Source organism: Nocardiopsis sp. KDC1DS13DA1 (assembly GCF_055632325.1).
This window is the reverse complement of record NZ_JBVMUY010000017.1, coordinates 278,495-335,139: the sequence shown is the minus strand read 5'-3', so window position 1 is coordinate 335,139 and position 56,645 is coordinate 278,495. Positions and strand designations below refer to the sequence as shown.

The window sequence follows — 56,645 nt, the reverse complement described above, 5'->3', positions numbered from 1 at the left end:
TGGCCGTTGGCCTCGAACGTGGGGAGCCCGAGCTGGTCCGCGAGCGTGAGCCGAGGGTCGCAGAGCATCGGGTAGGGCAGGTGCAGGCGATCCACGAGCGCCTGCTGGTAGTCGGCCCGGTCCGAGGACAGGGCGAGCACGCGTTCGACGCCGTGCGCCCCCAACGCGTCGAGGTTGTCGCGGAAGCCGCAGGCTTCCTGGCTGCATCCCCGGGCACCGGGAATCTCGTTCCAGCCCTCGGGGACGTCGGCGGCCGGGTCTCCGGTGAGCGGGTAGAGGAAGAGCACCCAGCGGCCCGCGGAGACCTCGTCCAGACGGATGTCACTGCCGTCGGTGCTGGTGAACGACAAGGCGGGCAGCGTGCGGCCGGGCAGGTGGTCAGCGGCGCCGTCGTCGACCGGGGCCGGCAGGTCGGCGGGCAGGGGATCGGCCTCGGGCAGCATGGTGTCGGGCTCCTTCGTCGGCTCGGTGGCGGCGGGGACGGGAAATCCTCGCCGGGCCGCCGCGTCACGGCGGCGGATCAACTGGTCCCGGCTGTGGGCCAGCCGGGTGACGAGCAGGTCGAGCGCCTCGATCTTTCGCTGGTAGGCGGCCAGTGACTCCGCACAGTGGTCGCTCACCTCGTGTCCCGCGCGCAGGCAGGCGAGGAACGGCCTGGTCTCCCTGGGTGTGAGGCCGAGCGCGGCGAGGCTGCGGATCTCCTCCGCCAGCCGGACGTCCTCCGCGCTGTAGTCGCGGTAGCCGTTGGCTGCGCGGTCGGGCCTGAGCAGACCGCACTCCTCGTAGTAGCGCAGCGCCTTGATCGTCACGCCAGCGGCCGCGGCCGCCTCACCTGCACGCATGTGCGCCTCCTCGTCGTCCAGAACGTTAGACCCGGACGTCGGGGGACGGGTCAAGTGCGGACCGCCCGTCCCTCCGCACCGTCCGGGCGGTCCGGCTGGAAGCGGCAACATCAACTGGGGCTACACCATCTCCCGCCAGGTGCAGAGGATCATCACGAGCCAGGTCCGGGAGAACGGGGTCTCCTGGAGGAGGGACGGGAGGAGCATGCCGCAGAATGCGCCACACGGCGCCGAAGACAAGAGCTACCACCGGCACGGAACGCCAACTCCGGTGAGCGACGGAGACAGGATCCGATGTGAAGATATTCTGACATTTCGAGTTAATGTTGCAGGAAATTCTGGCGATGGCGCCATCGCGCGGGCCGCTGACGTCCGGGCCGAGCAGTGAACAGGAAGCGGAGCTCCGATGCCGTGAAGAAATGGGGGGAGGATCTCCTCCGCCAACTCGGGCAACCCTGCGTGTACAGGCTGACGGCCACAGAAGCGGAAAATGTGCATGCTTTCATCATTGAAAGCGGACTCGAACCCGGGTCCACCCTTCGTCTGGGTTCCGACAGCGCTTCCTGGGGAGGTGGTGAGCCGGGCGTGCTGGTCGGCCTCGCCCTTGACCCCGGGGGCCATGGTCCATGGTGAGACTCCCGGACTCCTTGCCGGACGCTGAATCGATCAGGATGCTCGCCGATCAAATTCAGGAGGAGATTCTGGAAAGCACCCACGGCGATCCGGTGCCCACGTGCCCGGGACACCCCCATCCCGCCACACCCGATGTGGTGGACGGTGTTCCTTCCTGGGTGTGCCCGCGGGACAGCCGTAACATCCGCCCGACCATCTCGTCGGATTCCGTTGGATGACGGCGTGGCCTCACGTCGGTGAGGTCACCAGGACGGGACCGCACGCTCGACGTCGGCGTCGGCGCGCGTCAGCGCACCAGCAGCCCGTTCACCTTCCGGGGCAACGCCATCCCGGCCAGACCGACCAGCGCGTACCCCACCTGTCCCGGGGCGAGCATCCCCAGCACGACCCCCGTGTTGGCGCCGGGCGCGCGCAGGAACGCGCTCATCCTCGGGTGGGCGTAGGGCACCCCGTTGCCCGACACCAGCAGCGTCACCACCGCGACGAGGGCCAGCGCCGCCCACACGGTCCCGCCCGCGTCGAGACCGCCCAGCCACGTGTCCGCCCGGTCGAGCGCCAGCAGCGCGTACGCCGCGTCACCCGCGATCTCCTCCCCTCCGATGACCGCCGACACCCCGGCCACCACGGGCAGCGCCGCGAACAGCGCGCCCGCCGACCGGGCACCGGTCACACCCCCGGTGGCGGACAGCCCGAGCCTGGCGGCCAGTTCCCGGGCGCCTCGCGTCAGCTCCCCCTGGTCGGGGTAGCGCCGCCAGGCCCGCCCCTCCGACCGGGCCTCCCCCATCGCGTTCGCCCGGCGCCACCGCAGGAAACGCCAGGTGTCGCACAGCGCCGTCGGCCCCCGCCGGGCGGCGATGGCGGACACGGCCAGTTCGTGCGCGATGGACGACACCGTCGTGGCGAGGGTGACCGGCAGGTCCACCCACGAGAGCGCGATGCGCCGGAACAGCGGCGCGATGTCGGCCGGGACCCGGACCCGCATCGCGATCGACCGCCCCCACGCCCGGCGCCGCAGCCGGGGCAGCGGAGGCTGGCCGGGCAGGGCGGGGGTGCTCTCGGCCGCGGTGCCGATCATCCGGTAGTCCATGGCGACGGCGCACACCAGGGCGAGGAGGAGCAGCCACGGGGTGAGGACCCCGCCGCCGAGCAGGCCGTGGACGACGTCCGTGGCCGGGTGCAGGGCGGCCCCGGCGAGCACCGCGTTGAGGTTGAGGTGGTCCAGGAGGGCGACCGTCAGCGCCAGGGGCGGCAGCAGCCAGAGCCACGCGCCGTACCGGCGACCGACGATCGCCAGGCCGAGGACGGCCCCGACCAGCCCGGTGGTGACGGCGTGCCCGGCGAAGACCGCGAGGACGGTCCCGTCCGGCGCGGTGACCGTCGTGCCTCCGGGCAGGAGGATCCCGCCGTCGGCGGAGACGTCGGCGGCGCCGAGGGCGACCTCGGTGAGCAGGCGTTCGGCCAGCTGGAAACCCGCTCCGGAGGCGGCGGCCAGCAGCAGGAGGTCGACGGCGGCCAGGCGCCGGGCGCGGCGCCGCGCGACCAGCGCGAACAGCAGCAGCGGGGTGAGCTTGCCCAGCTCCTCCACGGGCACGGCGACGTAGGCGTAGCCGACCACGCCGTAGGGCTCGGCGCCCAGGAGCCGGAGCAGGGCGGCCTCGGCGGCGGCGATCGGCCAGAGCAGGGCCGCGCCGACGGCGGCCGTCCGCAGCAGGTCGGCGAAGGAGACCGTGCGGGAGCGGGCGGGCCAGGCGAGTTGGAGGAGCAGCAGGAGGGCGGCGGCCAGGGCCGGGATCACGGCGTCCAGCCCGGGGACGGCCAGCGGCGCGGCGAGCAGGACGACGAGCATCGCCCATCCCCAGGCGCCCCGGAGGGCGCGCAGGGCGCGGACGGTGCGCGGTGAGCGCGCGCGGGCCCGCTCGAACCCGCGCGCGAGGCGTTCGGCCGGGTCGGGGCCGGGTACGCGGGGGGTCTTGGTGTGCCTGGCCCCGGCGGCGGCGCAGCCGTAGAGCTGCGCGGCGCGGGTGAGCTGGACGCCGCCGTCGGCCCTCGCGCGGGCGGCGAAGGCGGCGCGGGCCCGGGGGATGTCGGCGCCCACGAGTTCGCGGACGAAGTCGGCGGGACCCGCGGCCACGGTGAGTTCGTCGGCCGCGACCAGGACGGCGGCGGAGAAGTCCTCGACGCAGACGAGGAAGTCGGTGGGGTGGGGTCCCCAGCCGCGGATGAGGTCGATGAGGGTGTCGGTGTCGAGGGGGACCTCGGTGACGGCGTCGTAGGAGAACTCGGCCCGGGTGCGGCAGACCAGGAGCCGGGAGACGCCCATGGCGCGGCCGGCGGAGACGATCGCGCGGATGAGGTTGCGGTCGCGGGGCACGACGAACGGGGTCGTGACCTTGCCCCCGGCCCTGATCCAGTGGGGGTCGAGCTCGGTGGCTCCGGCACAGACGCGCAGAACGAGGTCGCGCGCGAGCATGGCCTGTTCTTCCATGGATGTCCTCGTGCCGTGCCAGGGGGCGGTCCGGGCCTGCCGCGCCGTGGGGGCGGGGCGGCCCGGACCGAGCATAACGGCGAGGTGCGTGGGGCGCGTCACGCGACCTCTCACTCCCGGGGGCACCGGAGCCACACCCCGTGCACCGCCTGCCCCGCTCAGGCGGGGGCGGGCACCCCGGGTCCGCCCTGGTCGGCGCGCGGGACGCGGGCCGGGTGCGGTCCGGCGCCGAAGGCGTCGCCGCACAGCTGGACGAGGTGCCGTACGCCGGGCAGGTCGATCGCCCATCCCGTGAGCGCCCACCCGAGGTTGAGGTGCTCCATCGCCCGGGCCAGCGCGGAGACCCCGCTCCACCGCAGGCCGTCCGGTGTCTCGTAGGTGAGGCGGTACAGCACGTCGGGGTGCTCGGCGGCGGGGCGGATGTCGAGGGCGATCGGCGCCCGGACGGTGAGCCAGCGGGCGAGGGTCAGGCAGAGGTCGCAGTGCGCGTCGACGTGGAGCACGCCCCTGGTCCGCCCGGGCCACGGCCGCCACCGGGGCAGCCAGGGGCGTACCCGCGACCGGTAGGTGGTCCAGTCCTGCCCGAAGCGCTCACGCAACTGCGCGCCCTCGTGCCAGTCGGCCAGTCCGACGGAGTAGGCCACGGCCGACACCGCCAGGAACAGGGCGAGGGGTTCGCGCAGCAGGGCGGCGAGGACGAGGTGGACGGCGACCATCGACGTCTGCATGGGGTTGCGCACGAAGGCGTAGGGGCCGCTGGTGACCAGGCGCCCCGGCGGGTCGTACGGGAGCGGGGTGCCGCCGCCCACCCGGGCGAACTCCCGCGCGGCGGCCAGGCCGGGCAGCCCCGCCAGAAGGAGGAGTTGGGCGACCGCGAGGGTCTGCGGGCCGGACGGGACCGGCCCCAGCACAAGGATCGGCAGACCGACCATGAGCCCGCCCGCCAGCGCGGCCTGTGTCCAGACGCGGGCGTGCACCAGCTGGCCGTTCCGGGTCCAGTAGGCGAGCAGGAGCCCCGGGATGAGGGTCACCGTGGCGCCGGTCAGCTCCCCGGCCAGCCAGAAGGCGCCCAGGTCGATGACGGGGTCGGCCAGCGGCATGAGGGTCACGTCGATCCAGACCAGCAGTCCGGCCAGGAGCGGGACGGGCAGGAGGCGCAGCAGCAGGGCGGGCAGGGCGCCCCACAGCACGACCCAGGCGAGCAGGAGGTCGAGGGGGACACCGCGCCACTCGGCGCCGTCGGTGTGGAAGGTCCACCAGCCCGCGCGCAGGGCGTACAGGTTGAGCGGGACGAGGGTGAGCAGGGACCAGGAGCTGGCCACGATCACCGCGGCGATCTCGCGCGGACGGGGCGCGCGCCACAGGCACAGACCGGTGAGCAGCAGCAGGGGGACGAACAGGCCGAGGCCCCGGACGAGCCCGGCGTGGAGTTCGGGGTTCACCGGCCCTCTCCCCCCTCGGCGCTCCCGGAGGCGTCGGCGGGCCCGTCCGTGGCCGGGGGCCGCCCCGGCCCGCGTCGGCCGACGGCGTCCCTGACCGTGATGACCGCCCCCACGACCGCGAGGAACAGCAGGGTCCAGAGGATCAGCCGGAGCAGGGACCCGCCCAGTACGGGACCCGACATCGCCAGGCCCAGGGCGGTGGTGACCGTCCGCTCGGTCACCGCGGTCCCCGGGCGAGCGCCGAGAACGAGCACCAGTGCGATGAGGGCGGGGAGGGCGGTGTACAGGATCCGGGTCGGGTCCAGGCCCTCCCAGGGCGCCCGCAGGACGGTGACGAGGGCGAAGGTGGCGACGACGCCCGCCGCGAGGGTCCGTCGGCGCCGCTCCGCGCGGAGGCGCTCGGGGTCCGGTCCCCCGGAGGGGGTGGGGGTGCGGGGTCCGGGGTTCACCGTTCCTCCTCCGTCGCGGCGGCCGCGAAGGTGTCGGCGAGGTAGGCGGCGGCCAGGTCGGTCGCGTAGGACTGGAGCGGCCCGAAGTACCACGAGGGCTCGTAGGTGCGTTCGAACTCGATCGCCCAGGCCAGCCGGGTTCCGTCGCCCTCCGCCGTCCACACCGCCTCGGCCCGGCGCATGTCCATCCACCGCGCGAACGCGGTGTCGGCGGTCACCTCGAAGACGACGCGTCCGCCGTCGGACCGCACGTCGCTCTGGACGACCACCAGTTCCATGTGCTGGTCGACCCACTCGGCGCCGACCCCCAGCGACCGCGCCCGGGTGAAGGTGACGGTCCTGGTGTCGCCGACCGCCAGCCCCTGGCCCGTCGCCCCGAGCGGCTCGGGGAAGGGCACGGCGCGCAGGAAGAGCGCGTCCGGCTCGGTGTAGTCGGGCGGTGCGGCGAGGGCCGCGGCGACGGCCTCGGGGGACGCGTCGACCAGGACCTCCCCCTCGCCCCGGTCGTCGGCGGGCAGGAGGCTGGCCCCGCCCACGCCCTCCAGCGTCAGGGCGAGGAGCAGCGGCACCGAGAACAGTGCGTGCCGGGCACCGGGGCCGTCCCGTCGGATCGCCACGCACACCCAGGCGACGAGCGCGACGACGCCGTAGATCAGCGGCGCGGCGATGACCAGGCACACCAGGCCCTCGCCGAGCAGCGGACCGGACAGCGCCAGGAGGACGGTGGTGGTCGCCATCGCGACGCCGACCGCCGAGCGCGGCCGGGCGGTGCACACGACCAGCAGGGCGATGAGGGCGGGAAGGCCGACGTAGAACAGCGCGGTCTGGTCCAGGCGCCCCCAGTGGGTGACGCGCAGGAGGAGCAGCAGGGCGAAGAGCGCCAGGAGGAGCAGCGCCAGCCAGGCGCGTGCGGGGGACGGGGGGCGGTGGGGTTCCTCGGACACGGCAGGTTCGCTCTCCCTCATTTCGACGGATGGTTAAACCAGTCGATTTAATCACTTGATTAAACCGTATGATGAACCCATCGCGGAGCGCAAGGAGGGTCATGGCCAGGGGCGGCGGCGGACGCAGGACGAGCGAGGAGACCAAGGAGCGGCTCATGGCCGCGGCAGGCGAGGTCCTGCGCGAGGAGGGGTACGCGGGGGCGTCGGCGCGGGCGATCGCGGCACGCGCGGAGGCCAACGCGGCGCTGGTCTTCTACCACTTCGGCGGGGTCGACCAGCTTCTGCTCGCCGCGTTGGACAGGTCGAGCGCCGAGCGGCTGGCCATGTACCGCGAACTGACCGCCCCCGCGCGCACCCTGGAGGAGCTCGTGGCGGCGGCGACCCGGATCTACCGCACCGACCTGGAGCGCGGCTACATCACCGAGTTCTCCGAACTCGTGGCGGCCGCCGTCACCAAGCCGGAGCTGCGCCCGGAGATCAAGGAGCGCGCCGAGCCCTGGATCGCCTTCATCGAGCAGGAGTGGGAGCGGGTGCTCGGGGGGTCGCCGCTGGCCAGGCTGGTGCCCGCCCGGGAGGTGGCCTACGGGGCGATCACCTTCTACCTCGGGGTGAACCTGTTCTCCGTCCTGGACGAGGACCACTCCCGCACGGAGGCGGTGTTCGACCTGGCCGCGCAGCTGGCCCCGCGCGCCAAGCTGCTCACACTCCGGTTGCCCCGGCGCGGCGGGCGCGGCGGCGACGTAGGCTTGCCGGTCGACAGCGAGGACGTCGGGGAGGACGCGTGAACGGTATCGAGGTGGCACCGGGGATCGAGTTCCCGGACACGTCCGACGGGCGGACCTGGGTGGCGGGGGCGGTGATCGCCGACCCCTCGGGGCGGGTGTTCGCCCAGCGCCGCTCCCCCACCCGCAAGGTGTTCCCGCACTGCTGGGACATCGTCGGCGGCCACGTCGAACCGGGCGAGACGATGCTGGAGGGGCTGGCCCGCGAGGTCGGGGAGGAGACCGGCTGGCGCCTGACCGGGGTGCTCGCCGAGCTGTTCTCCCTCGACTGGGACCCCGGCGACGGCGTCACCCGCCGCGAGATCGACTACCTGGTCCGGGTGGAGGGCGACCTGTCCGCGCCGCGGCTGGAGCCCGGCAAGCACACCGAGTTCCTGTGGGTGGACGACTCCACCGTCCACGTGCTGCGCGACGAGCGCGACCCCGGCGACTACTTCATCACCGACATCGTGCAGCGCGGCCTCGACCGGGCCCGGAGGGGCTGAACCGCCCCGGGCTCGGACCAGCCGCCGGACCCGGGACCGGAGCTCCGCGTCAGGCGGCCCGCCCCGCCTCCGCGACGGCGAGCGGCAGGCCGTCGAGCAGGTCCGACGCGCTGATCGGCGCCCCTCCCCGGGCCAGCACCGCCGCACGCCCGTGCAGGTAGGCACCGCACATCGCGGCCTCGTAGGCGGGCAGTCCGCCGGCCAGCAGCGCGCCGATCGCCCCCGCAAGCACGTCGCCCGAACCGGCCGTGGCCAGCAGCGGGGTCCCCGTCGGGTTGGCCAGCACGGGGAGGCCGGACTGGGCGACGAGGGTGGTCGACCCCTTGAGCAGGACCGTGCAGCCGTACTCCTCGGCGGCCCGCCGCACGTGCTCCACGCGGCGCGCCTCGATGTCGGCCCGCTCACTGCCGGGCAGGAGGCGGGCGAGCTCACCGGCGTGCGGGGTCAGGAGCGTGTGCGCGGAGCGCTCCCGCAGGGTCCGCGCCAACGGTGCGCCGCCGTTGCCGCTGAGCAGGGTGAGCGCGTCGGCGTCGATCAGCAGGGGGCGGTCGCTCTCCAGGACCACGTGCAGTTCGTCGGCGTTGGCCGGGTGCGTGCCCCGGCCGGGTCCGATGACGACGGCGGCCGCGCGACCGGGGTCCAGCCGGGTGCTGGACCGGGGGTCGAGGTCGGCGGCGACCGTCTCCGGCCAACGCGCGAGCACCTGGTCGACGGCGGCGCTCGCACCCCCGTACCGCACCATCCCCACACCCGTGCGCAGGGCACCGCCCACGGTCAGGACGGCCGCGCCCCGGTAGTGCTCGGAGCCCGCGCGGACGGCGAGCAGACCCCGGCGGTACTTGTCGGACTCCGTCCCCGGCCTCGGCAGGAGCGCGGCCACGTCCCCGGACGTCGATTCGACCAGCGCGGGTCCGCCCAGTTCGGGAGCGAGTCCGATGTCGACGAGGTGCACCCTCCCGGCCCGGGCGGCGCCCGGGTCGACGCACAGCCCCGGCTTGCGGGTGCCGAAGGTGACGGTGACGTCGGCGCGCACGGCGTGGCCGGGCACCTCGCCGGTGTCGGCGTCCACTCCGCTGGGCAGGTCGACGGCGACGACGGGGGCCGGGGCGTTCTCCGCGAGCACGGCCAGCGTCGCGTACGGTTCGCGCAGCCCGCCGCGCCCGCCGATCCCCAGCAGTCCGTCGACGATGAGATCGGCGTCGAACAGTTCCGCGCCGTCGCCCGGTGCGCTCGCGAAACTCCGGGCCCTCCCGCCCGCCGCGCGCAGGGCCGCCAGTCCGCCCTCGTGGGCGCGCGGCCCGGCGAGCAGGGCGCGTACGGCCGCCCCGCGGGCGGCCAGGGCGGCGCCCGCGTAGAGCGCGTCGCCCCCGTTGTCCCCGGTGCCGACCAGCAGCACCACACGCGCCCCGTACACGCCGGGCAGCAGCCGGGCGCACTCCGAGACGAGCCCGGTCGCGGCGCGGCGCATGAGCGCGCCCTCGGGAAGGCGGGCCATGAGGGAGTACTCGGCCTCGCGGACGGCGCTGACGGTGTGTGCGGACCGCACGGGGGTCACCTCCTGGTGTGGACCTCCCTTCCGGGGCACGGTTCCCCGGGGAGGGTCGGATCGTCCCCATCGTGCCGCACGGAGGCCCCGCCGCGCCGCCTCCGCCACACCCGCGACCCTGTCCGGGGCCGCGTCCGAGCGCGTCGGGCCACCGCGCCGGGCCACCGCGCCGGGGCCGAACGTCCGGCCGGCCTCGGCACACGGGGTCACTCGACGTCGGCGATGACCGACACCCCTCCCCCCATGCCGTACAACTCGCTGAACTCCACCTGGTCGATGGTGACCTCGCCCTCGGCGGCGAGCTGTCCCGAGGCCCTGTTCCCGGGCCGCACCGTCACCATCCCGAAGGAGTCGATGTCGGCGGTGTAGTTGTCCATCGCGCTCACGGTCAGGCCGTCGTCCAGGATCAGGGTGAAGTAGACGGGGTTGATGTCGATCGACTCGTCGGAGTTGTTGACGATCTCGACGTCCACGACCGTGTAGACGGTGCCGTCCAGGATGTCGCCCGCGGTGCCCGCGTCCGTGGCCGTCATGACGATGTCGCCGTCGCCCTCCTCCGCTCCCTCCGTCTCCTCCGTGCCCTCCGTCTCCTCCGCGCCGGGTTCGGCGGAGCTCCCGGTGCCGGTCTGCGCCGTGTCCCGCCCCTGCTCCTGGGCGGGCTGCTGGGCGGACGCCGTGTCGTCGCCGTCACCGGTGACGGCGTTCACGATCGCGATGAGGAGCACCACGATGGTCACGAACGCGAGGAGGAACCCGGCGCTGAGGGCGATCCTGCCGCCGGTGGACATGCCCCGCCTGGCCGGCCGGTTGGGCGGGGAACCGTACTGGGGGTTCGACGGGTACTCGGGATAGGACATGGGAGCGCTCCGGTGTGGGGGCTGATCCGCTGGGGAATGGACGGGCGGCGGAGCGGGTGTGCCGCGCTGGGCCGCGCACCCTCGGGGGATGATGGTGCCAGCAAGGACGATATCCAACACGTCGTCGGAGCGTCATCGCCCGGCTCCCCGGGGCCGGTCCGATCCGGTCGCACGCGAGTACTACGCTGTGTCGTTGACGGTGGACCGCTGACCCGGGCGGACGCCAGGCAACGAGCGTGAGCGGAGGCGCCGTGGTCGACTGGCTGACCATGACCATTCAGATGGCGTCGCTGGCGATGGCCGGCTGGTGCCTCGTCTCGACCTTCCGCGACCGGCCGATGATGGTTCCGCACCTGGTCGGCATGGGCGCCCTGTGGCTCCTGGTGATCGGCCAGGCGGTCGTCTCGACCGTGGCGATGGTCGGCGGTGAGCGCCCCGCGGAGACGGCGATGTTCGTGTCCTACCTGGCCACGGTGGTACTCCTGCCGCCCGCCTGCGCGGTGTGGGGCTTCATGGAGCGCAGCAAGTGGGGTCCGGCCGTCATCGCCTTCGCCTGCCTCGTCCTCCCGGTCCTCCTGGTCCGCCTCGAACAGCTCTGGAACCCCGTTGTCTGACACCGCCGCGCACGCCGACAGAACCCTGCGCACCGGCCCCGGACGGCTCCTGGTCGCGGTGTACTCCGTGTTCGCCCTGGCCGCCACCGCACGCGGCTCCTACCAGCTGGTCACGAGGTTCGACGAGGCTCCCCTGGCCTACGGCCTTTCGGTGGCCGCGGGCCTGGTCTACCTGGTCGCCGCGGTCTGCCTGGCCCGTGCCGGACGGACGTCCCGCATGGTCGCGCTGGCCTCGTGCGGCGCCGAACTGGTCGGTGTGCTCACGGTCGGCGCGCTGAGCGTCCTCGTCCCCGGCCTCCTGCCCGACGACACCGTGTGGTCGCGGTTCGGCTCCGGCTACGGGTTCGTCCCCCTGGTCCTGCCCGTCGTCGGGCTGTGGTGGATCCTGCGCGTGCACCGCGCGGACCGCCGCTGACCGGCCCGGCTCCCAGCGAGGCGGCCGTGTGCCGCCGCCCCGGAGGTTCTAGGCTGGCGGCCATGTCCGAACCCTTGACCCTCCCCGTCGCGGTGTCCGCCGACTGGCTCCGCGACCACCGCGACGACGTGGTCGTCGTCGACTCCCGCTGGTACCTCGACGGCCGCTCCGGTCACGATGCCTACCTCTCCGGCCACCTGCCCGGAGCCGTGTTCACCGACGTCGACACCGACCTGGCCGCCCCGGCCAGCCCCGAGGGCGGGCGCCACCCGCTGCCCTCCCCGACCGACTTCGCCACCGCGCTCGGGCGCCTGGGCGTCGGCGACGACACCGCGGTCGTGGTCTACGACGACGCGAACGGTTCCGTCGCCGCCCGGCTCGTGTGGATGCTGCGCGTCCTCGGCACGCCCGCCGCCTTCCTCGACGGCGGCCTCGCGACCTGGAAGGGCGGCCTGGAGACGGGCCACGTGACCCCCGACCCCGCCCACCGCACCGCCCGCGCCTGGCCCGCCGACCGCGTGGTGCACACACCCACGCTCTCCACCCAGACCGAGGACCCCGCGCACCTGGTCCTGGACGCGCGCGTGTACGGCCGCTACACCGGTGAGGCGCCCGCCCCCGTCGACGCCCGTCCCGGCCACGTCCCCGGCGCGCGGAGCGCCGAGTGGCCCGCCAACCTGGACGGCGACGGCCTCCTGGCCGCCCCCGAGGTCCTGCGCGAGCGGTTCGCCGGGCTCGGGGCGGACTCCGCCGCGACCGTGACCGCCTACTGCGGCTCCGGCGTGACCGCCTGCCACGACCTCCTGGCGCTGGAACACGCCGGGTACACGCACACGCGGCTCTACCCCGGCTCGTGGAGCCGCTGGGGCGCCGACGACAACCTGCCCGCGGAGACCGGCGACCCACACCGCTCCAGGTAGTCTTCCCACGTCGCAGGGCCGTCCGCGCGTTCCCCCGCCGGGCGGCCTCCGTCCCTGGCCGTTTCCGGCCACGGACGAAACCGGGCGGCCGTCGCACGCGTCAGAGGAAGGACGCCCGCGGGCGCCGTTGGCACCAGCTCCACCCCACAGCCAAGCGAGGAACCGTGACCACCGCACTCCTACTGCTGCTCCTGGTGATCGTCGTCGGCATCCTGATCGCTGTCGTGATCATGTCGAACCGCTCACGCAAGAAGGAATCGACGATGAAGTCCTCGTACTCCACCCCCCGGGACCCGTTCGCCAACGAGGGCGACACCACCGGCGACCCGCGCACGCTCAAGGCCGGCGACATGCTCGACTTCGGGCACGAGCGCACCTGGATCCGCGGCTCCCTGCGCCTGTCCGAGGGCGGCTTCACCTGGTCCGAGCACTTCCTGGAGGTCGACGGCGGCAAGCGCTGGCTCTCCGTGGAGGAGGACCCCGACCTGGAGCTGGTCCTGTGGACCGGCCGCCCCGACACCGAACTGACCCCGCACGCCCGGACCCTGGAGTTCGAGGGCGTCACCTACCGGCTGGAGGAGAAGGGCACCGGCTCCTACCGTTCCGAGGGCACCACCGGCCTGCGCGCCCAGGGCGGCCTGGACTACGCCGACTACGAGTCCGACACCGGCGCGCTGCTGTCCTTCGAGCGGTTCGACCACGGCGGTTGGGAGGCCGCCACCGGCCAGAAGATCCTCCCCGGCAGCTTCACGATCTACCCCGGGAGCTGATCGGCACGTGCGCGCGAGCATCAGCACGCCCTTCGTCGACACCCGGGCCGCCGACCTGGTGTGGACCCTGAACCACCCCGTGGTCGAGCCCCTGGCCGCCCGCACCGTCGAGCGGCCGGGGCTGCGCGTCCAGCTACGGGTGCTCGGCGCCTCCCACCAGGTCGTCGTGGAGCGCAGCCCCGGGGACGGGACCGACCCCCTCGTCGAGACGGTCGCCTGTCTGCCGGGGTTCACCGGCGGGCTGCCCGGCGACGCCGTCCTGCCCTCCTGGGGCCTGGGCGACTACCGGTTCACGTCGACCGTCGAGACGCTCGCCGCCGACGACCTCGCCCGCCGGATCGAGCGCCTCCGCGACGAGGCGGCCGACTCCTCCGGCGGTCTGTACGTCACCTTCCCGGGCGACCCCCTCGCCGTGACCGCGCTGCACCTGACCCCCGGAGCGCCGCTCACCTGGCGGACCTGGCACGCCTACCCGCAAAGCGGCGAACTGGTGTCGACGGCGACATCGGTGACCCCCTGACCGAGGAGACCCCCCATGATCCCCGCAGCCGGCCGCACCCTGGCCGCGAGTGTCGGCCCGACCGCCGGGGCGGCCCTGCTCGCCCTGCTGCCGACCTCCTGCGGGAGCGGCGGCTCCAACAGCGGGGGAAGCGGACGTGACACCCGGGGCCAAGGCCCCGGCTTCGGTCTGTAGAGGCGGGTAGCCTGCGGTTTCGGACGCGGACGCCCCCAGCCCATGTGTACGCCACGGGAACGGACCAGGGGTGCCGACCGTGTGCGTGACGTCCCCCCGCGCACGGCGGTGCGCTGGCTCACCGCACTACACGTGACCATCCCCCACCCATGAGGAGATCCCCACATGAAAGACGCCAGCGGAGCCCACGACTCCGACAACACCGGCAGGAACACCATCATCACGGTGCTGGTGATCGTCGCGGCCGTCATCGTGATCCTGGTACTGATCGCGTCCTGTGACAACGGCTCGACCAACTACTGCCCGGACGACGACTACGTCTCGGACCCGACCTACGACGACGACGACTGCGAGAACGGCTCCGGCGGCTCCGGCGGCGGAGGCGGCTTCTTCATCTTCAACAGCGGCGGCGGCAGCAGCTACCGCGGTGGCGGCTCCGGCTTCGGCAAGTAGCATTCAGGCACGTCACGGCATGTACCACGACTTCCCGACCCCCTTCCCCCAACCTCGCAGGCAAGGATCATGAACGACCTTCTCCTCAACTCCCTGTCCGCCCTCGCCTACGGCGGCGTGGGCATCGCCGTCCTCCTCGTCGGCTACCTGGTGGTCGACCTCCTCACCCCGGGCAAACTGCACAAGCTCATCTGGGAGGACCGCAACACCAACGCCGTGCTGCTGGTGTCGGCCAACACGCTGGGGACGGCCGTCGTCGTCCTCTCCGCGATCCTCAGCAGCGAGTCCGAGGTGAGCCTGGCCGCCGGTCTCCTGTCCACCGCGGTCTACGGCGCGATCGGCCTGGCCGTCATGGCGGTGTCCTTCCTCCTGATCGACCTCGTCACCCCGGTCAAGATCGCCCGGATGATCAGCAACCCCGAGCCGCACCCGGCCACGTGGGTGAGCGCCACGGCGCACGTGGCCATCGCCCTGGTGGTCGCGGCGGCCCTCACCTGAGGGACGAGAACCACCGCACCGGTCGGCCCCGGACCACGGTCGGCCCCTTCCCCACAGCAGTTAGGCGTGCTCCGTTGACCGAGACCACCACCCGACCGACCCCCGGGCTCCCGGTACCGCCGCGCGTGGCGCGGTTCCTCGTACTGACGGCGGTCTTCGTGTGCGCCGCGTGCGGCCTGGTGTACGAGCTCGCGCTGGTGGCGATCGGCAGCTACCTGTTGGGCGACACCATCACCCAGGCCTCCGTGGTCCTGTCGGTGATGGTGTTCGCCATGGGGATCGGCTCGCTGCTGTCCAAGCGGTTCCTGAGCAACCCGGCACTGGCCTTCGCCATCGTGGAGGGCCTGCTGTCGCTGGTCGGCGGGTTGTCGGTGCTGCTGCTGTACGGGGCCTTCGCCTGGTTCCAGGCCTACCAGCCCGCGCTGGTGCTGCTCGCGTTCGTCATCGGCGCGCTGATCGGCGCGGAGATCCCGCTGCTGATGACGCTCATCCAGCGCATCCGCCGGCAGGACGCCTCCGAGGCCGTCGCCGACCTGTTCGCCGCTGACTACGTCGGCGGTCTGATCGGCGGCCTCGCCTTCCCCTTCCTGCTGCTCCCCCTCCTGGGCCTGCCCAAGGGCTCCGTGACGGTCGGCGCGCTCAACGCCGTGGTGGGGGTCGCGGTCGTCCTGTGGTTGTTCCGCGACCAGCTGGGCCGCCGCGCGTACGCGGGGCTGACCGCGGGTCTGGTGCTCGTCGTGGGCGTGCTCGGACTGGCCTTCGCCTACGCGGACCAGTTCGAGGTCGACGCGCGCCAGGCGCTGTACCGCGACCCGATCGTGTACGCCGAGCGCTCCGAGTACCAGGAGATCGTGCTCACCCGGTCGATGGACGGGGAGGACGTGCGGATGTTCCTCAACGGGTCGCTCCAGTTCTCCACCCTGGACGAGTACCGCTACCACGAGTCGCTGATCCACCCGGTGATGGACGGCCCCCGCGCGGACGTCCTCGTCCTGGGCGGCGGCGACGGTCTGGCGCTCCGGGAGATCCTGGCCTACGACGACGTCTCCTCGGTGACCCTGGTCGACCTCGACCCGGCGGTCGTGCAGCTCGCGTCGACCGACCCGGTGATCCGCCAGGTCAACGGGGACTCGTTCCAGGATCCTCGGGTGGAGGTCGTCAACACCGACGCCTTCCGCTGGCTCCAGGAGAACGGGAGGGAGTTCGACGCGGTGGTGGCCGACCTCCCGGACGGGGACAACGTGGGCACCTCGAAGCTGTACTCGGTGGAGTTCTACGCGCTGGTCGCCGAGGCGATGGCCGAGGACGCCCGCCTCGTCGTCCAGGCGGGATCCCCGTTCTTCGCCCCTGAGGCGTTCTGGAGCGTGTCCCACACCCTGGAGGAGGCCGGACTGGCCGCGACCCCGTACAACGTGGACGTGCCCTCGTTCGGGAACTGGGGGTTCTACCTGGCCACGCAGGACACGGCGCCGACGCCGACGCTGCCCGGGGACGCGCCGCCCCTGCGCTTCCTCGACGAGGAACTGCTCGCCGCCTCCCTGGTGTTCCCGATGGACCGGCGCGATCCCGGGGTGGAGGAGTCCACCCTGATGCACCCCCGCGTGATCGACTACCAGCGGGGCGCCTGGCGCGGGTACTGACCGTGCGGGGGCGGGGGTTCCGGGGTGCTCCGGAACCCGCACCGGGGCTCCGGAGCGGTACAGACTGACACCGCGCGGCCTGGGAACTCGGGCAGGTGGGCGGCCACGCGGTGAACCTGGATCGGGGCGGATGTCACCATCCTGGACACGGGGCGGCGATTCGGTGGCCGCGCCACGTACCGCCCGGGACAACCCTTACCAGGACTTACCCACCTCTTGCCTGACGTGGCTCGGCCCGGGCCGGCAACCGGCCCGGGCCGAGCCCGTCCGGGACCGGAAGCCCTCACCCCTCCGGTCCCGGAACCCTCGTGTTCGGAGCATGCGCCCCGGGGGGCGACCCCACCCGGGCTGAAGCGGGGCGAAGGCCCCGACGAGCACGGGCTAGCTGTCGAAACCCAGACCCATCGCGTCCAGGGTCCGCAGCCAGAGGTTCCTCCTGCCGCCGTTGCGGTCGGCGGCGGCCGTCGCCCGCAGCGTCAGCCCGATGCCCAGCGACCGTACCGGCTCCGGCGGGAACGGCAGCGGCTTCTCCCGCACCATCCGCAGCCGTGTGCGCTCGGTGTCCAGCCCGTCGAGCCTGTCGAGCATCACCTGCGCGCCGAAACGCGTGGCCCCGACGCCCAGGCCCGTGTACCCGGCGGCGTAGGCCAGCCGACCCTTGTACGCGGTACCGAAGAACCCGGAGAACCGGCTGCACGTGTCGATCACCCCGCCCCAGGTGTGCGTGAACCGCACACCCTCCAACTGCGGGAAGTTCTCGAAGAAGTGCTCCGCCAGCTTCCGGAAGGTCTCCGGCCGCTGGTCGTACTCCGGGCGCACCCCGCCCCCGTAGTGGTGGACGACGTCGTACCCGCCCCACAGGATCCGGTTGTCCGCGGTCAGCCGGTAGTAGTGGAAGAAGTTCGAGGCGTCGCTCAGGCCCTGCCTCGCCTTCCAGCCGATCGAGGCCATCTGCTCGTCGCTCAGCGGTTCGGTCATCAGCGCGTAGTCGTACACCGGCGCGAGGTAGTGCTTCAGGCGGCGCAGCGGCCCCGGGAAGGCCCCCGTGCCCCAGGCGACCTTCGGGGCGTGCAGCGCTCCCCCGCTCGTCTCCAGACGCAGCCCGGAGTGCGTCGACCGGATCGCGCGCACCGGCGTGTCCTCGAAGATCCGCACGCCCGACTCCAGGCACGCGGCCCGCAGACCCCACGCCAACTTGGCCGGGTGCACCATGGCGACGGCGTCGGGCTCGTAGAGCGCGCCGACGTAGGTGGGCGAGTCCACCTCGCGGCGCATCCGCTCGGCGTCCCACACCTGGGCCTCGTACCCCAGCGCGTGCAGGGCGGCGGCCGACTCCTCGAAGCCCTCCGCCTGCCACGGCGCGGTGGCCGCGAGGATCTCCCCGGTGCGCTCGAACTCGCACTCGATCCCGTACCGCCGGACCGCCTCCTCGATCCCGTCGAGGTTGGCGCGGCCCTGCCGCTCCAGCTCGGCGATCTCCTCGGGCCAGCGCTCGGCGCCGTTGTCGTACCCGTGGGTGAGGCTGGCCGCGCAGAATCCGCCGTTGCGCCCGGAGGCGGCCCATCCGGCGGTTCTGGCCTCCACCAGCACCACGTCCCGCTCCGGGTCGCGTTCCTTGGCGGTGAGCGCGGTCCACAGTCCGCTGAACCCGCCGCCGACCACGACGAGGTCGGCGTGGACGTCGCCGGTCAGGGACGGCGCCGCCTCGGGTACGTCGTGGCCCTCGATCTCGGGGTCCAGCCAGAAGACCTTCGGGCTGGCGCCCTCCAGCGCCCTCTCCGCTCGCGCGGTCGCTCCGTCGGCCATGGGTTATCACTCCGTTTTCTCGTGACCGTGTCCGCCGACGTCCGGCGGGCACGGGTCCCCGGTCCGGGGAAGGGGGAGGTGGTCCGGCAAGGACGGATGGTGCCGGACCGCCTCCACCGCCGCACGTGCGACACACCCGGGATCCGGGATCCTCGGGTGCGGCCGCCGCGCGGGGTCGGTGCCGTGGCGGCGGGGCGTCCCCGTGGGAACGCCCCGCCGCTCACCTCCTGCGCCGACTGCTGATGACGTTCACCACCGCGAGGATCACACCCACCAGGAACAGCAGCGTTCCCATGACGTTGACCTGCGGCGGGATACCGACACGGGTGGATCCCCAGATCCACAGCGGGAAGGTCGTGACGTCGCCGCTGACGAACGAGGTGATGATGTAGTCGTCGATGGACAGGGCGAAGGCCAGCAGTCCGCCCGACATCACGGCGGGGAACAGCATCGGCAGGGTGACCAGCCGGAACGTGGCGAACGGTCCGGCGCCCAGGTCGCGCGCCGCCTCCTCCAGCCGCGGATCGAGCGTGATGACGCGCGCCCGCACCGTGATGGCGACGAAGGACACGCAGAACATCACGTGCGAGACGACCGTCGTCCAGTACCCCGTGGTCACGTTCATCATCAGGAACGTGGACAGCAGGGCGGCACCGATGACCACCTCGGGCGCGCTGATCGCGGAGAACATCACCAGGTTGGTGAGCTGCTTGCCCCGGAAGGTGAAACGGCCCAGCGCCAGCCCCAGGAGGGTGCCGAGGGCACCGGAGATGACCATCGTCAGGAGCGCGATGGTCACCGAGTTGAACATCGCCTGGTTCAGGTCGGGGTAGGCCAGCGCGTCCTGGTACCAGCGGAACGTGAACCCCTGCCAGGTGACGTTGTGCCGCCCGGCCGGGTCGTTGAAGCTGAACGCGGCCATGAACAGGATCGGCAGGAACAGCCAGGCCAGGACCGCGATCGTGTAGACGCGCCCCCAGTCGGTCCGCCTCCGCGCACGCGCGGGACGCCTCCGCGCCCCGGCGCCCTCCGGCGCGCCCGGGGCGGGCGCGGTGGGTGTGTCGACTCCGGTGCTCACGTGTGCACCTCCATGACCCGCTCGGTTCCCAGGGCCCGCGCGTAGCTGAAGATGCCCACCAGCAGCAGCCCCATGAGGACGAAGGTGATCGCCGAGGCGATCGGGTAGTTGTTGTTGACCAGGTACTGGGTCTGGATGACGTTGCCGATCATCGTGTTGTGCGTGCCGCCCAGCACCGACGAGTTCACGTAGTCGGAGCTGGTCGGGATGAAGGTCATCAGCACGCCGGCGAACACGCCGGGCAGCGACACCGGCAGGATCACCCGCAGGAAGGCCTGGACCCGTCCCGCGTACAGGTCGTGGGCGGCCTCCACCATGCGCGGGTCCATGCGCTCCAGGACGGCGTAGATCGGCAGCACCATGAACGGCAGGAAGTTGTAGGCCAGGCCCAGGATCACCGCGGGGGCGGAGTTGAGGACGGCCAGGCCCTCCGGGAGGAGGCCGACCGACTTCAGGGGGCCCAGCACGACGCCGTTGTCGGCCAGCAGGAACCGCCACGAGATCGTCCGCAGCACGAACGACACGAAGAACGGCAGCAGGATCAGCAGCAGGTACGTGGACTTGTGCGATCCGCCCCGGAAGGCGATCCAGTAGGCCATCGGGTAACCGATGACGATGCACAGCACCGTGGCGCAGGCGCCGTAGAACAGGGATCGGACGATCTGCTCCCAGTAGGAGCCGACGGCCGTCACGTAGTTGCCCACCTCGAAGGTCTGCTGGAAGCCGGTGACCACGTTGCCCGTGGTCAGCGACAGCGACAGCATCCCGCCGATCGGTACGACGAAGAACAGGGCCAGCCAGACCCAGGCGGGCAGGACCAGCACGTAGGGAGTGAGGTTGCGGTTGCTCATGGCGGTCAGCTCTGGGTGATCTCGTGGAAGATGGAGGCGAACTGGTCCTGCTCCTCCGCCGCCAGGTTCACGAAGCTGTGCAGCCGCTGGTACTCGTCCTCCGTCGGGAACACGAGGGTGCTCTCGACCATCTCCGTGAGCGCCTCGGCACGCTCGGAGCCGCCCTCGGCGTCCACCCACTCCTGGAAGACCTCCTGGACGTAGGGGACCGGCGTGATGTAGGCGATGTACTCGGTGAGCCCGGCGGCGATCTCCGGCTCGTAGAGGAAGTTCATCAGCTCGATGGCGTCGACCGGCGCCTGCGAGGTGTAGGGGATCATCATGCAGTCGGTCCAGAGGGTGGCGCCCTCGTCGGGGACGACGAACTTGAGGTTCGTGCCCTCCTCGGCGTTCTGCTGGAAGATGTCACCGGACCAGGCCATGGTCATCCACAGGTCGCCGTTGGTGAGCGGCTGGATGAAGTCCTGCGCGTAGTAGGAGCGGACGATCCCGGCGTCGCGCTGCTCCCGCAGCGCCGCGGCCGCGGCCTCCCAGTCCTCCGGGGTCGAGTCGGCGGGGTTGACGCCGTTGTAGAGAAGGCCGAAGTTGGCGATCTCCTGGGAGTCGGACATCATGCCGACCTTGCCCTCGAACGCGGGGTCCCACAGGTCCGCGATGCTCGTGATCTCCCGGTCGACGTACTCCGGGTTGTAGGCGATGCCGGTGATCCCCGAGGCGTAGGGGACGGTGTACCGGTTGCCCGAGTCGTAGGCGGTGCTCTTGTACACCTCGCCGGCGTAGTCCGCGAAGTTGTTCAGCCTGGTGTGGTCCAGCTGCACGAGGTAGCCCAGCTCGATGAGCTTGGCGAGCTCGAACCCGTTGGGCAGCACCATGAGGTCGTACCCGGTGTCGTCGCCGTTGGCGAGCTTGGGCTGGATCTGCCCGAAGAAGGACGCCGCCTCCTGCACGTCCTCCTTGTAGTCGACCTCGGTCCCGGTGGCCTCGGTGAACTGCTGGAGCTGCGTGCGGTCCGAGTCCATGTACAGCGGCCAGTTGGCGAACCGCAGGGAGCCGGTCCGCTCCTTGCCGGCCCAGTAGTCCTCGACGTTCTCGGCCTCGCGCTGCTGGCCGCCGACCCCGCAGGCGGACAGGGCGAGCGCGGCGGCGGCCACGCCGCCCGCCTGGAGGGTGCCGCGGCGGGTCATGCCGCGGGCCGGCAGACCGCCGGGGGTCAGGGAGTTGCGCCGGGCGCGGGTCAGACCGCGCAGGAGCGAGGACCGGGCCGGGTCGAGGTGAGGGCGAGGACGGTGGTTCATGTCGGGTTCCCTGCTTCTGGTCGGGGGATGCGGCTGTGGTGGCCGGGTCGGTCCGGAGCGGTGCCCGCGGGCCCGGTCGCGGTCGGATCAGTCGGGCAGCGCGTAGGAGTGCTCGGGTCGCCAGGACAGCCACACCCGCTGTCCGCGTTCGGCGATCAGGCTGGCGTCCGAGGTGTTCTGCTGGAAGACCGTGACCTGCTGGTCAGAGCCGATGTCGACCTGGTAGTGCGTGGCCGAGCCGAGGTAGACGGTCTCGGTGACCGTCCCCGGCACCCGGCTGACGGCCCCCTCGGGTTCGGCCGTGCCGATGTGGACCTTCTCCGGGCGGACGGTCAGGTGGACCTCGCCGCCCGCCTCCGCCGTGTCCGGCAGCTCCGCGGCCAGGGCGGTGGCGCCGTCGCCCACCCCGATCCGCCAGGGTCCCCCGTCGGACCGGTCCCGGACCACGCCCGTGAGCAGGTTGCTGGTCCCGATGAAGTCGGCGACGAAGCGGGTGGCGGGGTGCTCGTAGATCTCCGCCGGGGTGCCCAGCTGCTCGACCCGGCCGTGGTTCATCACCGCGATGCGGTCCGACATGGTCAGCGCCTCACCCTGGTCGTGGGTGACGTAGACGAAGGTGATGCCGACCTCGCGCTGGATGCGCTTGAGCTCGACCTGCATGGACTGGCGGAGCTTGAGGTCGAGGGCGCCCAGGGGCTCGTCGAGCAGGAGCGCGCCGGGCTGGTTGACCAGGGCGCGGGCCAGCGCGACCCGCTGCTGCTGGCCGCCGGAGAGCTGGGAGGGCCGGTGCTTGGCCCGGTTGCCCAGCTCGACGAGGTCGAGCATCTCGGCGACGCGGGTGCGGATCTCGGTCTTGGCGACGCCGCGCCGCCGGAGCCCGAACGCGACGTTGTCGGCGACACTCATGTGCGGGAAGAGCGCGTAGCTCTGGAAGACCATGTTGACGTCGCGGTGGTTGGCGGGGACACCGGTGACGTCGCGGCCGTCGAGCCGGACGGTGCCGGTGGTCGGCTCCTCGAACCCGGCGATCATGCGCATGGTCGTGGTCTTGCCGCACCCCGAGGGGCCGAGCAGTGAGAAGAACTCCCCCGTACCGATGGTCAGATCGACCCCGGTCACGGCCGTGACCGTCTCCGGTCCCGAACGGAAGGACTTGGTCACGCCCTCCAGGCTGATGGCGGGTTCCCCCGCCTGGGTCGGGGGCTCGATCGCCGCCTCGGGCGCGGATGTGGTGGTGCTGGTTGCCATGGCGGGGTGGTTCCTATCAGATCGCGTTCCAGGGGGATGCCGGTCGGACCGCCCGGCCGCGTGGTCGCGGTCCGGGGCGGTCGCCGGGTCGGGTTCCGGGTCAGTCACCGATGTAGCTCATGACGTGCTTGATCCGCGTGTACTCGTCGAAGGAGTACATGGACAGGTCCTTGCCGTACCCGGAGTGCTTGAAGCCGCCGTGCGGCATCTCCGCGGTGATCGGGATGTGGGTGTTGATCCACACGCAGCCGAAGTCCAGGCGGCGCGAGACGCGCAGCGCCCGGGCGTGGTCCCGGGTCCAGACGCTGGAGGCCAGGCCGTACTCGACGGAGTTGGCCCACCGTACGGCGGTGTCCTCGTCGGTGAACCGCTGAACGGTGATGACCGGGCCGAAGATCTCGTCGGTCACCAGCTCGTCGCCCTGCTGGAGGCCGGACACGACGGTCGGGGCGTAGAAGAAGCCCTCGTCGCCGACCCTCTCTCCGCCGGCGAGGATCTCCGCGTGGTCGGGGGTGCGCTCCAGGAAGCCGCTGACCCGGGCGAGCTGGTTGGCGTTGTTGACCGGTCCGAACAGGGCGTCGGCGTTGCTCGGCGGTCCGGTCACGGTGCCGCGGGCCTGCTCGGCCAGCGCGGCGGCGAAGTCGTCGTGGACGCCCGGAGCGACGAGGACCCGGGTGGCGGCGGTGCAGTCCTGGCCCGCGTTGAAGAAACCGGCCTCGGCGATCCCGGCGGCGGCGCGCTCGACGTCGGCGTCGTCGAAGACGATGACGGGCGCCTTGCCGCCCAGCTCCAGGTGGAGGCGCTTGAGGTCGCGGGAACCGGCCTGCGCGACCTCGAACCCGGCACGGGTGGAACCGGTCAGCGAGATCAGCTGCGGGATCTTGTGGTCGACCAGCGCGCGCCCGGTGTCGCGGTCACCGCAGACCACGTTGAACACGCCGGCGGGGAGGAACTCGGACGCGATCTCGGCGAGCAGCAGCGTGGAGACCGGGGTGGTGTCCGAGGGCTTGAGCACGATGGTGTTGCCCGCCGCCAGCGCGGGGCCGATCTTCCACGCGGCCATCGCCATGGGGTAGTTCCACGGCGAGATCTGGCCGACGACTCCGATGGGCTCGCGGCGGATCCACGAGGTGTGGTCGGCCATGTACTCGCCCGCGGCGCGGCCCTCCAGGTTGCGGGCGGCCCCGGCGAAGAACCGGAGCGCGTCCAGGACCTGGGCGATCTCCTCGCTCCTGGTCAGGGCGACGGGCTTGCCGCAGTTGCGCACCTCGGCCTCGACCAGTTCGTCCGCGCGGGCCTCGACCGCGTCGGCGAACCGGTTGAGGGCGATCTGCCGCTCGGCCGGGGTGGTGTCGCGCCACCCGTTCTCGAAGGCGCGCTGGGCGACCCGGAAGGCGTGGTCGACGTCGGCGGCGGAGGAGACGGGAGCAGTGGCGAAGACCTTGCCCGTGGCCGGGTCGACGATGTCACTGCGGATTCCGTCGATCGTGTCGACGTACTTCCCGTCGACGAAGTTCCGGAGGTGGTCGAGGTCGGTCCCCTGTGTCACGTCTGCTCCCTTGGCTGGTCAGGCACGTCGCGCGCGTTTTCGTGTTATGGATCACGTTGCCATCAGGCCAGCAGAAGTTCAAGTGATTCCGTTGTAAAGGTTCGGTTTCGCGACGGATACTTGACAAGATCAGTCTTCATGCCACTATTTCTATAGCGGGTCCATGCAGGGACCCACGGGTCGACCGACCTTCCACACGGTCCCCGCACCTACCCAGCGATCATGGGAGCACCAAGTGGCAGCGAGCCTGAGCCCGCAGGACGTTCAGCGGGCCGCCAAGGACCATCTGTGGATGCACTTCACGGAGATGGCCGCCTACGACGACGCCGACGTCCCCGTCATCACCCGCGGTGAGGGCGTCCACGTCTACGACTCGAACGGCAAGAAGTACCTGGACGGCCTCGCGGGGCTGTTCGTCTCCCAGGCCGGGCACGGCCGCACCGAGATCGCCGACGCCATCGCCGAGCAGGCGAAGGAGCTCGCGTACTTCCCCATCTGGACCTACGCCCACCCCAAGGCCGCCGAGCTGGCCGAGCGGATCGCGCACCTGGCCCCCGGCGACCTGAACCGCGTCTTCTTCACCACCAGCGGTTCCGAGGCCGTCGAGTCCGCCTGGAAGCTCGCCCGCCAGTACTTCAAGGCCATCGGTGAGCCGCTCCGGCACAAGGTGATCAGCCGGAAGATCGCCTACCACGGCAGCAGCCTGGGCGCGCTGTCCATCACCGGCCTCCAGGGGATCAAGACCCAGTTCGAGCCGCTGGTTCCGAGCACCATCCAGGTGCCCAACACCGACTTCTACCGCGCGCCGGTCCACGGCGACGACCCCGAGGCCTTCGGCCGCTGGGCCGCCGACCAGATCGAGGACGCGATCCTCCAGAACGACCCGGACACCATCGCCGCGGTCTTCGTGGAGCCGGTGCAGAACTCCGGCGGCTGCTTCCCGCCGCCGCCCGGGTACCTGCAGCGCGTCCGCGAGATCTGCGACCGCTACGGCGTGCTCATGGTCTCCGACGAGGTCATCTGCGCCTTCGGCCGCCTCGGAGAGTACTTCGGCGCCACCAAGTACGGCTACGTGCCGGACATGATCACCTTCGCCAAGGGCGCCACCAGCGGTTACGTGCCGCTGGGCGGTGTGATCGCCCGCGAGCGCCTGATGGAGCCCTTCAAGGAGGAGGGCAACGTCTTCCTGCACGGCATCACGTTCGCCGGCCACCCGGTCGCCGCGGCCGCCGCGCTGGCCAACATCGACCTGTTCGAGAAGGAGGGCATCCTCGACAACGTCCGCGAGAACGCCCCGGTGTTCCGCGCGACGCTGGAGAAGCTGCTCGACCTGCCGATCGTCGGCGACGTGCGGGGCGACGGGTTCTTCTACGGCATCGAGCTGGTGAAGGACAAGGAGACCAAGGAGGTCTTCACCGCGGAGGAGTCGGCCCGCCTGCTCAAGGGCTTCCTGTCGCAGGCGCTGTTCGAGGCCGGTCTGGTCTGCCGCGCCGACGACCGCGGTGAGCCCGTGGTCCAGCTCTCGCCGCCGCTGACCTGCGGCCCGGAGCACTTCGAGGAGATGGAGCGCATCCTGCGCAAGGTCCTCACGGAGGCCTGGGAACGGCTCTGACCCCGTCGGTCCCACGGTCCGCGTGCCCCCGCCCACGACCTCCGGGCGGGGGCACACCCCTGTTCTCCCGGGAACCGCGCCGGTGCCGGGACGCCGCAACCGGTGGTCCCGTCGGCCCGGCGCAACCGGAGACCCCGTGCCGAACGCGCGCCGGGAGTTCATCGTCCCCGCCGCCTCCCAGGACCGCTCGGCCCGCGTCCTCGTGCTGTTCACCACGGTGGCGGCCGTGGTCCTGCCCATGCCCTCCCACGCCCTCCGGACCTGAGGTGTCCGGCCGACTCACCCGCGCCGGAGGGGTCACACCCTGACAGATCCATTCAATCCGGACATCAGGGCAGGTCGCGGGGGTCAGACCGGCAGAGATTCCTCCCTCCGAGGGCTGGCCTTCGCCGCGCATTGCGCACACAATCGGTAAGCACAGGGTCATCCAGCGTAGAGGGCCGCCCCGGCGAGCCCCCTCCCACCACCCGCAGGAGGTCACCGTGATCGACTACCCGCGGACCTACTTCGGCTGGTCCGCGTCGTCCCCCGCCGACTACGCCGACCCCGGATCCGGCCTCGTCGTCCACTACAACGGACCGGCGACCAACCTCGACAGCCACTCCGCGTGCGTCTCCTACTGGAAGGACACGCGCGACCACCACGTCAACGGCCGCGGATGGGCCGACATCGGGTACAGCTTCGGCGTCTCGGTCGGGGGCGGGATCTTCGAGGGCCGGGGGCTGTACCGCTACCAGGCCGCCCAGGGCACCACCGCCGGGAACGCGAACTACTACAGCGTCACCCTGATGATCGGTGAGGGAGAGCGGCCCACCGACGCGCAGATCGACGGCGTCCGCCGACTGCGCGCCTGGCTGACCTCCGACCACGGCCTGTCCGGCACGGTGCTCGGCCACCGCGACTTCGTATCCACCTCGTGCCCGGGAAGCGTGCTCTACTCCCTGGTCGAGAACGGCACGTTCACCCGGCCCCCCGGGGCCCCTCCAGGATCAGGAGACGACATGCTCGGACTCAAGGTCGGTGACAGCGGCAGCCGGGTCACGCTGCTCCAGCAGATGCTCAAGTACGCGGGCGCCAGCCTGCCCGAGTACGGGGTCGACGGCGACTACGGGAGGGAGACCTCCGAGGCCCTGCTCTGGGTGCGCAGGCAGATGGGCTCGAAGGCCACCAGCGGCGACACCGTCACCTCCTACGCGCTCGCCCAGCTCCACGCCCAGATCGCCCGCCACCAGTCCGCCGTCGCGGGCTGACCCCCCGGGGGGCGGCCCCGCCCGGAGAGAACCGTCCTGCTCCGGGCGGGGCCGCGACCGAACTCATCCGGCGGCGGCGCCGAACCAGGTCGGCAGGTGACCGGTCAGATCCGCCTGGTCCCCACCCACCCACGCCACGTGCCCGTCCGGACGCAGCAGCACCGCGGGAGCGTCCGGTTCCCCGCCCCCGTCCACGACGTGGTCGACCCGGTCCGCCCAGCCCGCCACCGAGAGCCGTCCGGTCCGGTCGAGCAGCAACCCGCGCCCGCCGCGTGTCAGCTCGTAGAGGCGGCCCCGTTCCAGTCCGATGTCACGCATCCGCCGACCGAGCAGGTCGTGCCCCTCGCCGAAGTCGTACCTGACCGCGATCGCGGTGATCTTCTCGATCAGGTAGCGGTTCACCTCCTCCAGGTCCACCAGCTCCGACATCAGCCGCCGCACCGACCGGGGGCCCGGCTCGGTGGACATCAGCTCCATCTGCGCGCGGGTGTTGTCCAGCACGTCGGCGGCCACCGGATGCCGTTCGGCGTGGTAGCTGTCCAGGAGCCCCTCCGGGGCCCAGCCGCCGACCTCGGCGGCCAGTTTCCAGCCGAGGTTGAACGCGTCCTGGATCCCGAGGTTGAGCCCCTGGCCACCGGTCGGCGGATGGATGTGCGCCGCGTCGCCCGCGAGCAGCACCCGGCCGACCCGGTACCGCTCGGCCTGCCGGGTGGCGTCGCCGAAGCGGGACAGCCAACGCGGTGAGTGCACGCCGAAGTCGGTGCCCGCGACCGCGCGCAGACGCCGCCTGAACTCCTCCAGGGTCGGCGGGACCGAACGGTCCTGGGCCACCCCCTCCGCGGGCACGACGACGCGGTGCGTCCCGCCCCCGAGGGGACCGACGCCGAACCGCTTCTGGGTCCTGCGGACCTCGGCCACCGTGGCGGCGACCGTCTCCGGCGGGGCGTCCACCTCCATCTCGCCCAGCAGCGTCTCGACCCTGGTGGGCTCGCCGGGGAAGCCGACGCCGAGCAGCTTGCGCACCGTGCTGCGCCCGCCGTCGCAGCCGACGAGGTAGCGCGAGCGCAGCCGCGTGCCGTCGGCCAGTTCGGCGCTCACCCCGTGGTCGTCCTGGCCCAACCCGACCAGCGCGCGTCCGCGGCGGATCTGGGCACCGAGCTCCGTGGCCCGCTCCTCCAGCAGGCGGTCGACGACGGGCTGCTGGATACCGAGGACGTAGGAGTGGGCGGTGTCCAGCCGGTCGGGCCAGGACGTGCCGAGACCGGCGAAGAAACCGCCGACCGTGAACTTCCGCCCGTGTTCGAGGAACCGCTCCAGCAGACCGCGCTGGTCCATCACCTCGATGCTGCGCACGTGCAGGCCGAGCGCGCGGACGACTCCGGTCGGCTCCGCGTCCCTCTCCAGTACGACCACGCGCACCCCGTGCAGCCGCAGCTCGGCCGCCAGCATCAGGCCGGTCGGTCCGCCTCCGACCACGATCACGTCAACCATGGAACCCCCGCTCACACCGTACGGATGTCGACCGGACAGGCCTCGCGGTCCGGCGACGGTCGACGATTCTGGGGCATGACCCGGGTCTTGCCGCAAGCCCCCGGGTGAGCTATAGATTGAGAGTGGCGGAGGCCGTCCGGAATCTGGGAACCAGCCGCGATGGCCGTCCTCCTCAGGCTCAGGTCTCTCCCAGCGCGGCGAGCGCCATCACCGCCCCCAGCTCCCAGCACGCCTCCCGGACCCCGGCGTCCGGTCGGCCCGTCGCCGACAGCGGGGGACGCTGCCGCCGCCAGCGCATACCCTTCGCGATCGACTCGACCGCGCGCACCGCCCCCGAGGTGTCGTTGTCACCATGGACGTACAGCGCGTAGGGCAGCCCCTCCGTGTCCCCCTGAGCGGGGTAGTAGACGTTGTCGAAGAAGTACTTCAGGGCGCCCGACATGTATCCGATGTTGGCGGGGGTCCCGAGAATGACCGCGTCGGCTCCCAGCAGGTCGGGGACGGTCGCGGACAGAGCCGACCTCGTCCGCACCTCCACTCCTTCGATATCGTCGGTGTGGGCACCGTCGAGCACCGCCGCCAGCATCTCCTGGGTGGCGGGTGAGACGGTGTGGTGAACGATGAGCAGTCGTGCCATGAACCCCACAGTAGGCACGTCACGGGAACCGATCCGCTCCCGTCGGCGTCTGACCCGACAGAGAACGAGCAGCCGCTGATCGCGGGCGTCCCCGGCCGACGCCTCGACCCGAACCCGCAGTCAGGAAGCACCCCCGGGCTCGGGTCCTCGCCCCGCTCACGGCAGAAAGCCAGGACCGCCATGAGCCAACCTCCTCCGAACGGCCCCTACCAGGGCCCTCCACCCGGTATGCCCCCGCAGGGGCCGCACACCGGCGGCCAACCGCCGATGGGCCCGCCCACCGGCGGCCAACCGCCCATGGGACCGCCCACCGGTGGTCAGCCCCCCATGGGCCCGCCGCCCATGGGACCGCCGCCCCCGGGCGGCCCCGGCGACCCGTACGGCAACGACCCCTACGGCCATGGCGGGGACCCCTACAACCAGGGCGGGTCCCCCTACGGGCAGCCGGGTGACCCGTACGCCCAGCAGGGCGCCAACCCCTACGGCGCCCCTCCCCAGGGCGACCCCTACGCGGCCCCGCAGTTCGACCCCTACGGCAACCCGTACGGCCAGCAGCCGCCGCAGAAGAAGAAGACCTCCCCGTGGCTCTTCCTCGGCCTGGGCTTCGCCGCCCTGTTCGTCATCGGTGTCGTCGTGGTGGTCCTGATCTCGGTCGTCTCCAACGGCGCCGACCCGCAGAGGATCGAGGCCGGCGATCCCGGCAACGAGTCCGAGAACAGCGACCCGTCGGCTGAGGACCCCGAGGAGCCCGCCGACCCCGAGGAGCCGGCCGACCCCGAGGAGCCGGTCGGCCCCGGAGCCGACCCCGCCGACATGGAGGCGGTCGGCAGCGAGTTCGAGTACGACGGCATGTCCTTCACCGTCACCAGCGTCGACGTCGTCGACGAACTGAACGGCACCGGGGCGTCCGGCGAGTTCCTCGTGGTCGAGATCGACGTGGCCGACACCTCCGGGACGGGCAGCAGCTGGTTCTGGATGGACGAGCAGCACGTGTACGAGGCGGACGGCACCGAACACGAGGAGGCCTACGACGTCACCCAGGAGATCAACGACAACAACATCTACGAGGTCCTGGACCCGAACGGTGCGGTCTCCAGCGTGACGATCGCCTTCGACGTACCCGACGCCGACGAGATCACCTACATGGGCCTGAGCACCCAGACCTACGGGGGCAACGAGACCTACGTCTCCCTGGTCGACTGATCCGGAGCGGATCCGCCGACGAACGGACGAGCCCGGACGCACGAACCGGGCAGGGCCGCCGGGACCCCGGCGGCCCTCCGCGTGTCCCGGGCTCCGCACGCCCCGGGCGGAGGAGGGCACGCACCGTTCGGGCGCTGCGTGACGGGAGGTGACCGCGCGTCGGGGGCACCGGGCCCGCGAGGTGCATACCGGGCCTGTAGGGACCTCTGAAATTCTCGACACCAGAAGCGCCAAACCTGGCTCTTCCTCCTAATTACCCTCCTCCGATAACGGACATTGATTCCCGTCTGTCACGTTGGCGAATATACGCAACACGCTGGAATCACGATCGCAGGAATGTCGGACGTTGACCCGCCATTCTTCTCTTCTCTAAGGTGCGACGGCACGCGCACCACCTGCTCCCACCACCCGTGCGAGCAGGCCATACGCGGACACTTCAGGCGTTCTTGGCCGCCCGGACCGGGCGGCGCTCAGCGAGGAGCGAGGGAACCATGCCGCACACCGTCCGTGCCGCACTCGTCCAGACCGAGTGGACAGGCGACACCGAGTCCATGCTCTCCGCCCACGAGAAGTACGCGCGCGACGCCGCCGCGCAGGGCGCGAGGATCATCGGGTTCCAGGAGGTCTTCAACGCCCCCTACTTCTGCCAGGTGCAGGAGGCGGAACACCACCGCTGGGCCGAACCCGTGCCCGACGGCCCCACGATCACCCGTTTCCGGGCCCTGGCCAGGGAACTCAACATGGTGATGGTGCTGCCGGTCTTCGAGGTGGAAAAACCCGGCTTCTACTACAACACCGCCGCCGTCATCGACGCCGACGGCAGTTACCTGGGCAAATACCGCAAACACCACATCCCCCAGGTGAAGGGCTTCTGGGAGAAGTACTACTTCCGCCCCGGCAACCTCGGCTGGCCGGTCTTCGACACCGCCGTCGGCAGGGTCGGCGTCTACATCTGCTACGACCGCCACTTCCCGGAGGGGTGGCGCGCGCTCGGGCTCGGCGGAGCCCAGATCGTGTACAACCCCTCGGCCACCAGCCGGGGCCTGTCCGCCTACCTGTGGAAGCTGGAACAGCCCGCGTCGGCCGTCGCCAACGCCTACTTCGTGGCCGCGATCAACCGCGTGGGCGTCGAGGAGTACGGCGACAACGACTTCTACGGCACGAGCTACTTCGTCGACCCGCGCGGGCAGTTCGTCGGCGACGTCGCCTCCGACAGCGAGGCCGAACTGGTCGTGCGCGACCTCGACCTCGACATGGTCGACGAGGTCCGCCAGCAGTGGGCGTTCTACCGGGACCGGCGCCCGGACGCCTACGGACCGCTGGTCGAGGGATAGGAGACGAGCATGGCACGCACCGTCATCCGAGGCGGCCTGGTCGTCACCGCGGCGGAGGAGGTCGAGGCCGACGTCCTGGTCGAGGGCGAACGGGTGGCCGCCCTCGCGCTGCGCGGCACCGAGACCGCCCAGAGCTGGGCGCGCGGCGACGCCGACGTCATCGACGCCACCGGCCACTACGTCATCCCGGGCGGCGTGGACGCCCACACCCACATGGAGATGCCGTTCGGCGGCACCCGGTCGGCCGACACCTTCGAGACCGGCACCCGCGCGGCGGCCTGGGGCGGTACCACCACCATCGTCGACTTCGCGATCCAGAGCCCCGGCCAGTCCGTCCGCTCCGGCGTGGACACGTGGATGGCCAAGGCCGACGGGAGGTGCGCGGTCGACTACGCCTTCCACGCCATCCTGTCCGACGTCAACGAGTCCTCGCTCAAGGAGATGGACGTCCTCGTCGACGAGGGCGTCACCTCGTTCAAACTGTTCATGGCCTACCCGGGCGTCTTCTACAGCGACGACGGCCGGATCCTGCGCGCGATGCAGCGCGGTGCGGCCAACGGCGCGCTGACGATGATGCACGCCGAGAACGGCATCGCCATCGACGTACTGGTCGAGCAGGCCCTGGCCGAGGGCCGGACCGACCCCCGCCACCACGGCGAGGTCCGCAAGGCACTGCTGGAGTCGGAGGCGACCCACCGCGCGATCCAGCTCGCGCGCGTGGCCGGGGCGCCGCTGTACGTCGTCCACGTGTCGGCGGGCGAGGCGGTCGAGGAGCTGGCGCGGGCCCGGGACAAGGGGCTCAACGTGTTCGGCGAGACCTGCCCGCAGTACCTGTTCCTGTCCACGGACAACCTGGCGGAGCCCGGGTTCGAGGGCGCCAAGTACGTGTGCTCCACACCGCTGCGGCCCAGGGAGCACCAGGAGCTCCTGTGGCGGGCGCTGCGCACCAACGACCTGTCCGTGGTCTCCACCGACCACTGCCCGTTCTGCTTCACCGGGCAGAAGGACATGGGCGTGGGCGACTTCTCCAAGATCCCCAACGGCATGCCCGGCGTGGAGAACCGGATGGACCTGCTGCACCAGGCCGTCGTGGACGGGCACATCAGCAGGCGGCGGTGGATCGAGATCGCCTGCGCCACCCCCGCCCGCATGTTCGGCCTCCACCCGAGGAAGGGCACGGTGGCGCCGGGCGCGGACGCCGACATCGTGGTCTACGACCCCCGCGCGGAACAGGTCCTCTCCGCCCAGACCCACCACATGAACGTGGACTACTCGGCCTACGAGGGCAGGCGCGTCACCGGCAGGGCCAGGACGGTGCTGTCCCGCGGGCGTGTCGTGGTCGACGACGGAAGCTACCTGGGTCAGGCCGGACACGGTCGGTACGTGCCCAGGTCCACCTGCCAGTACCTGGTCTGAGGAGGAGAAACAGTATGGACATCGGACTCGTCCTGCAGACCGACCCGCCCGCCGACCTGCTGGTGGAGCGGATGGCGCGCGCCGACGGACTCGGGTTCACCCACGGATGGACCTTCGACTCGGTGGTGCTGTGGCAGGAGCCGTTCGTCATCTACAGCCGGATTCTGGAACGCACCGAGAACCTGGTCGTCGGACCGATGGTGACCAACCCGAGCACGCGGGCCTGGGAGGTGACCGCCTCGCTCTTCGCCACGCTCAACGACATGTTCGGCAACCGGACGGTGTGCGGGATCGGGCGCGGCGACTCGGCGATGCGCGTGGCGGGACGCAAACCCGCGACCCTGGCCCGCCTGGAGAGGGCCATGGGGGCGATCAGGGACCTGGCCGAGGGCCGGGAGGCGGACGTCGACGGGGCGTCGATGCATATCCCGTGGGTGAGGGACGGCTCCCTGCCCGTGTGGATGGGCGCCTACGGACCCAGGGCGCTCGACCTGGTGGGGCGCCGGGCCGACGGGTTCATCCTGCAACTGGCCGACCCGTACCTGACCGAGTGGATGGTCAAGGCGGTGCGGTCGGCGGCGGCGGACGCCGGTCGGGATCCGAGCGAGGTGACCGTGTGCGTGGCGGCGCCCGCCTATGTCACGGACGGTTCGGACGAGGGGCTGGCGCACGGGCGCGAGCAGTGCCGGTGGTTCGGCGGGATGGTGGGCAACCACGTCGCCGACCTGGTGGAGCGGTACGGCGAGCACTCGGGGGCGGTCCCGGAGGAGCTCACCGACTACATCCGTGCCCGGAAGGGCTACGACTACAGCCACCACGGCCGGGCGGGCAACCCGGACACCGAGTTCGTTCCGGACGCCATCGTGGACCGGTTCTGCCTGGTCGGCCCGGTGGAGGAGCACCTGGCGAAGCTGGAGCGGCTGCGCGAGGCGGGCGTGGACCAGTTCGCCGTGTACGCGATGCACGACGACGTCGACGGCGTCATCGACGTCTACGGCCGTGAGGTGGTCCCGGCGGTGTCCGCGGCACCGAAGCGGTCCTGAAACACGGAGTCAACACACGTCTCGCACACTGTCCGACGTGCGGGCCGAACGGTTCCGGGTGCACCCGAGATACTCGGGAGCCCCGGGACCGCGGTCCCGCGGTCCCGCGGTCCCGCGCTCGCCGTATCCCACCGTCCGGTGGGGCGCGGCGGGCACCGGCCCGTGGGGCCACCCACCGGCGCACCGCACCCGCCGTACCCCGATCCCCTCTCCCGGGGTGCGCAAGGACCGGCGGCCCGGACGGATCCGGACAGGCCCCACCGGCCCACCGGAGCGGGTCCGGCGCCGTGCCCGTGTCCGCCGTCCACCCCACCATCCCCCGTCCGCACCACCGAAACCAGGTGTCACACGTGACCCACGCTCCTCCCTCCCCCGAACCCAACAGCGTCCCCGCCGCCGTCACCCACCCCGACGGACGCGTGTCCATGCCCGCGGGCCAGGAACTGCCCCGCGGCCCCTACGTCAACGAGGACCTGCACCCGGTACCGATGTCCTGGCGCACCTGGGGCACCGGAAGCTTCACCGCCCTGTGGGTGAGCATGTCGGTCAACCTGCCCGCCTGGACCCTCGCCAGCGGCCTGATCGCCGTGGGGATGGACTGGCGGCAGGCGGTCCTGACCATCGCCCTGGGCAACCTCATCGTGCTGGTGCCCATGGTCCTCACCGGCCACGCGGGGGCGAAGTACGGCGTCCCCTTCCCCGTCTTCGCCCGCGCCTCGTTCGGGCTGCGCGGCGCCAACCTGCCCGCCCTGATCCGCGGGGCCGTGGCGTGCGGGTGGTACGGCATCCAGACGTGGATCGGCGGCCAGGGCGTGTACATCCTCGCGGGCCGCGCGTTCGGTGACGGCTGGAGCGGCGCGGCCGAGGTCGGGGGGCAGCCGTGGACGATGTGGCTGTCCTTCGGCCTGTTCTGGGTGGCCCAGCTCGGGATCATCCTGTGGGGCATGGAGGGCGTGCGCAGGGTCCAGGTGTGGGCGGCCCCGCTCATGCTGGTCGGCGGTGTCGCGCTGCTGGGGTGGATGGTCGTCCAGGCGGGCGGCTTCGGCCCGCTGCTGGCGGTCAACTCCGACCTCGGCTGGGGCCCGGAGTTCTGGGCGCTGTTCTTCCCCTCCCTGATGGCGATGATCGGGTTCTGGGCGACGCTGAGCCTCAACATCAGCGACTTCACGCGGTTCTCGTCCTCCCAGCGGTCCCAGGTGCTGGGGCAGACGTTCGGCCTGCCCACCACGATGGCGGCGTTCGCACTGCTGGCCGTGATGGTCACGGCGGGCACGCAGGCGGTCTACGGGGCTCCCCTGTGGGACCCGGTGGACATCGTCGCGGAGATGTCGAACGGGATCGCGCTGCTGTTCGCGATCTTCGTGGTGCTGCTGGCGACCGTGTCGACCAACATCGCCGCGAACCTGGTCGGCCCGGCCTACGACCTGGCCAACCTGAGGCCGAAGCTGATCAGCTTCCGGACCGGCGCCGTGATCACGTGCGTGGTCAGCGTCGCGATCTTCCCCTGGCGGCTGATCTCCGACCCGAACGTGTACATCTTCACCTGGCTCGGCACGGTCGGCGGCGTGCTCGGCACCGTGGGCGGCATCCTGGTCGCCGACTACTGGCTGCTGCGCCGGACCCGCATGGACCTGACCGGGCTGTACACGCACGGCTCGGAGTACTGGTACACGGGCGGCTGGAACTGGCGGGCGCTGACGGCCTTCGCCGTGGGCGCGGTACTGGCGGTCGGGGGCTCCCACTCGGCCCCCGGTGAGGGCCCCTTCCCCGAGGACGGTCTGATCCCGTTCCTGGCGCCGCTGTCCGACTACGGCTGGGTCGTCGGGTTCGCGTCAGCGCTGCTCGTCCACTGGGCCCTGGGGGTGTTCCTGCCCGACAGCCGTACCCGGGCGGCCGCCGAGCGTTCCGTCGTCGCGGAGGAGGCCTCACCCTCTTCGTGAGGGTCGGCTGACAAACCCGTGTGTCGCCGGAGTCTTGTGCTCCGGCGACGCGCACGCTAGGTTCCTGTTGCGTCGCCAGATCTGGACCGCGACCTCGGCCACCGGAACCCGGTGGCTTTTTTCATGCCCGGATCCGGGCTTCACCAGGCGTGCCGACGGCACGCCTTCCCTTATGCCCCAACGGCACCGTTCACCAACGAGAGGATCCTGCCATGCCCACCATCGGAACCCGTGAGGATGCCCGGAACCGCTGCCTGCGCACACTCGCCCAGGGCGTGCTGGCGACCGCGCTGGTCGCAGCGGCCGGCGCGGTGGCCGCGACAGTCGTCCCCGGAGAACCCGTCGACCCGGCCGTGCTCGGTACCGCCGTGGCCACGACCGTCCTGACCGCCGTGGCGGCCTACGTGCAGCGCCGGATCGAGGGAAGTGTCGAACACCGGCACGCACGAGGGGAGGATCGGCCGTGACCACCCGCTGACGAAGGACGCCGTCGTCGGGACCGACGGCGGACGAAGATGAGCGGGGGCGGCGGAACCAGTTCCGCCGCCCCCGCTTCCGCCGTGCCGTCCGCGGTCGGATGCCCACACGAGCTCATGCCTCCAGCTGGATGCGGGCGATCTCCACCACCTTGGCCAACTCCTTCTCGACCTGGTCCCGGGAACGCCCGTCTCGGACGACCAGGCGGGCGGTAAACGGGTTCCCCCCGATGTCGCGAGTCAGCTCGTAACAGACCGCGTCCCCCTCCGACCACCAGGTCAAATCGCCCTGGGTGCTGCTCTGGGACCGCCCGTCCCCGGCCACCTCTGGTTCACCGCCGCGCAGGACACAGTGCACGGAGCCGGGCGACCAGCCGAGGGCCTCCTCCAACTGCCGGACGGTCAGGTCGCGGGGGGCACTCCGCCCTCGGCGAATGTCGCGCAGGGCCTGCCCGGACATACCGGTGCAGTCGGCGAGGTCGCGCCATCTCATACCGAGGGCCAGGCGCCGTGCATCCATGGCCCGGTCGAGGAGGTCGTAGCGGAGAGCGGTAGGCGGGGAAGCATCCTTCGGCATCCCACCACCATAGGCGAGATTAGGCACAACTAGCGCAAAGTTTGTTTAACTTGCCTAACTCTGGATAGCCGCAAGCAGAGAGAGAAGCCCGCACAAATCCTTCCATCTGGAAACTTCACTCACCGGAGAGACAAGCAGGATGCTTGAAAGTTTGCTTAACTTTGGCTAAGTTTGCTTATTGATATCCGCCCCCCGGATCGGAGTGCACATGAGCATCCCCTGTGACGTCCCCTCCTGCACCAACAGCGTGGTCGAGGACGCCCTCGTCTGCGCGGGCTGCACCCAACGCCTCGCCAACGCCCTACGGTCCGTCGTAGGTGACGGTGACGGGGGGCTCCTGGAGGATCTGGACCTCACTCTGGCCAGACAAAGACGCACCGGCCCCGGCAACATGGGCCGTCGTTCGACGGAGACGCCCCTGGCCTACGATCCGGCGGCCGCCGAGGCGGCAGACGTCCTACGCAACACCCTGTCCACATGGTGCCGCCTCTTACACGAGGAGATCGGCGGCCGACTCCCAGACGACACCCCCTCGGCCATGGCCACCTGGCTCCGGCGCTTCACCGAGTGGCTGCGGCGCTCCGAATTCGGCCCGGAGTGCGTCGACGAGGTCACCGCGGCCGTGGCGGAGGCCCAGCGCGCGGTCGACCTACCGGCGGAGCGGGTCATCGCGGGCCTGTGCGAGAGGTGCGGCACACCCTGCTACGCACACGCCGGAGCCACACACGCCCGGTGCCACGAGTGCGACGCCCCGCTGTCCGTACGCGACGGGCGCAGACGCCTTCTGCTCGCTGCGGAAGAGCACCTCGTCACCGCGGCCGACGCTGCACGCGCGCTGAACACCCTCGGCCACGAAGTGACCGCGGCGGCCGTGCGCGGATACGCCCGGAGAGGACGCCTCAGCCCCCGCGGCACCGGCTCCGCAGGGCGGCCGCTGTACAGTCTCGGCGAGGTCATCGACGTGTACCTGGACGGCGTGCGACCGGTGGCGTGATCACCACCGCGCCTCCAACCAGCTCAGGAGTACGGCCTGCTCGGACGGGGACAGGACCAACGCCGCATCGGCGAGGACGTCCTCGACGGGCAGGTCCTCTCGCACGAACACGACGAGCCGGTTTCCCACGCTCACCACGGCGACTGGGCATGACAGCTGCTCGAGGGTACATGCACAGATCCTCATCTCGGTCTGTTCGGACACCCCAGGTCCTGCTGCCATCAGACGGTCTACCCCGTTTCACGCTACGAACCAAACCCCCATAGATGACCACTCAACGGTGACAGTTCGCAAGGGAAGCGGAGACCTTCTTACCGTTCACGTATCGACGACCTACTCGGAATAACGATTACGACGGCCGCTACCTGCACCTTCCCGATCGCGCCAGCCCTGGACCACAACTGTCCAGATCCGGCCACCGTCCGACGTGAACCATGCATCCCATTGACAGACATGAACGTGAACCGGATAATTCGACCGCCAAATGGACAACGGCCGGTGCCGATCGACGAGAGGCACCGGCACGTTCAGCCCATGATGGCGGCGAGTACGGCCCCCAGCGCGGCCAGCGCCGCGCTTATTCCCGTGACCGGCAGCGCGTACCGCCATCTCTCCAGTGCGTCGAGGCGGATCCGGAACTCCGCGTGTTCCCGCTCCAGCGCGGTCAGCCTGGTGATTGCGTTGCGCACGTCGGCCTGCGTCTCCCGGGTGGCGTCGTAGACATCACGCGCGGTGACCACCGACGAGAAGGGATTGGTGGTCCCCTCCTCCGATCCCCATGTGTGTTCCTGTGTCAATGCCGTTCCTCCTGCACGTTCCTCCCGCACCCGTCCTCTGACGGGGCACGGTGCTCGGGCATCGGTGGGCCCGAAAACACGAAGGGGGCGGGGTGCGTCGCGCACCCCGCCCCAGCCGGTCAGGTTCTCGGTTCGGCGGCACGCGTCAACCGGCGGCGCCGCGCATCGGCCCGACGCTTGGCCTGCGCGAGCCGCTCCGCCTTCTCCTCCTCGATCCGGCGGACCCGTGGGTCAGCCGGATGTGGCTGGCCGGTGGTCGCGTGCACCAGGTCGGCCTGCAGATAGTGCGATAGCGCCCAACCATCGCCCCCCAGCGCCGCCATCGACGACGAGTCCGCGGGTAGATGCCGTATCAGAACCGCCAGGCGACGCAGCGACAACCGACCACGCCACAGATCGGCCAACTCGATCCGGTAGTACCGGGCCAGATCGGCCTCCACCGCCCCGGATGACTCCCGAAGCAGGCGGAGGAGGCGACCTATTCCCCCGGGGACTCGAACCCGTACACCTCGGCGATCTGCTCGGCCAGCCGGTTCAGGTCGCTGAGCGTGGCCCCGCCCTCCTTCAGACGCCCCCACTGGCGAGGACCGAGCAAGCTGCGCAGCGCGGCCACGATCCTGCCCTCCTCGAATCCCTCCAGGGCCGCCAACGGCCACTGGTCCGAACTCGCCGGCAGTTCGTATTCGACACCGTCCAGCAGCAGTTTCTTCGGTGTGTCCTCACCAGTGGCCTCCGACCGGACGGCTGAAGCGATGGTCGTGTCGTTCATATCGCGGTTGTTTCCTTCATTGTCGGTACGCGCCCTTCGGGGCGCGCGTGAGTGTGCACGGATACGTGCGCCGGAGCGCACGACGGCGCGGTTCCCCACCCGGTGCAAGAGGAGGGGCTGGGGAGGAGGCCGGGCCGGAGCAACCACGCGAACTCCGGCCCGGCCTGTCTGTTAAGGGGTGGCCGCCGTGGGCGCACCCTTGTAGGTGTGGAACAGGGTCGCGTTGCCGTCAGCGTCGGGATCGGTCGGGAAGATCGCCACGGTGATCTCACGCCGCGCCAGTTCAGCCGCGTTCTCGGTCGACTCGCCCCGCTCGGACACCTGTGCGTAGTTCGCCGAGACCGTCCGCTTGATCAGGTCACCGGTACGGGTCTCGAACGCGATCTTGAACTTGGCCTGCAGGTCGGGAACGTGGATGTCGCCCTCGTAACCGCCGTTACCGTCGAAGGTCACCGAGTGACCGGGGAACATCAGGTCGTAGACCGCCTTGTTGTCCTCGAACGGCATGAACGTCCGCGTCACCTTGAAGTTGTTGTGCGTGGAGGCCACCAGCACGCCGCCCCAGGCGTACAGATCCTCGGACTCGGCTTCGATCGTCTCGGTGAAGCCCTCCTCACCGTCGAGCAGACCCACCTGCTCCCACTCGACACCGAACGGCTCACCAGCCGCAGGAACCACCGCTTCCACCGGAGCGATGTACACATCCGCGTAGGCCCAGACATTGGCGTTGTTGGTGTTACCCATCTCAGAAACATCCCTTCAAAGGAATATCGGTTGTATTGCAAGCGCCCTGTGGTCCATCACCACAGGGCACGACAGTGGACGGCCGAAGCCGTCAGGAGGAGCGCTGGGTCACCAGCACGGTGAAGGAGGCACTGGGTTCGGGAAAGGCGGGGTCAAAGGCCGCGACGACACCCTCGGACTGGCGCACCGAGACGATGCCGGCATCCCCCTCGTGCTCGAGTAGGACGGCGTGCGCCAGGTGCGCGAGCGCCTTGGCGTCGTCTCGGTCGTCGGCCCAGGCAGAAACCCGCACCAGTGTGAGCTGAGTGATCGGGTGGTTCCCGGTCGACTCCTCACAGCGGATCGTGATCTTCGGATTGCTCCCGGGTGACCAGTCCGTATAGGACTCGGTCACCACGGGAGTGCCGGACCACTGACTGGGGAAGTCGGGGACCCTGGAGCGCAGATAGTCGGCGACCAGGTCCTCGACGTCGGAAAAGGGCTGAACGATCATCTCTCGGAGTTCTTCTCTTCTCGTAACGGAATGAGGAACCCCGGAAAAACAAAAGCCCGACGTTTGTCGGGCTTTGGTCACACCTGTGGCGCTGTTAAATAGCGTGCACCACTCGGAGAGGGTTGCGCAACCCTTTTCCGGGGTTTTCTTTCTTGGACGTGACCGGTGTCACCCCGTTTCCGCGCGGAGTCCCACAACGGTCCTCAGAACCGGCCGTCGTTGAGGGCGACCTGGAGGCACCGGGTCGTCTCGGACACGGCGGAGACATCCGTCCGAACGATCCCGGCAGCGTCGTAGCCGAGGACACCCGGCCACACACCGTCGACCGTCGCCCCGACGTGGCTCTGCACCGCCCGCGTGGTCCTCGGGCCGAGGTAGCCGTCGGCCGCGGCACCGGTACGGCGCTGCATGGCCCGAACGGTCATCCGCCCCCAGATCCCGTCCACCGCGACGCCCAGACCGCGCTGGACGGCGCGCAGGGTGAGCGGCCCAAGCTGCCCGTCCTCGACCAGGCGGTCGGACCCGGTGCCGGCCTCCGGACGGGGCGAGGAAGGCTCGTGCACGTCGACCGGCATCCCGGCGCGCACCCAGGCGCGCAGGTCGGAGCCCGGGCACGAGGTGCTGTTGCCGGACAGGCCGCCGTGGTGGGTGCCTGCGAGCGCGCGCCCGGCACGCCTGGCGGCCTCGTCGTACAGGGATCGGATCGCGGCCTTAGCCTCATCGGTGGCGTCCCCGTCACGACCGATGAAGCACACCCCGATGTGGGAGGTGTTGTGCGGTGCCGCGTGCGCGCCGACGACCGACCAACCGCGCCCCTCGAAGATCCGGCCGGAGCGGTCGACCAGGAAGTTGTACCCGACGTCGGACCACCCCCGGCCATCCATGTGGAAGTCCTGAATCTGACGGGGCGTCTGTGTCGGTGGCCCCGCACTGTAGTGCACGGTGAAGCCGGTGCGTGCGGCCCAGCTCGTGGTAACCCGGGAACGCGGTGCGCGGGCGTGCCACCGGGATCTACTCATGATGTTCGGCAAACTCGTTCTTCCTCTCGTCTCTCGTCTCTCGTCTCTCGTGTTCGTGTGCGCTGGCGGTGCGGACCGTCGCTCAAAGGTCTCCGTGTCCTGACCGCCGGGGTATCCCGGAACCGGAGCGCCTCCCTACCCGCCGAGAGGCGGGCCCCATCCCGAGTGGCCGTCGGTCGTGCCGTAGCGGACGGGGTTGAGCACGTCGTCCAACCGGGCCCGGGTCTCCTGTCCGACCATCCCGTCGTCGAGCAGCCCCTGATCGCGTTGGAAGGCGATCACCGCGTCCTCGGTCTCCTGGCCGTATTCGCCGTCGGCTCCATAGGTCGGGAGCTCGTACCCCGCATCCAGCAGGTCGAGTTGGAGGCCGTGCACCTCCGGGGTCGTTCCCGACGCCCGGCTGAGGATCGCGCTGCCCAGCCAGGTCGCCTCACCCACACGGAACTGGTGGACCCAGCCGGCGTCCCCCTCGGGGACCGTCAGACGGGCCAGGGTCAGGTCGCCCGAGTACGTACCCGACGCCTCCAGATCGGGAGCCGTCAGATCCACGTTGACGTGGTTCATCCGGTAGGTCACGGCCCCGGCCTCGGCCAAGGCCTCGATCCGGACGAACCGGTCCCGGGTCGCGGTGTTCTCCACCCCTGTCAAGGTGCGAGCGTCCCCCAGACGCAGAGCGTCCGCGGTCCACTCCACGACCGGGGTCCCGCTCCCTGTCCCACCGACGTACAGGGTCATGGCTCCCCCGGTGGGGACCCACACGTACGCGGAGACCGACAGCGAACTCCTGGTCCCGACGGAGAGTCCGACGCCGCCCGCGGAGGGCACCGCCGAACCGAGCCGTAGCGCGGGCCAACCGGTGTCCGGACGCTCGTCGTAGGCGGCGAACCCGTCGACCACGTCCCAGGGGTCGCCGTGCCATGCGCTGTCCGCGCTGTTGAGCGCGTAGGCGGCGGCGCCGCCGCAGGTGTTGTACGTCAGGGTCGGCATCACGCCACCCGCGTCTGAACAGTGAGGGACCGTGCCTCGGCGTCCCCCTGGAGGACCCGGACGGTGAGGTGGTCACCGGTCGCCACTGGGATGTCCAACTGCTCGACGGCGGAGGCGTGGTCTCCGCTGAGGATGGTGGCGGTTCCCACCTGGGTCCCGTTCCGTTCCAGCCCCACGACGATGTCGGCGCCACCGGAGCTGCCCACGCTCGCGTGGAGCGAGCTGAGGATTCTCGCCGGGCCGGTGTTGTAGTGGCGGAACAGCGCCGCACCCGAGACCGTGGGGCCGCCGTGCGGTGCGGACCAGGTCCACACGCTGTCTCCCGGAGTTCCCGCCGGACCGTCCGCGCCCGTGCTTCCCGCCGGACCCGTGATGTCCGCGAGCGCGACCAGGTCAACCCACGTCGGCTCCCCTACAAGCCGCCACTGGAGGGCGTCCGTGTCAGCCCGGAGCTCGATCTCACGACCGTCCTCACCCCGCAGCGGCCCCGAGTCCTGCCAGGTCTCGCCGTTCCACGCGTACAGGTCGCCGCCGATGAGGTAGGCGTCGCCCACCCGGGCGTCGACGGGCAGTTCCGCGACGTCGCTGAGCGTCCCCAGGATGGCGAGCCCCGGGCCGACCGGCCCCTCCGGCCCCTGCTCCCCTTGGGGCCCGATCGGCCCTTCCGGGCCCTGGGGCCCTGCGGGGCCCTCGGGCCCCTGAGGGCCCGTCTCACCGGGCGGCCCCTCCGGCACGTAGACGTGGCCGGTCACTCCGTTGACGCTGAGGACGTAGGGCTCGGGCGGATCGGGGTGCTCGGGCCCCGGCGGCACCACGGACGACAGGTCCACGGACTCTGCGTCGTGGGGGACGATCAGGTCGAACTGGTAGGGATCCAGGCCGGGGAACTCCACCAGGACCTCGTAGTGGAAGGGCGTGCCCACCAGGAGCGGGTCGTCGGTGGCGGGGAGCAGGAGGTCGATCTCCCCCTGGGAGTCGATCGACTCCACCACGTCCGTGCCCATGACGATGAGATCGTGCGCGGGGGAGATGAGCCACTCCACGCTGGGCCGGAACGTCACGGTCCCCTGGGCTTGCTCTCCGTGGAGGAGCACCCATCGGCCGTGCACACGGACACGGGGGAAGTCGTCGGGAAGGTTGGACATGGGTACCGGCATCGTCGGTACCCCCTTTCTGTTGGTGAGAAGGGTCGAGGGACCGGCGACGGGCCGGTCCCTCGTTCGGCGGGGTGGGGTGACCGCTCCGGACAGCGCTCACCCTGGTCGTTGGCGTTTGGATCGCACGTAGCGAGACCGCATCCGGGCCAGAGTCTCGACCTCAGTCACATCGGGACCAGAGTGACGGTTCGCGAAGTGAGGTACCAGGGTTTGGTCGCACGGGCCGACAACCGAACGGAGTACGTTCTGCCTGGTGTCACCGGTACGAGCGCTTGAACAGTGACGGGTTGTCGGACGTTGTACGCCTCCATGTAGACCAGGCTCGTGGGGCGAGAGAACTCTGTGGTCCCTCCCGACCGAAAATCCACGTCGACCTGGAGACGACCTGCGCCTTGGCCCATGTTGTACTGGTAGGTCAGCAGAACCAGTACCCTTCTCGTCGTCGGAGTGAAGTTCACAATGGTCGCGTCGCGCTTCCAGACCCACTCGTCATACGTGGAGGAGATCGTCCAGTCGCCCGTGCGCTCCCCGGACTGGATGCCGAACATGTGCGCGGCCAGGGGTACGAGGTTCCCCGTGTTCGGGTCACGCACCGACATACCCGTACCGATCCCGTGTCCGAGTCGGACCAGGTCCTGCTCCGACTCGTCGACGACCCGGAGCCCCGAGGCCGTCATCTCGGTCCGGGCCCCGGAGGCGGATGAGCGCACGGTGGCACCAGTGATCACCTGGCCGTCGATGGCGTCGGCACTGATGTGACCGCTGGTGATCGCGCCCGCGCTGATGTGCCCCGCCTCGACCGCGCCCGCGGCGATCTTGTCCGCAGTGACCGCGTTGGCCTCGATGTGCCCGGCCTTGATGGTCTCCGGGTACACGTCGGTGTCCACCAGGGGTTCGGTCTCGGTCCACGCGGACTCGCCGGGATCCGACCGGTTGCCGCTGCGGTCCACCGTCACCAGCCGGAAGTGTCGCGGCTCATGGTAGGGCTGCCCGGGCACCACGAGCGTGTCGGCGCCCTCGAGCAGTCCTACGGGCCGCCAGTCGCCGCCCTCGGGCCCGCGTACCGCCCCCAACCGCACGTCGCCCTCATCACGCAGGGACAACGCGATCCCGGTCACAAGTCGCTCCCCGTTCGGGGTGAAGGTGTACGACGACTCCGACTGTCCGTCGACCCACACCTCCAGCCGCCACCGGCGGATCCGGATCCGGACCAGGTGCGCACCCGATCCGACTTCGGGGACGTAGTCGTGGACGTATCCGCCGGGATCGTCGGAGTCGTAGCGGGTCCACAGACGCACCGTGCCCGCCGCACCGCTCTCGGGCGCGTGCACCCACACGGTGTACTCCTGGTCGAGGACGCCGACGTCCCGGTAGAGCGTGGCGTACCCGGTACCGGCCCGGCCGAGCAGACCGTCGGCGACCACGAACGCCTCTTCGCCGTAGACGTGTTGCCACGGTGGCCGAGGTTCCCCCTCCTGGTCCCACTCCTCAGCCCAGGTCTGCCCGTCGCGCATCTGCACGATCACGTGCTCGAAGTCCCGAGGCATCGGTTGGCCCAGCGCACCGAGTCCGTCCCACGCCACATTCATGACTCCGAGGCGCGTGGTCAGGGCCGGTGCCGAAGGAATCGGAGGGGGGTCGACGTCGTCGGCGACAACCACCGCGACCGGTGTACAGAACGGTCCGGCCAGCCCGTTGTCTCCTCCCACAGCCCTGACCTTGAACTCCCGTTCCTCCCCGACCGGCAGGTCGGACACCCGCACCGAGGCGTCGGGGTGATCCACGGAGGTCAGCCGCCGCCAGACCGCCCCGACCGTGTTTAGTCGGGCGTAGACCTCGTAGGAGCCCACGTCCATCGCGGTACCGTCCACCGCAGCATCCACGGGCGTCCAGGTCAGGGTCGCCTGGCCCCGTACCGCGCCGGACGCGTCCAGGTAGGCCCGGGTGTCCACGATCAGACCGACCGGGGCGGCCGGTCTGCGTGTGTCCGGCCCCTCGGGAGCGGGGCGCGCCCCAGAACCGCCGTCGGCTGCGCTGCCACCGGTCAGGGCGGCGGTCCGCCGGGCGCGACGGATCTCGGCCTCCACGAAGCGGTCGTTGAGGACAACGTTCCCCGTGAGCGTCCCCCTGTCATCCCGGGAGAGGGTGATCTGGCGCAGCCGGAGACTCTTCATGCCACCTCCGGCCCCCGGCGCGAGGAGATGGTCGCCCGGGCGGTAGTCCCGCCAGGGCAGCCACCGGGCGTCGGTGAACACCAGGCCACGCGTGATCTGAATCCGCTCCCGGGCACCGCGTTCCAGGGCCGCGGTGGCCAGGAGCCGGGCGGTGCCCTCGTCGGAGACCCCGCTCTGCGTGACGTACTCCTCCCAACGGCCCCACGGAGCGACGGCACCGGGGTTGGCGACCTCCAAGCGGAAACCCTCGTCACCCTCCAGGAACAGGTGGGAGACGGCGTCCTCCAGGCTGGCGTCGTCGGGCGCCTCGGTGACGTCCCGGCCCAGGCGGAGGTCGACGGGGGCCTCGCCGGAGGCCCGGTCCACGGCCATAGCCGAACCGGGAGTGAACACGCGCAACATGCGTCCCTCGAAGCGCCAGTCACACACACCCTGCTCGGTGAGGCCCGCCAGTACGGCGAGAAGATCGGTGCCGACGTTGTACTCGATGGTGAGGACGGTGTCCCACGGCCGGCCAGCGGAGTCGTGGGTGGTGTCGAAGTCGACCGACAGGCCGGGAAGCGCTCCACGCGCGTGACCTTCGTTGGTCCAGGTGCGCACAACGGTGCCGACCGTGGCGGCGGAGAAGTGCCGCTTGCCATCGGCTGTGTCGGCAGGGTCCGTGGAGGGGTACAGCCGGAGCTTGCGCAACTGCCAGCCGTACCCCGGAAGATCGTAGGAACGGGTACCGGTGCGGTCGGTCAGGTCACCGGAGCACTTGATCCTCAGGAACCGCGAGTCAGGACGCTCCATCCACTGACCGGTGTCGGGGTCGTACATCTGGACGGCCACCTCGCAGGGCACCTCCAGGTACTCGGCACCGGGTGCGTGCGCCGCGTAGCTGATCCGCAGAGCCGGCAGGTCGTTGTACGGCTGGCCCAACTCGACGCTGAGTGGATGCGGCAGTGGTCCGAGTTCGGCCCCGTTCGGTTCCAGGGCCACGAGTCGGATGTCGAGTTCACTCACAGGAAGGCCCTCCTCGCTGTGATCCGGATCTGACTGGTCTCGCCCGCGGAGACGGCGCTCGCACGGACGCGCACGTGGCGCTGATGGGGGTTGCCCCTGGCGACCGCCGGGGTGAGATGCAGCCATCGGGAGGCCGACCCCGAACCGAACTGCCGGACGAGCCCGGTGACGTCGGTACCGCTCTCCTCCCCCGGGCCGACCCGCCGCGCCGTCATCGCGGCGCAGTCGACCTCGAGTGTCTGGTCCTGCGTGAGCGAGCCGGACCAGGCGAATCCCGCCCCGGTCGCCACGTCCATGACGGTGGGCTGATCGATGGACCCGCTCAGCCGCACGACGGCGTCGGTGACGGGCGCGGTGCCTCCCGCCAGCCACGTGACGAGAGCCCCTTCCGCAGGTGGGTCGACGGTGAGCGGCCCCTGCCAGCTGACGGGGTCGGGATCACGCCAGAAGACACCCGGCACCCGGGCCAGGACGGTGAGTCGAGCGGTACCGGCGGCCACCGTGACCTCTGGCTCCGCCGAGGCCACGACCTCGGCGTCAGCCTGGCGGACGGTCCGGCGGTCGACGTGGTAGCGCAGGTCGAGCATCCTGTGCCGGACGCCGAACAGGCCGGTCAGCGCCTCCAGGTTCCGTTCCAGCTGCGGGTAGCCGCCCTGCCGGCCCTGTCCGTCGCGAGAGTTGACCAGGAGGGTCAGCCCGAGGACGGACGCCTCCAGGTCCAGGCCGGTCACGGGCAGATCGCCCGCCCTTCCGGGTAGGGATACCTCGACGGACCGGGCCGCGGGCAGGGGGCGCAACTGGGTTCCCGGGGCCAGGCGCCATCCGGGGGCGTCCAGCGCCACACCGTCGACGGTATAGGTGGGATAGGGCATGTCAGAGCACTCCGATCGCTGACGCGTACTGGAGGGAACGGTTCACGGTGGCCGAGGTCGGCTCGGCCTGCGGATAGTTGTTGATCACCTGGATATGGGGGGCCGCCGCGTTCCCGCCGCTGACGGCCGCGTGGCGACGCACCTCCGGAGAGGGGGGCACGACGTGGGCGCCGATCTCGCTGGTGACGTCGCCGAGTTGTCCCCTCAGATCGGGAACCCTGTCGTCGATGCCGCTCATGAGGCCGTCCATGATCATGCGGCCGGCCGGGGTGAGCAGTCTGCGGTCGACCCGCTCGGGTCCCTTCACGTCCGGGATCATGTCGGTGATCTCGGAGAACTTGCTCCGCAGGGAGCCGATCATGTTCTCGACGCCGTTGATCAGACCACTGATGATGTTCTTTCCGGCCTGGAAGAGGAAGGTCCTGGCGTTGGAGAAGGCCTCCCTGACCCGGCTCGGGATGTCTCTGATCGAGGACATCAGGTCACTGATCCGGCCGACGACCCGGTCCCGCATGGCCGCGAAGGCCTGGACCGCGAGGTCGCGGGCCGCCGTGAAGGTGTTCACGATGCGGTCGCGGATGGCGGCCACGATCGCCACCGCACGGTCGCGCAGGGCAGTGACGACGGCGATGACACGGTCGCGCACGGCGACGAAGATCTCGACCACCCTCGCGTGGAACGCTGAGACCCGTTCAACGATCCACCTCACCGCGGAGCCGACGAGCTCGAGGATGCTGTTCCAGGCGGTGGAGATCAGTTCGGTGATCCAGGTCCAGGCGGTCTGGACGCCCAGGGTGATCGTCTGCCAGACCGTGGTCAGGAACTCGGCGATACCCTGCGCGACCGTCGTGATCTTCGTCAGCAACCAGTCCCAGACCTCGGTGGTGCGCTCCACCAGCCAGGTCCATGTGGCACCGATGAACGCCTTCACCTCGTCCCAGTAGGTGAACAGGATGAGGAAGGGGTGATGGGCGATGATCGCCTTGATCCACTCCCAGGCGGTCTCGATCAGGCCGACCAGTCCGTCCCAGAACGCCTGGGCTTTCTGCTTGAGCACGTCCCACATGGCGGGCAGCGTCTCGGTGAAGAAGCCCATGACCTCGCGGGCGATGCCCATGACGAAGGAGAACGCCTTGTCGACGATCTCTCGGAAGGTCTCGCTGTTGTTGTAGGCGTAAACCAACCCCGCGACCAGCGCCCCGAGCGCCGTGACGATGAGGCCGATGGGGTTGGCTCGCATGGCGCTGTTGAGAACGCGTTGTGCGACGGCGAGTGCCTTCTTGCCCACGGCGGCGACCTTGCTCGCCGCACCGGCGAGGGTGAGGTTCCGGGTGAAACCGGAAGCGTCGGAACCGGCGGAACGAAAGCCCGAGGCCAGATTGCGCAGAGCGTCGGTGCTCGCACTGAACCCTCTCGATACCACCGGGCCGGCGGTGTCGACCAGTTTGTCAGCCAGGGCACGACCAGCGTATTCACCTGCGTCAGGGAGGGTGGAGCTGAGCACCTCACCGACCTGGCCGCCGAACTGCTGAACGATCGGCGGCATGGTGGACAGGCCGTTCTCGATCATCTCGTTGGCCTTGGCCGCCAGCAGTTCACCACCCTGGCGACCGGCGGCCTCGGCACCCTCGGTGATCTTCTCCTTCAGGAACTCCCCGGCCTTGCTTCCGATGCTGTCCGCTACGCTGGCGACCCCCTCCAGGCCGTTGGCGATCCCGGCCCTGGCTGCGCCGCTGAGCCGGGAACCCAGTTCCCGTCCGCTGACCAGGCCGATGGACGGCATCCGCCCCTGGAAGATGCCGCCGACGGTGGAGACGACACCCTCCACGATCCCGGGGAGCCGCTCGACCCCGCGCTCGACCAGCGACATGGCGCCGTCGGAGATCATGGTTCCGAGTTCGTTGCCGAGTGCCTCACCCGCCTCAACGATCGTCGAGCTCAGCGCTGAGGCGGCCTGTTCTCCCAGAGCCTGCACCGCTGCTGGTGTTTCGGACAGGGCCGAGGCGATGTTTCCCGAAACCGCCTCCGCGAGCCGGGCGCTCACCTCGCTCCCCACTCGTTGGCCCTCTTCGGGCAGGCCGGACAAGCCCTCCTGGACCTGCTGCCTGATCTGTTCGCCGAACGCCTCAAGCTCGGGAGTCAGGTCGATGCTCGCGGTGACGTCGCCGGGCATGGCTCACCTCTTCTTCTCTGTAGACACGGGAGGGGCCCTGTGCGTGGGAAGAAGGCAGCGACGACGCGGTCACCGGCGGCCGCGGCGTACGACAAAACGTCGTCGGGGCGGAGAGACCGGGAGGTGCGCGGGGCCCTGTGAGGCGACGGTGGGTCACCCGTGAGCGCGGCGCGGAGGCGTCGGACTGGGGGTTACAGGGCCCCGAAAACACGAAAACCCGGCTCTGGGCCGGGTTGGATACACCTGTGGTGCTGCGACAGATCGTGCCACACGGGTTGGAGCGGGCGCAAGATCTGAATCCACATCATTTCCGTGTCAGGATCCTCTCCGCAGGTGGTGGCGGCCGAATCCGTCACCCCGACCACACGGGGAACGACGGTGGGGTCGGCACACGTGTGCCGACCCCACCGGACCGTCGGGAGCGCTCCCGGTCAGGCCGCCGGACGCTGCTCCTCGGGGTCGAGCGAGGCCAGCACCGCGTTGATGTCACGGGTGACCCGGGTGAAGGCGCGGGTGGACAGCCACAGCTTGTAGATGATCACCAGCTCGAAGGAGAGCATCAGGAAGCCGGACGCGGCGATGGTCACGAGCATTCCGGTGGTGGAGAACAGACCGACCAGCGGGGCCACGATGAACACGCCCATCTGGAACTCGATGCCGCTGAACAGGTGCGGGCGGATGCGGTTCTCCCGCAGAACGTCGCGGACGCGCCGGTACCAGGGGAAGCGCCGGTGGAAGCCCTCCTGGAGGGCGGTGCTCTGGATCTGGCGCGCCTTGCGCCCCGGGGTGGCCGCGGTGGCGGCGGTGGCGGCGGTCTGCTCCTCCTCCCCGACGGCGGGCGAGGTCCGCACGATGGGGCTGACGGGGCGTTCCGGCGCGGTGATCCGCTCGGCGCCGCCGACAACGACCCCTCCCTCGTCGTCGGCGTCGTCGGCGTCGCCGGTTCCGAACCGGGCCGCCAGTTCGCGGACCTCTCTGCCGCCCTCTCCGTCGCCGTGCTCCGCCTCACGGATGGCCTGGACCATGTGCTTGCGCATCGTGGTCCGCACCTTGGCCATCTGCGGCGAGTTGAGGTAGCGGAACATGTCCGTGAACACGATGCCCAGGGTGAACCAGAGGAAGACCGGGTTCCCGGAGTCGGCGAACTGCCCGCCCATGAGGGCGACGGCGCAGATCAGGACCCGGATGCGGTCGAAGACGTAGTCCAGCCAGCTACCGAACACCGACCCGTTCCCCTTGAGCCGGGCGATCTTGCCGTCCATACAGTCCAGGACGAAGCTCAGGTGGAACAGGACCGCCCCGGCCAGCAGCCAGTACCAGTCGGCGAGGAAGAAGCAGACGGCCGCCATCACACCCAGCACCAGCGCCGCCAGGGTCAGTTGGTTGGGGGTGAGACCGGTCCGGTTCGCGGTGACCCTCACCAGCCGTGAGGCGAGGGGATCGACCAGCCAGACGGTCCACCACGAGTCACGTGTCTTGTAGGTCTGTTCTTGTACGTCACGAAGGGTGAACGCGGACATGGGAAAGGCTCCAGGCACGGTGGACGACGGTTCAGGTTCGTCGTGCGGCAGCGGGAACGCACGAGCACCGTGGGCGCGGGATCAGGGCGCGGGGACGGGGATGCCGCCCGAAGAGGGCGGCGTCACCCCGGTGATGCTGAATTGACGCCCCGTCATCCTCCGGGGTTCACCAACGCGCACGACAGTGACCCGAATCGATACCTATGACGATGACCAGCCCTATCCCCGATGACATCAACAGAACGTCAGCGTGACATCACGACGGCGGCGCTCCCGCACCTGCCGAGCCGTTCCGCCCCGACCACCGCGAACGCCGGAATGTGCCCCATGTCTCCGCTTGCGACGTCAACCCCGGAGCCCCGTGTGACGCGAGACACCAGCTTTTCCCACCTGCGGCTACGCGCACACACAGATTTCATCTCGACTCGACAACATGAGCGGTGCGTCCCACGGGCGGGTGACGGGCCCCGCTGATACTGGACCGGCAGGGTGCGCCCCCGGTCAGCGGCCATCGCCACAGCTCCGGCACCGCACCAGGTCCCCCACCGAGGGACCTCCACCGCGCCCCCTGCCTCCACCTTCGCCCAACCCGAGGCTGACTCGTGCCCGATCCTGCCCTGAACCGCGCCACCGACACGGTTGCCACGCCCTCGACCACCCCCGTCCGCCGACGCCGCTCCGACATCGAGGGGCTGCGCGCCGTCGCCGCGCTGCTGATCGCCGTCTACCACATCTGGTTCGGCAAGGTCTCCGGCGGCGTGGACGTCTTCCTCGTACTCACCGGTTTCCTCATCACCGGATCCCTGGTGCGCGCGCTGGAACGCGACGGGCGGATCGCGTTCGGGGCGTTCTGGGCCAAGCTCGTCCGGCGCCTCTTCCCCGCGGGCGCGGTCGTCCTCGGCACGGTCCTGGTCGGCACCCACCTGCTCCTGCCCAGGTCGCGGTGGACCGACGTCATCGCCGACGTGCAGGCCGCCGCTCTGTACCACGGGAACTGGCACCTCGCGCTGGGCTCGGTCGACTACATGGCGGAGAACGGCGCCGCCAGCCCGGTCCAGCACTTCTGGTCGCTGGGCGTGCAGGGGCAGTTCTACCTGCTGTGGCCGCTGCTGCTCACGGTGGCGGGGCTCGTGGCCGCGGCGCTGGGCGCACGGGTCCGCACGGCCGCGGCGGTGGCGCTGTCCGCCGTGTTCGCCGGGTCGTTCGGGTACTCGCTGTGGATCACGGCGAACGAGCCCGTCTGGGCCTACTTCGACACCGGCGCCCGCCTGTGGGAACTGGCCCTGGGCGGGCTGCTCGCCCTCACCCTGCCCCGGATCCGCCTGTCCTCCCGGATCCGCGGCGCCGCGGGATGGATCGGACTGACGGCCCTGGTCCTGTGCGGCGTCATCGTCAGCGACCGCCTGCCCTACCCGGGGCTCGCGTCACTGTGGCCGACGTTCGCGGCGGTGCTGGTCATCGTGGCCGGTGCCGGTACGGAGGTCGGGCGGCTGTCCGCCAACCGGCTCCTGGGCTGGGCGCCGCTGACCTGGCTGGGCGGGCACGCCTTCACGCTGTTCCTGTGGCACTGGCCGATCCTGGTGTTCTACCTGGAGGTCACCGGGACCGAACGGCCCACGCTCGGCGGCGGACTGCTCGTGCTCGCCCTGTCCTTCGCGGCCGCACTCGCCACGAGCTGGGTGGTCGACGGCGGACTCACCCGCCTGACCCGGACCAGGACGGCCCCGTCGTGGTCGCTGGCGGCCGGGGTCCTGTTCGTCGTACCCGTGCTGCTCGGCGGCCTGGTGTGGAGCCAGGCGATCCAGCGCGACCAGGAGCTGCGGCTGGAGCTGGCCACCGACCCCACCGCCTACCCGGGCGCGGGCGTGCACCTGAGCCCGGCGCTCGCCGAGGGACTGCCCGACCTGCCCGTGTACCCCGACACGACCACGGTCGCGCGCGACACCGTCGACCAGACCCGGGCCTGCAACGCGCTCATCGACGACACCGAACTCGTGCGGTGCGAGGCCGGGGACACGGAGGGCGGCTACACGATCGCGCTGGTCGGCAGCTCGCACGCCCGCCACTGGTTCCAGGCGCTCGACACCCTGGCCGGGCGGCACGGGTGGCGGCTGGTCGTGATGACCAAGAACGCCTGCCAGTTCAGCACGGCGGACCACACCTACCGGGGCGAGGCGTTCGAGGAGTGCGACGCGTGGAACGACCAGGTCATGGCCGAGCTGCGCGACCTGCGGCCCGACGCCGTGTTCACCACGGGCACACGGACGCGGACCGGGGCGGACCGGCCGGAGCACGTGCCCGACGGGTACCTCGACCGGTGGCGTGAGCTGGACGGGCTGGGCATCGACGTGGTGGCGGTGCGCGACACACCGCGGTTCGGGTTCAACGTGCCCGAGTGCGTCGACCGCAACGGTGCCGGCTCACCGGAGTGCGCGGAGCGGCAGTCGTACTCCATGGCGAGCACGTCCCCGGCCAACGCGTTGGAGGACGTCCCGGCCAACACGACCCTCGTGGACATGACCGAGTACCTGTGCTCGGACGGCCTCTGCCCGGGGGTGATCGGCAACCAGCTGGCGTACTACGACACCAACCACATGTCGCACGCGTTCTCGCGCTCGATGGCGACCGTGCTGGAGCCCGACCTGCTCGACGCCCTGCCCGGGGCTCCCGAGGCGGACGCGAGCCTGGTGGAGTCGGCGGCGGGGCTGTACGAGGAGCCGTAACCGCGCTTGTTCGGAGCCCCGCTCCGCTCCGGCCCGCGTTCGGGTGCCCCAGGAGCCGGGGATCGCTCCTCCTCGTGCCCGCCCGCCGCCCGTTCCCCGTTCGCGGCCCGACCCGTCGTGCACGGCCCCGGCGGCGCCCGAACGACGGCGGCCGCCCCTCCTCCGGGAGGGACGGCCGCCGTGTACGCGGGGCGGGACTACTCGCCCTTCCACACGGGGGCGCGCTTCTCGGCGAAGGCCGCGGCGCCCTCCATCGCGTCCTGGCTGACGAAGACCGGGCCCGCCAGCTCGTTCTGCCGGTCCCACATCTCCTCGGCGGACCAGTCGTCGGAGGACTGGATGACCTCCTTGGACACCTTCAGCGCCAGGGGGCCGTTCGGGGTGATGCGGGAGGCGAGCTCCCTGGCCCCGGCCAGGGCTCCGCCGCGGAGCGTCACCTGGTTGACCAGGCCGAGCTCAGCCAGGCGCGTGGCGTCGACGAAGTCGCCGGTCAGGGCCATCTCCATCGCGATGTTGCGCGGGATCCGGTGGTGCAGGCGGAGCAGTCCGCCCGCGCCCGCCACGAGGCCGCGTTTGACCTCGGGGATGCCGAACCTGGCGTCGTCGGCGGCGACCACCAGGTCACAGGCGAGGACCGCCTCGAAACCGCCCGCGAGGGCGAACCCCTCGACCGCGGCGATGAGCGGCTTCCTCGGCCCGCGTTCGGCGAAACCGCCGAACCCGCGGCCCTCGACGAGCGGCAGCTCGCCCTTCATGAACGCCTTCAGGTCCATCCCCGCGCAGAAGGTACCGCCCGCGCCGGTGATGATGCCGACGCTCAGGTCCTTGCGGGCGTCCAGGTCGTCGAGTGCCTCGGCGATCTGCCGGGCGACGGCGGCGTTGACCGCGTTCTTGGCCTCGGGCCGGTTGATGGTGATGACGGCGATGCCGTCCTCATCCGTGTAGAGAACCTCGTCGGACACGAAGACCCCCTACTTCGGCGGCATGCGCAGGGCGCCGTCGATGCGGACGACCTCGCCGTTGACGTAGCTGATCTCCAGCAGGGCGCGGGCCAGCCTGCCGAACTCCTCGGCGGTGCCCATGCGCTTGGGGAAGGGGATGGGCGCGGCGAGGCGCTTCTTGAACTCCTCGGCGCCCTCGCCCTCACCGTAGATGGGGGTCTCCAGGATGCCGGGGGCGATGGTGTTCACGCTGATGCCGACCGCGGCGAGGTCGCGCGCGGCGGGCAGGGTCATGCCGATCACGCCGCCCTTGGAGGAGGAGTAGGCGATCTGGCCGATCTGGCCCTCGATACCGGCCAGGGAGGCGGTGTTGACGATGGAGCCGCGCTCGCCGTCCTCGTTGAGCGGCTCGGTCTTGGCGATCTCGGCGGCGGCCAGGCGCAGCACGTTGAAGGTACCGATCAGGTTGACCTGGATGACCTTCTGGTAGCTGTCCAGGTCGTGCGGGTTGCCGTGCCGGTCCACGGTGCGGGTCGCCCAGGCGATCCCGGCGCAGGAGACGGCGGCGCGGAGGGGCTTGCCGGTGTCGACGGCGGCCTGGACCGCAGCCTTGACCTGGTCCTCCTTCGAGACGTCGGTGCTGACGAAGACACCGCCGATCTCCTTGGCGATGGCCTCGCCGCGCTCGGCGTTGAGGTCGGCGATGACGACGGTCGCACCGGCGTTCGCGAGTTCCTTGGCGGTGGCCTCACCGAGGCCGCTGGCGCCGCCCGAGACGAGGGCGGAGATTCCGTTCAGATCCATGGGCCGCACTCTACAGACGATGTGACCCACGCACTAGAACCGGGTTCGGTTTTTCGCGGGGAGCCCTCGCGGACCCGCCCCCTCGTGCCGGGCCGGACGCGGGTGAGGCCGCGCGGACGGCCGAAGCCGCCTGGTCGGGGCGGGTCGGCAGCCCACAGGTCACCCTCGGACGCCGGGCGCGGCGCGGCGACTCGCGGC

At 70.9% G+C, this 56,645-nt stretch carries 53 protein-coding genes (1 of these 53 cut by a window edge); 22 read left to right on the top strand and 31 right to left on the bottom strand.

Annotated elements, in window-relative coordinates; genetic code table 11:
* The 5 genes from ACTVAJ_RS13565 to ACTVAJ_RS13545 all read right to left on the bottom strand — a co-directional run.
* On the bottom strand, positions 1–842 hold the 5' portion of the coding sequence (locus ACTVAJ_RS13565; RefSeq protein ID WP_470388473.1) for a MerR family transcriptional regulator. It extends 130 nt beyond the left edge of the window; only the first 842 of its 972 coding nucleotides appear in the window; it begins with the start codon at positions 840–842; its stop codon lies off the left edge, out of view.
* Positions 843–1,761: 919 nt separating this feature from the next.
* Positions 1,762–3,960, bottom strand: coding sequence for a PrsW family intramembrane metalloprotease (locus ACTVAJ_RS13560; RefSeq protein ID WP_470388472.1), 2,199 nt, complete (start codon positions 3,958–3,960; stop codon positions 1,762–1,764).
* A 158-nt stretch (positions 3,961–4,118) separates the two neighbouring features.
* Positions 4,119–5,402, bottom strand: a complete 1,284-nt coding sequence (locus ACTVAJ_RS13555; protein ID WP_470388471.1) for a methyltransferase — start codon at positions 5,400–5,402, stop codon at positions 4,119–4,121.
* Positions 5,399–5,851: a hypothetical protein gene (locus tag ACTVAJ_RS13550; protein ID WP_470388470.1), complete on the bottom strand. Its 453-nt coding sequence runs from the start codon at positions 5,849–5,851 to the stop codon at positions 5,399–5,401. Before ACTVAJ_RS13550 ends, ACTVAJ_RS13555 begins: the two co-directional genes overlap by 4 nt.
* A complete protein-coding gene (locus tag ACTVAJ_RS13545; protein WP_470388469.1) occupies positions 5,848–6,816 on the bottom strand; it encodes a hypothetical protein in 969 nt (322 codons plus the stop codon). The genes ACTVAJ_RS13550 and ACTVAJ_RS13545 overlap by 4 nt, the downstream gene beginning before the upstream one ends.
* 80 nt (positions 6,817–6,896) lie before the next feature.
* On the opposite strand from ACTVAJ_RS13545, the gene ACTVAJ_RS13540 reads away from it, so the two are divergent.
* Together ACTVAJ_RS13540 and ACTVAJ_RS13535 are read left to right on the top strand one after the other, a co-directional pair.
* Positions 6,897–7,580 carry a TetR/AcrR family transcriptional regulator gene (locus ACTVAJ_RS13540; RefSeq protein WP_470388468.1) on the top strand — a complete coding sequence of 228 codons (684 nt, stop codon included), beginning with the start codon at positions 6,897–6,899 and terminating at the stop codon, positions 7,578–7,580.
* Positions 7,577–8,062 (top strand): NUDIX hydrolase, encoded by a 486-nt coding sequence (locus ACTVAJ_RS13535; protein WP_470388467.1) that lies wholly within the window; start codon positions 7,577–7,579, stop codon positions 8,060–8,062. The genes ACTVAJ_RS13540 and ACTVAJ_RS13535 overlap by 4 nt, the downstream gene beginning before the upstream one ends.
* 49 nt (positions 8,063–8,111) lie before the next feature.
* Here the strand turns inward: ACTVAJ_RS13535 and ACTVAJ_RS13530 are convergent, their stop codons facing one another.
* Both ACTVAJ_RS13530 and ACTVAJ_RS13525 read right to left on the bottom strand, forming a co-directional pair.
* Positions 8,112–9,608 (bottom strand): NAD(P)H-hydrate dehydratase, encoded by a 1,497-nt coding sequence (locus ACTVAJ_RS13530; RefSeq protein ID WP_470388466.1) that lies wholly within the window; start codon positions 9,606–9,608, stop codon positions 8,112–8,114.
* Positions 9,609–9,814: 206 nt separating this feature from the next.
* Entirely contained in the window at positions 9,815–10,465 is a 651-nt protein-coding gene (locus ACTVAJ_RS13525) for a DUF4352 domain-containing protein (RefSeq protein WP_470388465.1), read from the bottom strand.
* Between the two features lie 251 nt (positions 10,466–10,716).
* On the opposite strand from ACTVAJ_RS13525, the gene ACTVAJ_RS13520 reads away from it, so the two are divergent.
* The 9 genes from ACTVAJ_RS13520 to ACTVAJ_RS13480 all read left to right on the top strand — a co-directional run bounded on the left by ACTVAJ_RS13520 (position 10,717) and on the right by ACTVAJ_RS13480 (position 16,469).
* Entirely contained in the window at positions 10,717–11,079 is a 363-nt protein-coding gene (locus ACTVAJ_RS13520; RefSeq protein ID WP_470388497.1) for a hypothetical protein, read from the top strand.
* Entirely contained in the window at positions 11,072–11,494 is a 423-nt protein-coding gene (locus ACTVAJ_RS13515) for a hypothetical protein (protein ID WP_470388464.1), read from the top strand. The genes ACTVAJ_RS13520 and ACTVAJ_RS13515 overlap by 8 nt, the downstream gene beginning before the upstream one ends.
* Positions 11,495–11,556: 62 nt before the next feature.
* Entirely contained in the window at positions 11,557–12,414 is an 858-nt protein-coding gene (locus ACTVAJ_RS13510) for a sulfurtransferase (RefSeq protein WP_470388463.1), read from the top strand.
* A 230-nt stretch (positions 12,415–12,644) separates the two neighbouring features.
* Positions 12,645–13,184: a DUF4178 domain-containing protein gene (locus tag ACTVAJ_RS13505; protein ID WP_470388496.1), complete on the top strand. Its 540-nt coding sequence runs from the start codon at positions 12,645–12,647 to the stop codon at positions 13,182–13,184.
* 7 nt (positions 13,185–13,191) lie between these two features.
* The gene (locus ACTVAJ_RS13500; protein WP_470388462.1) at positions 13,192–13,704 is read left to right on the top strand and encodes a DUF2617 family protein; all 513 of its coding nucleotides are present in this window, start codon (positions 13,192–13,194) and stop codon (positions 13,702–13,704) included.
* A gap of 15 nt (positions 13,705–13,719) precedes the next feature.
* Positions 13,720–13,878 (top strand): hypothetical protein, encoded by a 159-nt coding sequence (locus ACTVAJ_RS13495; protein WP_470388461.1) that lies wholly within the window; start codon positions 13,720–13,722, stop codon positions 13,876–13,878.
* 165 nt (positions 13,879–14,043) lie between these two features.
* Positions 14,044–14,331 (top strand): hypothetical protein, encoded by a 288-nt coding sequence (locus ACTVAJ_RS13490; RefSeq protein WP_470388460.1) that lies wholly within the window; start codon positions 14,044–14,046, stop codon positions 14,329–14,331.
* A 69-nt stretch (positions 14,332–14,400) separates the two neighbouring features.
* Positions 14,401–14,829, top strand: a complete 429-nt coding sequence (locus tag ACTVAJ_RS13485) for a DUF350 domain-containing protein (protein WP_470388459.1) — start codon at positions 14,401–14,403, stop codon at positions 14,827–14,829.
* Positions 14,830–14,903: 74 nt separating this feature from the next.
* Positions 14,904–16,469 carry a polyamine aminopropyltransferase gene (locus tag ACTVAJ_RS13480; RefSeq protein ID WP_470388458.1) on the top strand — a complete coding sequence of 522 codons (1,566 nt, stop codon included), beginning with the start codon at positions 14,904–14,906 and terminating at the stop codon, positions 16,467–16,469.
* A gap of 381 nt (positions 16,470–16,850) precedes the next feature.
* Here the strand turns inward: ACTVAJ_RS13480 and ACTVAJ_RS13475 are convergent, their stop codons facing one another.
* From ACTVAJ_RS13475 to ACTVAJ_RS13450, 6 genes are all read right to left on the bottom strand, one after another.
* A complete protein-coding gene (locus tag ACTVAJ_RS13475) occupies positions 16,851–18,275 on the bottom strand; it encodes an NAD(P)/FAD-dependent oxidoreductase (RefSeq protein WP_470388457.1) in 1,425 nt (474 codons plus the stop codon).
* 220 nt (positions 18,276–18,495) lie between these two features.
* Positions 18,496–19,353, bottom strand: a complete 858-nt coding sequence (locus ACTVAJ_RS13470; RefSeq protein WP_470388456.1) for an ABC transporter permease — start codon at positions 19,351–19,353, stop codon at positions 18,496–18,498.
* The gene (locus ACTVAJ_RS13465) at positions 19,350–20,204 is read right to left on the bottom strand and encodes an ABC transporter permease (RefSeq protein WP_470388455.1); all 855 of its coding nucleotides are present in this window, start codon (positions 20,202–20,204) and stop codon (positions 19,350–19,352) included. The genes ACTVAJ_RS13470 and ACTVAJ_RS13465 overlap by 4 nt, the downstream gene beginning before the upstream one ends.
* 5 nt (positions 20,205–20,209) lie before the next feature.
* Complete coding sequence (locus ACTVAJ_RS13460) at positions 20,210–21,499, bottom strand: polyamine ABC transporter substrate-binding protein (RefSeq protein ID WP_470388454.1); 1,290 nt, start codon at positions 21,497–21,499, stop codon at positions 20,210–20,212.
* Positions 21,500–21,586: 87 nt separating this feature from the next.
* Positions 21,587–22,747, bottom strand: a complete 1,161-nt coding sequence (locus ACTVAJ_RS13455; protein WP_470388453.1) for an ABC transporter ATP-binding protein — start codon at positions 22,745–22,747, stop codon at positions 21,587–21,589.
* A gap of 100 nt (positions 22,748–22,847) precedes the next feature.
* Entirely contained in the window at positions 22,848–24,296 is a 1,449-nt protein-coding gene (locus ACTVAJ_RS13450; protein WP_470388452.1) for a gamma-aminobutyraldehyde dehydrogenase, read from the bottom strand.
* A 235-nt stretch (positions 24,297–24,531) separates the two neighbouring features.
* On the opposite strand from ACTVAJ_RS13450, the gene ACTVAJ_RS13445 reads away from it, so the two are divergent.
* The 3 genes from ACTVAJ_RS13445 (at position 24,532) to ACTVAJ_RS13435 (ending at position 27,158) form a co-directional block, all read left to right on the top strand.
* Positions 24,532–25,908: an aspartate aminotransferase family protein gene (locus tag ACTVAJ_RS13445; protein ID WP_470388451.1), complete on the top strand. Its 1,377-nt coding sequence runs from the start codon at positions 24,532–24,534 to the stop codon at positions 25,906–25,908.
* A 136-nt stretch (positions 25,909–26,044) separates the two neighbouring features.
* A complete protein-coding gene (locus ACTVAJ_RS13440; protein WP_470388450.1) occupies positions 26,045–26,173 on the top strand; it encodes a hypothetical protein in 129 nt (42 codons plus the stop codon).
* 217 nt (positions 26,174–26,390) lie between these two features.
* Positions 26,391–27,158 carry a peptidoglycan recognition protein family protein gene (locus ACTVAJ_RS13435; RefSeq protein ID WP_470388449.1) on the top strand — a complete coding sequence of 256 codons (768 nt, stop codon included), beginning with the start codon at positions 26,391–26,393 and terminating at the stop codon, positions 27,156–27,158.
* Positions 27,159–27,221: 63 nt separating this feature from the next.
* Here ACTVAJ_RS13435 and rox read toward each other — a convergent pair whose 3' ends face one another.
* Both rox and ACTVAJ_RS13425 read right to left on the bottom strand, forming a co-directional pair.
* Complete coding sequence (rox, locus tag ACTVAJ_RS13430; protein WP_470388448.1) at positions 27,222–28,649, bottom strand: rifampin monooxygenase; 1,428 nt, start codon at positions 28,647–28,649, stop codon at positions 27,222–27,224.
* Positions 28,650–28,827: 178 nt separating this feature from the next.
* A complete protein-coding gene (locus ACTVAJ_RS13425; RefSeq protein ID WP_470388447.1) occupies positions 28,828–29,286 on the bottom strand; it encodes a flavodoxin family protein in 459 nt (152 codons plus the stop codon).
* 180 nt (positions 29,287–29,466) lie between these two features.
* Between ACTVAJ_RS13425 and ACTVAJ_RS13420 the strand changes: the two genes are divergently transcribed.
* The 6 genes from ACTVAJ_RS13420 (at position 29,467) to ACTVAJ_RS13395 (ending at position 36,689) form a co-directional block, all read left to right on the top strand.
* Complete coding sequence (locus tag ACTVAJ_RS13420; RefSeq protein WP_470388446.1) at positions 29,467–30,489, top strand: hypothetical protein; 1,023 nt, start codon at positions 29,467–29,469, stop codon at positions 30,487–30,489.
* A gap of 491 nt (positions 30,490–30,980) precedes the next feature.
* Positions 30,981–31,823, top strand: coding sequence for a nitrilase-related carbon-nitrogen hydrolase (locus ACTVAJ_RS13415; protein WP_470388445.1), 843 nt, complete (start codon positions 30,981–30,983; stop codon positions 31,821–31,823).
* 9 nt (positions 31,824–31,832) lie between these two features.
* Positions 31,833–33,239: a dihydropyrimidinase gene (gene hydA, locus ACTVAJ_RS13410; protein WP_470388444.1), complete on the top strand. Its 1,407-nt coding sequence runs from the start codon at positions 31,833–31,835 to the stop codon at positions 33,237–33,239.
* Between the two features lie 14 nt (positions 33,240–33,253).
* Entirely contained in the window at positions 33,254–34,282 is a 1,029-nt protein-coding gene (locus ACTVAJ_RS13405) for a TIGR03842 family LLM class F420-dependent oxidoreductase (protein ID WP_470388443.1), read from the top strand.
* 350 nt (positions 34,283–34,632) lie between these two features.
* Entirely contained in the window at positions 34,633–36,222 is a 1,590-nt protein-coding gene (locus tag ACTVAJ_RS13400; protein WP_470388442.1) for an NCS1 family nucleobase:cation symporter-1, read from the top strand.
* A 212-nt stretch (positions 36,223–36,434) separates the two neighbouring features.
* Positions 36,435–36,689 carry a hypothetical protein gene (locus ACTVAJ_RS13395; protein WP_470388441.1) on the top strand — a complete coding sequence of 85 codons (255 nt, stop codon included), beginning with the start codon at positions 36,435–36,437 and terminating at the stop codon, positions 36,687–36,689.
* A gap of 124 nt (positions 36,690–36,813) precedes the next feature.
* Here ACTVAJ_RS13395 and ACTVAJ_RS13390 read toward each other — a convergent pair whose 3' ends face one another.
* Entirely contained in the window at positions 36,814–37,275 is a 462-nt protein-coding gene (locus tag ACTVAJ_RS13390) for a helix-turn-helix domain-containing protein (RefSeq protein ID WP_470388440.1), read from the bottom strand.
* 208 nt (positions 37,276–37,483) lie between these two features.
* Between ACTVAJ_RS13390 and ACTVAJ_RS13385 the strand changes: the two genes are divergently transcribed.
* Positions 37,484–38,269, top strand: a complete 786-nt coding sequence (locus tag ACTVAJ_RS13385) for a hypothetical protein (protein WP_470388439.1) — start codon at positions 37,484–37,486, stop codon at positions 38,267–38,269.
* Here ACTVAJ_RS13385 and ACTVAJ_RS13380 read toward each other — a convergent pair whose 3' ends face one another.
* From ACTVAJ_RS13380 to ACTVAJ_RS13320, 13 genes are all read right to left on the bottom strand, one after another.
* Positions 38,270–38,404 carry a hypothetical protein gene (locus ACTVAJ_RS13380; protein ID WP_470388438.1) on the bottom strand — a complete coding sequence of 45 codons (135 nt, stop codon included), beginning with the start codon at positions 38,402–38,404 and terminating at the stop codon, positions 38,270–38,272. It abuts the gene before it with no gap.
* 392 nt (positions 38,405–38,796) lie between these two features.
* Positions 38,797–39,066: a hypothetical protein gene (locus tag ACTVAJ_RS13375; protein WP_470388437.1), complete on the bottom strand. Its 270-nt coding sequence runs from the start codon at positions 39,064–39,066 to the stop codon at positions 38,797–38,799.
* Between the two features lie 119 nt (positions 39,067–39,185).
* The gene (locus ACTVAJ_RS13370) at positions 39,186–39,506 is read right to left on the bottom strand and encodes a hypothetical protein (RefSeq protein WP_470388436.1); all 321 of its coding nucleotides are present in this window, start codon (positions 39,504–39,506) and stop codon (positions 39,186–39,188) included.
* Between the two features lie 38 nt (positions 39,507–39,544).
* Positions 39,545–39,835: a hypothetical protein gene (locus tag ACTVAJ_RS13365; protein WP_470388435.1), complete on the bottom strand. Its 291-nt coding sequence runs from the start codon at positions 39,833–39,835 to the stop codon at positions 39,545–39,547.
* Positions 39,836–40,006: 171 nt separating this feature from the next.
* Positions 40,007–40,579, bottom strand: coding sequence for a hypothetical protein (locus ACTVAJ_RS13360; protein WP_470388434.1), 573 nt, complete (start codon positions 40,577–40,579; stop codon positions 40,007–40,009).
* 91 nt (positions 40,580–40,670) lie between these two features.
* The gene (locus tag ACTVAJ_RS13355) at positions 40,671–41,072 is read right to left on the bottom strand and encodes a hypothetical protein (RefSeq protein ID WP_470388433.1); all 402 of its coding nucleotides are present in this window, start codon (positions 41,070–41,072) and stop codon (positions 40,671–40,673) included.
* A gap of 203 nt (positions 41,073–41,275) precedes the next feature.
* Positions 41,276–42,091: a peptidoglycan-binding domain-containing protein gene (locus tag ACTVAJ_RS13350; RefSeq protein ID WP_470388432.1), complete on the bottom strand. Its 816-nt coding sequence runs from the start codon at positions 42,089–42,091 to the stop codon at positions 41,276–41,278.
* Positions 42,092–42,226: 135 nt separating this feature from the next.
* Positions 42,227–43,078 carry a peptidoglycan-binding domain-containing protein gene (locus tag ACTVAJ_RS13345; protein WP_470388431.1) on the bottom strand — a complete coding sequence of 284 codons (852 nt, stop codon included), beginning with the start codon at positions 43,076–43,078 and terminating at the stop codon, positions 42,227–42,229.
* Entirely contained in the window at positions 43,078–44,223 is a 1,146-nt protein-coding gene (locus ACTVAJ_RS13340) for a hypothetical protein (protein WP_470388430.1), read from the bottom strand. The genes ACTVAJ_RS13345 and ACTVAJ_RS13340 overlap by 1 nt, the downstream gene beginning before the upstream one ends.
* A 176-nt stretch (positions 44,224–44,399) precedes the next feature.
* A complete protein-coding gene (locus ACTVAJ_RS13335; protein ID WP_470388429.1) occupies positions 44,400–47,414 on the bottom strand; it encodes a hypothetical protein in 3,015 nt (1,004 codons plus the stop codon).
* A complete protein-coding gene (locus ACTVAJ_RS13330) occupies positions 47,411–48,286 on the bottom strand; it encodes a hypothetical protein (RefSeq protein WP_470388428.1) in 876 nt (291 codons plus the stop codon). Before ACTVAJ_RS13330 ends, ACTVAJ_RS13335 begins: the two co-directional genes overlap by 4 nt.
* Position 48,287: 1 nt before the next feature.
* Positions 48,288–50,459, bottom strand: a complete 2,172-nt coding sequence (locus ACTVAJ_RS13325; RefSeq protein ID WP_470388427.1) for a phage tail protein — start codon at positions 50,457–50,459, stop codon at positions 48,288–48,290.
* A gap of 431 nt (positions 50,460–50,890) precedes the next feature.
* Entirely contained in the window at positions 50,891–51,979 is a 1,089-nt protein-coding gene (locus ACTVAJ_RS13320; RefSeq protein ID WP_470388426.1) for a CDP-alcohol phosphatidyltransferase family protein, read from the bottom strand.
* Between the two features lie 602 nt (positions 51,980–52,581).
* Between ACTVAJ_RS13320 and ACTVAJ_RS13315 the strand changes: the two genes are divergently transcribed.
* Complete coding sequence (locus tag ACTVAJ_RS13315) at positions 52,582–54,702, top strand: acyltransferase family protein (protein ID WP_470388425.1); 2,121 nt, start codon at positions 52,582–52,584, stop codon at positions 54,700–54,702.
* 197 nt (positions 54,703–54,899) lie between these two features.
* Here ACTVAJ_RS13315 and ACTVAJ_RS13310 read toward each other — a convergent pair whose 3' ends face one another.
* Both ACTVAJ_RS13310 and ACTVAJ_RS13305 read right to left on the bottom strand, forming a co-directional pair.
* Positions 54,900–55,664 (bottom strand): crotonase/enoyl-CoA hydratase family protein, encoded by a 765-nt coding sequence (locus ACTVAJ_RS13310; RefSeq protein WP_470388424.1) that lies wholly within the window; start codon positions 55,662–55,664, stop codon positions 54,900–54,902.
* A 9-nt stretch (positions 55,665–55,673) separates the two neighbouring features.
* A complete protein-coding gene (locus ACTVAJ_RS13305; RefSeq protein ID WP_470388423.1) occupies positions 55,674–56,447 on the bottom strand; it encodes an SDR family NAD(P)-dependent oxidoreductase in 774 nt (257 codons plus the stop codon).
* Positions 56,448–56,645: the final 198 nt, after the last annotated feature.

Excerpts from the sequence above, each read along its gene's own strand:
- ACTVAJ_RS13350 (WP_470388432.1), bottom strand. The coding sequence starts at position 42,091 with ATGAGTAGATCCCGGTGGCACGCCCGCGCACCGCGTTCCCGGGTTACC.
- ACTVAJ_RS13320 (WP_470388426.1), bottom strand. The coding sequence starts at position 51,979 with ATGTCCGCGTTCACCCTTCGTGACGTACAAGAACAGACCTACAAGACA.
- ACTVAJ_RS13505 (WP_470388496.1), top strand. The coding sequence starts at position 12,645 with ATGTCGAACCGCTCACGCAAGAAGGAATCGACGATGAAGTCCTCGTAC.
- ACTVAJ_RS13355 (WP_470388433.1), bottom strand. The coding sequence starts at position 41,072 with ATGATCGTTCAGCCCTTTTCCGACGTCGAGGACCTGGTCGCCGACTAT.
- ACTVAJ_RS13415 (WP_470388445.1), top strand. The coding sequence starts at position 30,981 with ATGCCGCACACCGTCCGTGCCGCACTCGTCCAGACCGAGTGGACAGGC.
- ACTVAJ_RS13455 (WP_470388453.1), bottom strand. The coding sequence starts at position 22,747 with ATGGCAACCAGCACCACCACATCCGCGCCCGAGGCGGCGATCGAGCCC.
- ACTVAJ_RS13525 (WP_470388465.1), bottom strand. The coding sequence starts at position 10,465 with ATGTCCTATCCCGAGTACCCGTCGAACCCCCAGTACGGTTCCCCGCCC.
- ACTVAJ_RS13545 (WP_470388469.1), bottom strand. The coding sequence starts at position 6,816 with ATGAGGGAGAGCGAACCTGCCGTGTCCGAGGAACCCCACCGCCCCCCG.
- ACTVAJ_RS13465 (WP_470388455.1), bottom strand. The coding sequence starts at position 20,204 with ATGAGCAACCGCAACCTCACTCCCTACGTGCTGGTCCTGCCCGCCTGG.
- ACTVAJ_RS13360 (WP_470388434.1), bottom strand. The coding sequence starts at position 40,579 with ATGGGTAACACCAACAACGCCAATGTCTGGGCCTACGCGGATGTGTAC.
- ACTVAJ_RS13395 (WP_470388441.1), top strand. The coding sequence starts at position 36,435 with ATGCCCACCATCGGAACCCGTGAGGATGCCCGGAACCGCTGCCTGCGC.
- ACTVAJ_RS13385 (WP_470388439.1), top strand. The coding sequence starts at position 37,484 with ATGAGCATCCCCTGTGACGTCCCCTCCTGCACCAACAGCGTGGTCGAG.
- ACTVAJ_RS13560 (WP_470388472.1), bottom strand. The coding sequence starts at position 3,960 with ATGGAAGAACAGGCCATGCTCGCGCGCGACCTCGTTCTGCGCGTCTGT.
- ACTVAJ_RS13325 (WP_470388427.1), bottom strand. The coding sequence starts at position 50,459 with ATGCCCGGCGACGTCACCGCGAGCATCGACCTGACTCCCGAGCTTGAG.
- ACTVAJ_RS13490 (WP_470388460.1), top strand. The coding sequence starts at position 14,044 with ATGAAAGACGCCAGCGGAGCCCACGACTCCGACAACACCGGCAGGAAC.
- ACTVAJ_RS13485 (WP_470388459.1), top strand. The coding sequence starts at position 14,401 with ATGAACGACCTTCTCCTCAACTCCCTGTCCGCCCTCGCCTACGGCGGC.
- ACTVAJ_RS13425 (WP_470388447.1), bottom strand. The coding sequence starts at position 29,286 with ATGGCACGACTGCTCATCGTTCACCACACCGTCTCACCCGCCACCCAG.
- ACTVAJ_RS13495 (WP_470388461.1), top strand. The coding sequence starts at position 13,720 with ATGATCCCCGCAGCCGGCCGCACCCTGGCCGCGAGTGTCGGCCCGACC.
- ACTVAJ_RS13305 (WP_470388423.1), bottom strand. The coding sequence starts at position 56,447 with ATGGATCTGAACGGAATCTCCGCCCTCGTCTCGGGCGGCGCCAGCGGC.
- ACTVAJ_RS13365 (WP_470388435.1), bottom strand. The coding sequence starts at position 39,835 with ATGAACGACACGACCATCGCTTCAGCCGTCCGGTCGGAGGCCACTGGT.
- ACTVAJ_RS13510 (WP_470388463.1), top strand. The coding sequence starts at position 11,557 with ATGTCCGAACCCTTGACCCTCCCCGTCGCGGTGTCCGCCGACTGGCTC.
- ACTVAJ_RS13340 (WP_470388430.1), bottom strand. The coding sequence starts at position 44,223 with ATGTCCAACCTTCCCGACGACTTCCCCCGTGTCCGTGTGCACGGCCGA.
- rox (WP_470388448.1), bottom strand. The coding sequence starts at position 28,649 with ATGGTTGACGTGATCGTGGTCGGAGGCGGACCGACCGGCCTGATGCTG.
- ACTVAJ_RS13460 (WP_470388454.1), bottom strand. The coding sequence starts at position 21,499 with ATGAACCACCGTCCTCGCCCTCACCTCGACCCGGCCCGGTCCTCGCTC.
- ACTVAJ_RS13405 (WP_470388443.1), top strand. The coding sequence starts at position 33,254 with ATGGACATCGGACTCGTCCTGCAGACCGACCCGCCCGCCGACCTGCTG.
- ACTVAJ_RS13420 (WP_470388446.1), top strand. The coding sequence starts at position 29,467 with ATGAGCCAACCTCCTCCGAACGGCCCCTACCAGGGCCCTCCACCCGGT.
- ACTVAJ_RS13330 (WP_470388428.1), bottom strand. The coding sequence starts at position 48,286 with ATGCCCTATCCCACCTATACCGTCGACGGTGTGGCGCTGGACGCCCCC.
- ACTVAJ_RS13475 (WP_470388457.1), bottom strand. The coding sequence starts at position 18,275 with ATGGCCGACGGAGCGACCGCGCGAGCGGAGAGGGCGCTGGAGGGCGCC.
- hydA (WP_470388444.1), top strand. The coding sequence starts at position 31,833 with ATGGCACGCACCGTCATCCGAGGCGGCCTGGTCGTCACCGCGGCGGAG.
- ACTVAJ_RS13345 (WP_470388431.1), bottom strand. The coding sequence starts at position 43,078 with ATGCCGACCCTGACGTACAACACCTGCGGCGGCGCCGCCGCCTACGCG.
- ACTVAJ_RS13390 (WP_470388440.1), bottom strand. The coding sequence starts at position 37,275 with ATGCCGAAGGATGCTTCCCCGCCTACCGCTCTCCGCTACGACCTCCTC.
- ACTVAJ_RS13540 (WP_470388468.1), top strand. The coding sequence starts at position 6,897 with ATGGCCAGGGGCGGCGGCGGACGCAGGACGAGCGAGGAGACCAAGGAG.